Raw genomic sequence first — 57671 nt, 5'->3', positions numbered from 1 at the left:
ACGCCTACAATGTGACGCTGCGTGAGATTCAAGCTATTCCTCTCACTCCCCACCAGATCTAGTAGGTCACCGGCCGCGACCTTGCTCGCGTTCCCGAACCTCGCAACAGTCGCGGAATTCGGAGGTTGGCTGACAGCACCTCGGCACGCCGCGGAAGCGTCGCTTCTCTGGCGAAAGGGACAGTTCGACAATTTCAAAGATCGGCAGAGCAACAGCCCGCCTACTCCCGGTGCTTCGTGGAGGCGGCTTTTCGTCTACCTTGGCGGCCCACCCGTTAGTCTCGCGAATGACGCGTCTGCCGCCAGCATGAGAATTAACATATTTCGTCCGACCAGCTGCTCGGAGGGGGTTGAATCGTACGCGGCGTCAAATTGTAGGATCTCGAACAAGTAGCGGCGGTCTCCGGCGAGGCCGACGCCACTAACTAGTTCAAGGATCGCCAATGTCTCAGCCTGTTCAGATCTACGCCGCACCATGCTGTGAGGATCCAGACCTCCTTCGTACATGCAATTTGGCACTATTTTTGTGCAGCAAGCAGTCTGAACACGACTGCGGAGGTGATCGCGTCGTTGTTGGCCAAGTGCAAGAACGTTCGGTTCCGTTCAGACCCTCCAGGTCCCATTCTAACGCGTACTCTTCGTCACAAATTACCTATGTACAATCTAGCGCCAGTCCAATGCGCGACCAAGCTGTCCAACACGGAACAGCATGATTCTGATCGTCGACGTTTAGCTCCTCGACCCCTGAGATGATTGTCGCGATTGTCTCTCATTAGTCACTTTCGAATAACCGCTCCCTCCCCAGGAGCGCGGCTAATCTGAGCCTTTGGCTAATTGTCTCCACAGACACCGTTGAACGTCGCGCAACCCAACGCCCCCCTAAAGAGGATCTCGTGAATCGAAACCCACCCCCCCTTCCTCGTCGAACCTATAGAGCAGGTTGGCATGTAGCAGCTTTCATTGCTTTTACGGCAGTGAGCTCTCTCAGCGCCGTCGCCCGAGAGCGACGAGCGACGGAGGAAGAGCAACGCGCTTGCACCCCGGATGTGCTTCGCTTGTGTAGCAGTGCCATACCGAACGTCGACGCTGTCGCTGCTTGTCTGCGAACAAAGCTTAACAGCTTGAGTGACCAGTGTCGCTACGTGATGTCAGCACATGATAGTGCAAAAGCAAAAGCAGGCTCGAAATGACGTCGTGACCAACGATCGATCAGTCCTAGTCAGGTTCCCCTGATCCACGGAGTTACTGCGTGTCGTAGTCATGACTAGCCCGGACAATTCCCCCTAAACCCCGCAGCTCCCAAACGTCGCACTCTCGACCTGTGTTTGAGCGAATAGGCGAATGCAGAAACTACCATTCGATACAGTTCTGATCGCCAATAGAGGCGAGATAGCCGTCCGCATCATCAAGACGTTGCGTAAGCTGGGCTTACGCTCAGCAATCATCTACCATGAGGTGGATGCGGCAACATTAGCCGTTTCTATGGCGGACACAGCGATCGCCCTCGAGGGTAGTTCCCCGATCGCTGCCTATCTTGATGCCGAGCAAATCATCGCTTCCGCCCGCAGGGCCAATGTAGGCGCGTTGCATCCTGGCTATGGATTTCTGTCGGAGAGCGCCGAATTCGCTAGGGCCGTTGCGAGCGCTGGCATCACATTCGTCGGGCCGACTCCCGAAAGCATCGAATTGATGGGTGATAAAATCCGCGCTCGGAGATTTGTTCAGCAGGCTGGATTTCCGGTCGCACCTGCAGCTGTGGAAGAAGACGAACCAGAGACCTTCGTATCCCGAGCGCGGGACCTTGGCTTACCTTTGCTGGTGAAACCTTCGGCGGGTGGTGGAGGCAAGGGCATGCAGATTGTGCGCGACCTCGGCACCCTCGATGATGCGATAGCTCAAGCTCGTCGTGAGGGGCTGCGGTACTTTGGCGATGGCCGGCTCTACGTCGAACGATGTGCTGAAAAGCCGCGCCACATCGAAGTGCAGGTGCTAGGGGATTCCTTCGGAAATGTCGTCCATCTCTTCGAACGTGAGTGCTCGGTCCAGCGGCGTTTTCAGAAGATCATCGAGGAGACGCCCTCGCCTGCCTTGTCCGCGGAATTGCGGAAGCGGGTTTGTGAGGTGGCGGTCGGTGTCGCTCGTAACGCCAACTATCGAAACGCTGGCACGGTCGAGTTCATCTTCGATGGACATGAGTTCTATTTTCTTGAGATGAACACTCGACTTCAGGTCGAGCATCCAGTGACCGAGATGGTCACCGGCATCGATCTTGTCGCCGAACAACTCCATGTGGCCGCGGGTCACGAACTTGCTCTCTCACAATCCGACATTGTCTCCAACGGTCACGCAATTGAAGTACGGCTATACGCCGAGGCTCCTGAACGGGAATACGCTCCTACGACCGGAAAGATCCTCATGTTGGAGTACCCAGAGTGCGAAGGCGTACGAATCGACAGCGGTATTGTCCAGGGTCAGAAAATCACGACAGCGTTTGATCCGATGCTCGCAAAGATCGTCGTACATTCGGCCACGCGCCGAGAAGCCGCATTGAAGGCGGCACACGTGATGCGCCAGTTGGTGCTCCTCGGCTGCGAGACAAACGCCGATTTTCTCGCTCGTCTGCTCATGGACGACACGTTTTTAAGCGGACAGATTCATACCGGTTATCTCGACGAGAATCCTCACCTGGCCATTGGCCAATGCGGAAGCGATCTGCCCGCCATCTTGGCAGCCGCGGCACTTCTGACCAAGCCCGTTCGCGATTCGGCAGACGCCGTGCCCAAGCTCCACGCAGAGCTAGGCAAGTGGAGAAACTGACGTGAGGCATTCTTTTGCGCTTAATGCCGAGAGCTATGAACTATGGCTTTCACCAGGCCAACGCGACTATCGCCTTCACTTCGGCGGTGAAGTGATTGCGCCGGTGGCGCTCTCACATCATTTCAACGGCAGTGGCATGCTCGAAATTGCGAGCGAGACCGTGTCGGTCAGATTTGCAATCGACGGTGACGTGCTTCATCTGCATATCCACGGCAGGACGCACATCCTACGATACCGCGATCAATTGCGAGAATTCGATTTGTCGGAGGTGCTGGCAAGTCATGATGCCGCCCAAGCACCGATGCCCGGCGTCGTGGTTGCGGTCAGAGTTTCGCGAGGCGACGCCGTCAGCCCAGGCGCAACGCTGATGTTGGTCGAAAGTATGAAGTTGGAATTTGTCGTACGTGCCCCTCGGGGCGGTGTGGTCGATCGCGTTCACTTTGAAGTGGGCGAAAGCTTCGAACAAGGCGCCGCGCTGGTTACGTTTTCCGACGAAAGGCGCTGACATGCAGCGGATTGTTTCTCAGGTGGACACCACGTCGCAAGACTTTCGCCTTAACGAGCTCCACAACCGCCGGCTTGCGGCCGAGCTGAAGGAACGTCAGCGTTCCGCTCGCTTCGATCGACCGACACGAGACATTGAGCGCCTGCGGCGGCAAAACAAACTATTTGTTCGTGATCGGATCGAAGCGTTGCTCGATCCCGAAACTCCGTTTCTCGAGCTTTCAACGCTCGCTGGCAACAAGGCTTATGATGGCGAGGTACCGTGCGCCGGGCAGATCGTCGGCCTCGGCATCGTGGCGGGTCGCGAGGTCATTGTTCATGCAGATGATGCCAGTGTGAAGGGTGGAGCTTGGTATCCACTATCCGTGAAGAAGATTGTACGGGCATTGGATATCGCAATTGAGAACCGCCTCATGGTGGTCCATCTTTGCGACTGCGCCGGCGGATTCTTGCCTTTGCAGGCTGAGTTCTTCGCTGATCGCTACCACGCGGGTCGAATCCTGCGTAACCAATCAGTCCTCGCTAAGATGGGAGTGCCGCAGGTCGCCATCGTCATGGGGCACTGTAGTGCGGGAGGAGCCTACGTTCCGGCGCTGAGCGATTACAACATCATCGTGCGGGGAACGGGGGCCATCTTTCTCGGTGGACCTCCAGTCGTAGAAGCCGCCACCGGGGAGGTGGTATCTGCCGAAGAGCTTGGTGGCGCGGACATGCATACGCGCGTTTCGGGAACGAGCGACTACTTCGCGACTTGCGAAAAGCATGCGATTGCCATCGCGCGGGACATCGTCGCTCGCATAAAGCGTCCAACGAAAGAAGCGATTGATCAATCCGCTCCGGAGCCTCCCGTTTACAACGCATCCGAGCTATACGGCATCATTCCGAAGGATCCTCGCGTTCAGTTCAACATTCTGGAGATCATCGCGCGCCTCGTGGATGGCAGCCGATTTCATGAGTACCAGCCGTGCTATGACCGATCCCTGATATGCGGTTTCGCGCGTCTCCACGGATATCAGATCGGGGTTATCGCAAACAATGGCGTGTTGCAGAACCACAGTGTTCTGAAGGGCGCTCACTTCATCCAACTCTGCGACGAGAACCGGACGCCCCTGCTCTTCCTGCAGAATACTACCGGCTTTATGGTCGGACGAGAATACGAACATGGCGGCATCACCAAGCACGGCGCCAACCTCATCATGGCCGTCTCTGCAGCGTCGGTACCCAAACTCACAGTGATCTGCAATGGCTCCCACGGAGCGGGAACATACGCTATGGCGGGGCGAGCATTCGATCCTCGTTTCTTGTTTACTTGGCCACAATCGCGGATTTCGGCCATGGGGGCGGAGCAAGCGGCGGGCGTACTCACCCATGTCAAGGCAAGGCAATTGGCGCGTGACGGCGGGCGTTTGTCCGACCAAGAACTGGCAGCCATTCGAGAGCCGATCATGAAAGAGTATCGGGCACGATCGAGCGCCTATTATGCAACTTCCGAGCTTTGGGATGACGGTATTCTTGATCCCGTAGATACGCGAGACGCACTCTTAATCGCTTTGAGCGCTTCTCTTAATACTCCAATCGAAGCGCCACGTTACGGTGTCTTTCGAATGTAGCGTTGCGGTTTACGCGCAGTCGACATGGGTAAGGCAACGAGTACGCGCTTTCGCGCGACCCGCACTTCACAAGGAGAGCTCCAACTCAACGGGACGGGCTTTTCACTCATCCGACGCGCTACTCCCTTCCGGCGGAACGAACTCGTTTCCACCGACACGAAATAGCTCACAAGCTGAACAACGCCGAAAGCCTGCCCATGCACTGCCCGAAATGTCATGCCAATGATCAAAGCGCATTACACGACCCCTGGTGCGGCCGCCCGGTGATCGCCTGCAAAGCTTGCGGCGACTATGTTGATGACGGCTTCGCCGAGCGCGAAAGAGCTTGCGCCATAATCGCCGAGGTCGTGGCATCTAACTTGATCGGCAGGGACAGCGGTGGCGCTCAGCGCGCCGCAAGCGAGATCCTCCATGCGCTTGAGAATTCCGGCTTGACGATCCGTTGAGCCTGAACCTGTAGGAGCTCGCCCGTGGTCGAACACTTTTTCCATCATTTTAGCCGCGGCCTTGAGGCCGTCTACCATGATGGTTTTTCTCTTCGCGTTCCGCGCGATCAGCACTTTTCGCTTAGGCACCTTGCCGACGAATGGAAGTATCGCGACGCACCTGTTCGGTCTGTGCGCTCTGCTCAGTCGGATGATGTTGCTCAAGAGGTGAGTGTAACGAGATTCCAGATCACAGCCGCCACAGCTGTGGCGGCCGCCTACAACCCCCAACCGAGGAAAACGTGCTGATGGCCATCAAAACGTGCAGGCTCCGACATAAAACAGGATGCGGTCGATTCCGCGACAATCCACAGCGCCACCCGCAACAGTAACGGCAATCGATATTTCACAAATCGGACGATCTTTTCTTTCGGCCAACATAGCGTCGAAAGCAGGAGCGGAAAACGCATACCGCGCGCTTCGCGGTTGCACGGATGAAACGATAACTTGAGAGGACTTCTATGGTAAAGCCAGTTGTGATTGTGGTCGGCGCGGACAAGGGAGGAGTCGGCAAAACGACCGTATCTCGGACGCTTCTGGATTATTTCAGCGCGAACAATGTGCAGACCCGCGCATTTGATACCGAGTCGCCCCGCGGGACGCTCAAGCGCTTTCACCCTGCGATTACCGAGATCGTGGACATGACGAGAACCGCGGACCAGATGAAGATCTTCGATACGTTGAACTCGGGTCTATCCGTCACTGTCATTGATGTTCGTGCCGGACTGATGTCTCCAGCGCTGGCGTCCCTGCGCGATATAGGCTTTTTGGACGCCGCCCGGTCAGGCCAACTTACCTTCGCCGTATTCCATGTATTGGGATCGTCCATCGCCTCGCTAGACGAGATCGCTGAAACAAGCGATTTCATGGGCGGCGCAAAATACTATTTGGTCAAGAACTTCATCAACGACACCCAGTTCTTTCAGTGGGATCAGTCGACCTACGATTCCTATTTTAAGCGAATTAAAGACGCCACCGATCTGACCATCCCGAAGCTCAACGAGATGGCCTATGAACAGGTCGAGGTGGCCTCCGTTCCGTTCGTCAATTTCGTCGCGAACAAGGGACCACACGACGACGCCGCGAACTTCTCCTTCGTGCTGCGCGGCTACGTACGGCATTGGCTCGCCAATGTCTGGAGCGAGTATGACCGGATCAACCTAACCGATCTCGCCGGTGCGAAGTCGGTGACCCGTGCGGGCGAAAGATAGTCGCTTGCGGATCCATGCGCGCTGGACTAGCGATTTTGGCCACCCCGGTCTACATCATCTGCTCTGCAAGCCCGCAAGTCGGCAAGACGCTGATTGCTCGGCTCTTGAGCGAGTTCTTGCTGCTGAAGAACGGTGCGGTGCTCTCCTTCGACATCAACCTGAAGGAGCCGTCGTTGCTCGACTACCTCCCCTCCATCACAGAGACAGCGGATGTCACCGATACCTATGGCAAAATGCAGCTCGTTGATCGACTTATTCTAAACGACGGAGTGGCCAAGGTAATCGACCTTGGCTTCCACGCTTTCGACGAATTCTTCAAGATGTGCGGCGAGATCGGCTTCCTAAGCGAGGCGATACGGCACAACGTTGTGCCAATCATTCTATTTGTGGCAGACGTTGACCGCGTCTCAGCCCGTGCGCATGAGATGCTGCGGCGGCAGGTCCCGAAACAGATCCTGATCACCGTACATAACGAATTCTTTGTCCGCGGCGAATTGTTCGAGGCTATGAACCGCGGGCCCGTGGTGCGTTTCGCGGCACTGCCAGTATTTCTAAATAATTACATCTGCCGACTAGGTTTGTCTTTCACCGGCTATCTGCGTCATGAGAAGGACACTTCGACGGAACTTCATCAGTGGATACGGCGGAATTACACCATTTTCCGCGATATCGAGCTGAGTGTGATCCCCCAATGGTCGTGTTAAGTGAGGCCCGACAGGGAAACAATGCAGTCCATCGTAGCTTAGCTGCATTTGCCGGAGGAGCGTAACACACGATCACGGCCTTCAAAGAACGCTGACAATGGTGTGGCCAGTTCGGGGGTGGCTACTGTACGGACCCAACGACACAGGATGAAGGATAGTGAATCTCTCCACATTGATTGAGCGTAACGCGGCGTTCGCTCCTAACAAACCTGCGATCAACTTCGAGGGCGACACCTTAAGTTACGCCGACTTTAATCAACGCATCGGCCGGGCAGCACGGACCCTGCAAACTGCATTCGGCGTCAAGAGAGGCGATCGCGTTGCCGTCCTGAGCCTCAACCGCCCTGATTATCTAGTTCTCCTCTACGCTTGTGCACGGATCGGGGCGATATTGGTGCCGATGAATTGGCGATTGGCGGTGGCCGAGCAGCTTTTCATCCTTTCGAACGTGGGTGCTAAGGTTCTAGTCCTTGAGCAGGCTTTTGGAGCCGTTCTGCCGATATTGTTGGAGACGCTACCCGACATTGCAACTGTGGGCTTCGGCTTTGCGTCTCCCGGCGCGTGCACGTGGGAGGGCTTGTTGGATCAGACACAGGGGGACAGCTACGAGCCCCGCGCAGACCTGGCCGACCCGCTTCTGATTGTCTACACTTCAGGCACCACTGGCCGGCCGAAGGGGGCGGTGCTTCGCCAGGAGGCGTTATTGTGGAATGGCGTGATGAGCCAACATATGCACGCCCTCACATCTGACGATCATGTGCTGACCGTATTGCCGCTTTTCCACGTCGGCGGGCTCAACATTCAGACGACGCCTGCATTGCATCTCGGCGCGACGGTCACAATCCATTCACGGTTTGCGGCTGAGGCTACCCTTGCCGCGCTCAAGCATGATCGCCCCACTTTGACGGTCCTGGTGCCTGCGACCATTCAGGCCTTGACCGACCACCTAACGTGGTCCGGGGCCGATCTGTCGTCACTGAAGGCGGTTTCCGTCGGCTCCGCGACCGTGCCGCAGCACCTGGTTGATCGCCTGGTTGCACGCCGCGTTCCGGTGCTCCACATTTACGGCTCCACGGAAACAAGCCCCATTGCGATCTATACGAGGCTCGGCGGTGACCTTTCGCGGAAAGGGTCGACTGGCCTGCCCGGAATATGCTGCGAAGCGGTTGTCATGGATGATGCAGGTAACGAGTTGCCCGCGGGGTCGCCAGGTGAGATCGCTGTGCGCGGGCCCAACGTGTTGCAGGAATATTGGGGCAATCATCCGGCCACGCGCGAGGTGATGCATGACGGCGGCTGGTATCGTACTGGCGACATCGCCCGTCGCGATACCGACGGATATTTTTGGGTCCATGACCGTAAGAAAAATCTGATCATTTCCGGTGGAGAGAACATCTATCCGGCGGAGGTCGAGCGCGTACTTTTGGAGCATCCCGATGTTGCTGAGTGCGCGGTCATCGGCCGGGCGGATTCACAATGGGATGAGGTGCCGGTTGCCTATGTGATCAAACGATCCGGAGCCAGCATAGACGGCGAGACACTCGTAACGCATGTGCAATCGCATCTCGCACGCTTCAAAGCGCCACGCGAGATCATTTTTATAGAAGATTTGCCGAGAACGGCACTGGGTAAGATTCAGCATACAGTGCTCAAACAACTCGATTCCCGCTCAGGCGAGAAAGACTTCAGCGATTGACGATCGGCATCTTGGGGGTACGCGCAACGCTTCCTGTGCCGCTGCGTTCATGCGCTTCATCCGCGCGTGCCGATGCGAATCATCGGCGAATGCACGCTCCAACGAAGCACCTTCCCACGGACCAGATCGGCTGAAGCTGTCGGCAACACGTCGCTCGTCGAATTTTCGGGACAAAAGTTGACGCACTTTGCGATGGATGTCAGGTGTTGCCGATTTGTCGCTTCAGCAAGCGCGCGAAGGCGCCACACTTGCCCCCTATGTTGGCGGGCGAGCCTGCTTGCCGATTTAGAAGGCAGAATTCACATCAGACAGCGGGAGCATCGATGCTTGGTCAGAACATCATCTGTTTCGATATGCTTCACGAGATACGGCGAGCAATGAAATAGACGCACCGCAACTCTTCAGTGGGCACCAACGGCTGCGACCGCGATCGATCAATTCGGACAACCCGACATTTGCAAAGATGAGCTCCTGCGAACGTTTCGCTCCGCTTTCCGCGGTTCTATCGAACATGCGAGCCGAAGTTAAGACCGACGTGCAATCCCGCTCTCGGTCACCGTCGTTCGAACTATCTTTGCCCGAATAGCTGGTATGACATTTACAGAATCGGACTTTGTCGACCGGGGCGCATTCGGGCGAAAGCGCCCTTGGACGCAGCAGATCACCGACCGCGTATCTCAACCTCGCGCAGGCCTCTGCCTCCCGCGCCAAATGGAAACAGCATCCCGCTGAGGTATGCAACTCCTTAAGCTTTGCCGCAGCGCTTCCGAAAGACGCCTGGTCGCCCGCCGCTCAGGCCCGTGTACGTAAACCTGAAAGATCCACGTGATTCAGATTATTCCACCAAAGACGTCCACCATCCGGCACTGCTTGTCGGCTCGCGAGCTGTCCTTTGGACCCGCCCTACTGTCCTACGCGAGAGAGTTGCGGGAATTATATTACCGTTACTCGAGGTTTCTAGATGGCATCTCTCTGGGCCGGCGGCAGCGCTGGCTCCTTCTCGAACCCGTTTCCGAAGCCCTGACCTTCGCTTTCTGCGGATTGCTCCTGTTGCTGGCGTTTGCGATCTCGACTACTCGCCCCCCCTTGCAAGAGGATTGCCTAAAGGTTTCCGATGTCACGGTGTGCTTGCTCAACCGGCTCGGCGGGCCGATTGGCCATGGCGTACCGATCCCTCTTGGGGACTTTCCCGACGCGCTGATCAAGGCCACGCTCGCAACCGAGGACCGCCAATTTTACAACCATCTCGACATCGATTTCCCTGGCACTCTCCACGTCCTGCTAGTAGGGGCGCAGAAGGGCACCCACCAGGACGGCTCCACAATCACCCAGCAACTCGCACGGACACTGCTTTTGGATACCGAGCCCAGCATCGGACACAAAATCAAACAGGTACTGCTCGCAGTCTGGCTAGAATGGAATCTGACCAAAGATGAAATCTTGAGACTTTATCTCAACTGTGTCGATATGGGCGGCGATACCCTCGGTGTCGACGGTGCGGCGCGTTTTTACTTCAATAAGCCTGCTCGCGATGTGACCCTCGCTGAAGCTGCGATGCTGGTCGGCCTGATCAACGCTCCGACAAGATATGCCCCTCAGATCGACCTGACTGCCGCTCATGCTCGCGCCAACATGGTGCTGGACAACTTGATCCAAGCCGGTTTCATGACTGAAGACCAAGCGATCGGAGCACGGCACAACGCCGCAAAAGTGATCGTGCGCCGTAATGGGACTCCACCAAATTAGAACGATCGCTCGGAATCGCTCTCTGGCACAATTACAGGTGGGTGCCACCGTTGTCCGCGAAGTTTTCGCAAGATCCAATTCAGCTTGCGTCGTCGACAAAGAAGCTCACCAGAGCTCATTCCGATGGACGTATTGTGCTACCTCGATTGTCTTACTGTCAGCTGATCTCTACGACGCGTTTGAAATGTTGTAGCGCCCCAGTCCCCGTCGCATCTAAAACTATGCCGACTCTTATAGTATCGAGACAGTCGCCGCACCCTTGTCAACAATCTAAGGCTTTCCGAGTTTGCCGGCAACACCATCCGACGGCAGATCACCGACCGGGTTGGAATACGCTCTTTCACAACAACTGTCCATTTCTAGGCGTGTATGCGTTCCACACACTGACGTCGCTTCGGCTCGCCAACCGTAACCGCGCCCGGGCAGAGATCCTTGGGCCTCTCGACCGGTCCGGATTCGAGGCGTTGCGCGGAGTCGTCATTGAAGTGGGCGAGAGAACAGCTCAGTCTATACACAGCTACCGCGCCGCCTCGCGAATGGGACGACGGCCACGGCTGTCCCCGCGCACAGATAGATTCGATCCGTGATTTGACGCGTCAATCTTACTATTGGAGTGTACTAAAATATCGAATTTCGTTAAATACAAGCGCTCCAAACGGCAGTAGTCATCATGGCTTCAACAAGCGCCTGTATAGGCTTGATCGACGCATCGACATGCATTCAATGGGATGAATGACTGCGACTGCTTCGCGACGCGTTCCAGCGCCAGCTCTAAACGTCCCACTTCTGGCCAGCAGCGTGCCGTTGCTGAAAGGATATTCTACTGGAGTTTCCATTCATGGATCACCCTTCTCCTCAACAGCAGCATGCATTTGACGTTCTGGTGAGCGTGGCATTTGAGAAGTCATGGCGCTTTGTGGAGAAAGACCCGTTCCTGACCCATAATGCGGAGGCATTGCTCCGCGCTCGGCTGCGGGTCCACCTGGAACGTTCATTAGAAACGGGTGAGAAAAATGTGCTCCATCTGGCAAACAACGCGATATGGAATCTGCGTACCGAACTTGGACGGCAGCCCGGAAGCCCGGGAAGTCGGTCGTAAGTCCCAACTGCCATGGTCTTTCGGCGCTCTTGAAGGTGGGTAAGATCTACGATCACTGCCGTTGGTTTCGCGGGCCGACAAACTCACATCCTAAGTAAGTTCAGCAGCCACTCACAGGCGCTTAATTTCGATGCCGTATTTCCTCAGCGCGTAGCCGATTTGGCGCGGCGTTAGTCCGAGTAGGCGCGCCGCCTTTGCCTGCACCCAGCCAGTCTTCTCCATGGCAGCAATGAGGCGCTCCCGATCCGTCAGCTTCGCACCGCTCGAGATGGTACCAGCAACCGGCTCGGCCAGGACAGGCGGAGCCAGGACCGCAACCGGCGCGGCTGCGTCGAAGATTAGCGTCGCTGGCTCGGGCGATAGCTCACCGATCAGCGGGGACCGCGGCTTCGCTTCATCCAATCCGCTTTTCCATAGCAGGGCGGAAAGGCACTGACCATGACAGCAAGCAAAATCGTTCCTGACAATGAATGGCCCCGGCGCCAGTGTTGCAGTCCGCTGAACGCAATTCTCGAGTTCACGAACATTGCCCGGAAACCCGCAATTCATCAGCACGTCCACAGCACCCGGATCGAACGTTAGTGTACGACTGTTCTCGCTGTTGAAGTTTTTGAGAAACTCAGTGGCAAGCAGCGGAATGTCGCTGCGCCTTTCGCGCAGCGGCGGCAAAAGCAATGGAACTACGCTAATACGATAGTAGAGGTCGGCGCGAAACTCGTTTTTTGACACCGCCCCTTCCAGGTCCTTGTTGGTTGCAGCGATCACTCGGACGTCAACTTTCATGGTATGGCCACTACCGACCCGTTCGAACTCTTGCTCCTGAAGAACCCGCAGCAACTTTGCTTGAAACGAGCCTGATATCTCGCCAATCTCGTCCAGAAACAGCGTTCCCTTGTCGGCAAGCTCGAAGCGCCCTTTGCGCGAATTAAGGGCCCCGGTAAAGGCTCCTTTTTCATGCCCGAACAATTCGGATTCCAGCACAGTTTCCGGCAGCGCTGCGCAGTTCATTTTGATGAACGGCCGCTTGGCACGCGGGGATAGCTCGTGAATTGCCTTGGCAACCAGCTCCTTGCCGGTGCCTGATTCACCTCGCAAAAGGACCGTCGCATTCGACTTGGCTACCACCGCGATCTTGTCGAGCAGTCCGCGCAACGCCGGGCTGGTACCGATAATACCATCGATGTGAACCTTCTTACGCTCTCGCGCTGGCTGCTTGAATTCAAGCAGTTCCTTCTGCCATCGATAGCTCTCCGCCATGAGGCGTTTGCGGTCACGCGCGACCAAGCGATGGAGCTTCACCGCCTGCCCAATCAGGTTGGCGATCATGGTGAGTAGCCGGACATCGGAATCGAGCGGGAACATCGAGTCCAGGTCTGGCACACGCTCAATGGATAGTGTGCCAACTACCTTTCCATCGACGCTGATCGGAACCCCGATGAACGACAATCGCATGTGATCGGATACGCCGAGAACGTCCATGTCAGCTGCGCTAAAGGCCGGATGCTTGGCGATGTCTTCAGCGACGAACGGCATGCCCGTCGTCACGATCTCATCAATCGCCTTTTGCGGCAGGCGCATACGGTAGCGCTCATCGCTTCCTTCGCTCCAGCCAGCGCCGACTGCAATCTCGGGCACGTCATCGTCTGCCAGGAGAGACACGACACCATGCCGCATCTGCAAAGAGGACTGCAGCAAATCGATAACACTTGCCAACGCGACTTCGAGCCGCGACGGGCTAGCGAGCATGTTCGATATTTCGAACACTCCTCTGAGCGCGATCTCGTTCAATGGCAGGACCACGGGAAGGTTCGATCCGGCTTCCGGGCCTTGCCACTCGTATTCGGAATCAATCTGCACCCCGACAACGTCGACGCCGCCCTTGCTCTGTGCAGTTAGTTGGCACTTCGAAACATCGTCTTGCATCTCACGCTCGATCTCGCGCTCATTCTGATGGCGCTAAGATATAGCACTTTTTCATGGCACGACGATAAAGAAGGGGCTTTCATTCGCGTCACGTTCCTTCAAACAATTGAGCGGAAACTCTTTCGAACACAACCGGCGTCCATTTAGCAAAAATGAGCACAGATTTCTCCTATGTGGGCGCATCCGATCACATCTGTTCCACGTCAAGGATCGTCATCTAGCGTGACCTTGGTTCTCACTCGAGGACTAGATCCGCTTTTCCCCTTATTAAGGCACCCAGTATCTGCAGTGAGGGTCGTGATATTCTGCGGTCGATTGGATGCCGTGCAAACGCGCTGCACTCTGCATACAGTCTCGGCAACGTGAAACGGACGTTAACGTCCATTTCCGACAGTGACGCCGGAGTGCGCCATCGTTCGACACGTCGATAAATGAACGGGATCTTTCCTTCTTTTGTCGTTGTCCATTCACCCACGCGTAGGTTGATGCAGGATTTGGACCAGTCGGATACACAAAGCGCCAGCACGATGCGACGCATTGTCACGCGCGCAAACGGCTTAGCCCCCTTCCGGACATCAGGCGCGTGTCCTTTCGGACGGCGGTAAGTGGCGTGTATCCGCTCCTCTTCTAACTCGCGAAATCGCGCCGGCGGACATGTGCGCCGGTATCTTTTTGCGCTGGTGCAACCGCAACAGTGGTGTCTTGTTTGTCCGAAACCCTTCAATGCATCCGAAGGCGGACAATTTCTGAGCTAGCCGACGAACATCACGTCCGCGAACGCGCTCCTTGAATTGGTGGCACAGTTCTTCAACGCGTAGGAAAGGAGGCTGCGCGGCTTCGGGGCAACCCGACGTCTTACAGCCATCCATAGGCAGCGAGCACCGCAGTCCACTTACGGGCACGCACATCAAGCGGGGAGGTGTTCATTGCCTCGGCGCACACCGGCCGGCATTGCAAACCAGATGCAGCCAGCTCATAGGTCAGATTTATCGGCTAGCCGTTCCGCAAGCGACATGTCGTTCCAGCGGCTGGCGCCTTCTTGACTTCGATGATGTGCTCTAGAGACGCACTCGACCTCCAGGGCCCCTTGGCCAATCACCAACAAGGCCGTTGGCCGACGCGAAGACGTAAGTCTGCCCACCCGGCTATCGACACCGCTTCGCGGGAAGCACTTTAGCCGCTGCCCAAAGCGGGGGGTCTGATCTGATCGGCGGAACTCATTTCGAAGCCAGGCACTCTGCCGCGCGGGCGCCGCGCTGCTTGAGCCTCGGCAAATACACTGGGCCCCGAGGGAGCATCCAAAGTCGTCGCATGATCGGCGTGATTATGCGTTATGCGGTTTTTGAGATCGGGTGACGTTTAGGTGGATCTTCAATCAGGATTAAACGCGTCGGATCATTCAAATCGAACTCAATAATGCGCGGCGCGACAAGTCGAGCATAGCGCGTAAAGGCGCTGGTCGGGGGAAACCGAACTACGGTATCGCATCGTCCGAGAAGGTACATCTCGATAAGAGCCGAAGATCCGCCGTCCGCCCCCAGCTCGGCACTGTGTAACGGGCCGGCTTGATCCGCTTGAAAGCGCTTTGAGATAGTAAAGAGGTCAGGAAACTTGACCGAGACCAGATCCAGAACCTTCGGGCTATCCGTGCACAAGAAGACCTTCACGGGCTTTGCATGGGGCAGAGCTTTGGCCTTTTGGATGGCAGTGCACACCTGCCGCAAGGCAACCTCCGGATCGGCCCAGTAGGGCCTGTGCGCCATGATATTTTCGCCATTGCCGTGTCGAACATGAACGCCGACGACGCTGCACCCCTCAAAGTATTCTTGATATATCGCGTTGATCCGAGCTTGAATTTCAGACCGCAGTTTGATGCCGCGAAATATCTGTCGCTCGGCGTCCTGATCACAAGCCCACATCAAACACGCATCGCACACCACAGTATTCGCGTCAGTATCGTCCTCGGACTCGAAAAGCTGCCTCAGCTCGTCGCGTTCTCGGAAGATCTGGTCATCTGGTCGATAAACGCAATCGATCGATGGCCGATTCCACCACGTTGGAAAGAATGGTCCGGGAAGTGAGAGATTGTTGACCTGATCATCGCAGATCACACGTACGCCGCCGATCTCATCAATGTGTTCGAAGAATACCCGAAACGCATTGGTGAAGGGTTGACCGAGATAGCAAGAGCCCCGCCAATCGATGACCAATGTACGGCCTGTCCGCTTTGCGTACTGCCAGGCTGCCGCGAGCGACCACAGGCAATCACCGAGACCAGTGCGCCGCCGAGAAACGACGAACCTTTCCTTCCTAACCTCATCACCAAGCATTTAAATTTTCCTCGCCGCAACGCACCGGATCGATCAGCAGGCGCGCACACTTTAGCCCAAGCCCGTCGCCATGCTTCACGGTCCGGCAACTCCTGATCAGCCGCTTGGGCCGAGTGACTACCCGCTTGAACGATGGTGCTCGACACAACATTGAGCAGGTCCATCGGCTCCCTTGCATAGGAGCGCTATCACCGGAGTACGCTCTCCTCCCGGGCCTCGCACTCATGTTGAGAGATTCGACCCAACCATGGTGAGCGCGCTTACGCTAGTTCCGTCATTTGATGGGAAGCACTCTTCAAGTGAATAGCGCCTGAGGGCGGATGTAGGCGAACCCGGCGCTGCTCCCACAGGTCCCTCAGTTCTTCGACGAGAGCCTCACGCTTCGTGTGGTCCAATACCATAGAATCGAAGAGGTCACGGAGGACGGCTTCGCCCTTGACCTGCATCAGCAGATCGAACAACTCATCTGAGATACGCACTGCGCCACCGCCTGAAAACGTGGTGCGGACCTCGCATACCGTCTCTTGCCGATCTCGCACTGTGTGAGCGCGAACGCAATACAAGGATGTATAAGGTGGCAATGAAACCGCGAGCGAAGTCCAATCGTCAAGCGTTACAGCTCGCTTTCTGACAAGAAACGGCCCGACCACAAGAGCATCGAGCTCGGTCGTCAGAAATGTGGCGACGGCGTCTGCAACCGAATCCACGATCGGTTCGGCATTATTGTTGAAGGAGGTATTGAGCAGAACTGGAATGCCCGTCCGCTTCTTGAACTCATCGATAAGGCCCCAGTAGCTTGGATTTGACTTGCGGGACACTGTCTGCAGCCGTGCAGTGCCATCGACGTGCGTAATCGCTCCCAGCAAGTCGCGCTTTGAATCATGCACGCGAACTACGAAGTTCATGAATGGAAACTCCCTTAAGCCAGCCGGGAGATCGAAATATTCGGGGGCGTCCTCCTCCAGCACGGAGGGCGCGAACGGCCGATAGCCCTCGCGCTTCTTGACCATCGCGTTTATGCGATCCTTGTTGGCTGCAGGTCGCGGGTCGGCGAGAATACTGCGGTTGCCGAGCGCACGTGGTCCGAACTCCGATCGACCCTGCACCCAGCCGATGACTGCGCCGTTTGCCATCCAATCGGCCGCCCTGCCCGCCACGTCATCACTGCGTTCAATATCGAGGTGCCCGGCCCATGCAGTCAGTTCCTGCTCCACGGCATGTTCGGTCCCGACATTGGGCCCCCAATAGACCTCCTGGAGCCGCTCGCGCGGCGCGGACTGACCAATCTCATGAGAGGCCATCAGTGCAGCGCCTAACGCGCAACCGGCATCGTGCGCCGCAGGCTGCACGAAGATATCTTCGAAGAGCCCTGAATACGCCAGCTTACCATTCACGGTGCAGTTGTGAGCTACTCCGCCAGCCAAGCACAGCCGCGTCATGCCCGTGGCTTCTCGATAATGCCGAAGTATGTGAAACACGATCCGTTCGAGCGCTTCCTGCAATGAAGCACTGACATCGCGGTGCTGCTGAGTGAATGGCATTCCCTTCCGCCGAACCTGAATATTGCGGACCAGCGTCGGACCGATGCGATCCAGATAGAGCCGGTAGCCGCCGTTATCGCCCAGTTCGTAGAACTCCTCGAACAGCTTGCGATAAGGAACGGGGTCCCCGTACGGGGCAAGGCCCATGACCTTGTACTCGTCGAACAAGCTATAGCCGAGGTATCGTATCGTCTCGAGATAAAACAGCCCCAAAGAGTTGCTTTCCGGGAAGCTCTGGAGTTGATTAACCTCGCTTCCAGCTCCGATAGCAACGAGGCCGGAGAGAAACTCACCGCCGCCATCGATTGCAAGGACCAGACTTTTCTCGAATCCGGACATTGCGAATGCGCTTACCGCGTGCGCCTGGTGGTGACTTACGAATGAGATACGGGACGGATCAACCTCGGCGCTGAACTCCTGAGTCAGCATCGTTCGCAGCAAAAGCCTGGCATCCATCGGAATAGCGTTGGACGGCTGCGAAACGAACAGGCGCTCGAGCATCGTATTGCAGTAGGCTTCGGTTGCATAGAACGCGATGCGATCGACGTCGCTCAGTTGAACACCTGCCGCTTCGAGGCAGTATTGGATCGCGTGGCTTGGAAATTTGTTAGAATGCTTGACCCGATTGAGGCGCTCTTCTTCAACGGCCGCGATAACACGTCCGTCGCGCACGAGCACAGCTGCGCCATCGTGAAGGAATGTGCTTGGAAGCTCGGGTCGACATTCATAAACCTTGTCTAGTCCGCCGCTCACGCCGAGACACAGCATCTCACTCTCCATTGATTGTAAAAGGCTCAATTGTCACCAGCGGCCTCTCAGCCACTCGCCGCTGCATACACCAGCCCGACAACACCGGCACACGAGACCTTGCAGGCTTCACGGATCTCCAAACCATGGGCCGTGCGTTGGTCAAATCTTCCACCGCGGCCTCTTAGCGCATCAGGCGTCGGAGAAGCAGCGCAACCGACAACAAGAACGGCACCACCGCGTAAATGCAGAGTGCGCCAATATGTGTGCCGACGCTGCCGACTGGCCGGCCAAGCATCGCCGGGCGAATGAGCTCAATCGAATGCTCCAGGGGCAACAAGGCGGCTACGAGCTGGAAGGCGGCGGGCAACTGTGTGATCGGGAACACTGCGCCGCAGAGGAACACCATGGGTGTAAGGACTAGCGTCTGGTAGAACACGAAGTAGTCGTAGCTGGGCGCGAGTGATACGATGACCATCGCCAAGCTTGCAAAGACGAATCCCGTGAGGGCGATTGCGGGTAGCGCATAGAGCATGGATGGCCACGCCGCATAACCCAGGCCCGCGGCAACGATTGTAATTCCTGTGCCGGCCAGCAGGGCCTTGCTGGCTGCCCACGCCACCTCACCGAGCAAAATGTCGCCGAGCGTCAGCTGTGTACACAGCATTGCTTCCCAGGTCCGTTGAGTGTGCATGCGGGCGAACGTTGCGTAAATTGTTTCGAAGCTCGCCGAAGTCATCGCGCTGGTCGCGACCATCCCTCCCACCAGAAAATCGATATAGGAAGTCCCATTTACACGGCCGACGATTAGGCCGAGGCCAAAGCCAAGACCAAGTAGATTCGTCATCGGATCGGCAAGATTGCCGAGAAGCGATGCTAGCGCGACCTTCCTCCAGGCCAAATAATTGCGACGCCATACCGCGAGCCAGTTACGCGCGTTGGCGGGCATGGCGGCGCCGTAAGTCATTCTCATCATATCTCTATCTCGCGTCCGGTAAGGCGCAAGAACACATCTTCGAGATTCGCCGGACGCTCCAGAAGGCGCAAACCCGCACGCCCTCGCAACTGCTTCCGCACTTGGTCCAGATCCGGGGCATAGCAAAAGATGGTCTCGCCGCTCTGTTCAATGCGCTGCGCGTAAGGCCTGATCAGTTCAATGGATTCGTGTGGATTGCCGCCATAGATCTCCATGACATCGCAGCCAATTTGCTCGTTGATTAGCGTGTGAGGCTCGCCTTCAGCGATCTTGCGTCCTTCTTCAAGTACGCACAGCCTATCGCACAACCGCTCTGCCTCTTCCATAAAGTGAGTCGTCAGCAGGATAGTCTTGCCGCGCGCAAGTAACGAGCGCAGTCGTTCCCAGATCAGATGACGGGCATGCGGATCGAGACCAGTCGTCGGCTCGTCCATAACGAGCAGTTGCGGATCATTGATCAGCGCACGTGCCAGCACCAGCCGCCGCTTCATGCCGCCGGATAACTCAGCAACGCGCGCATCCGCTTTGCTTCCAAGACGTGCAAATTCGAGCAATGATGGAATGACTGCCTCGATTTCACGCGCGCTCATGCTGAAATAACGCCCGAACACCAGCAAGTTCTCGCGGACGGTGAACTCGTTCTCAAGATTGTCAAACTGCGGGACTACGCCCACACCTGCACGCGCCAAGCGAGCGTGAGCCGGTACTTGCTTGCCGAGCACGGTAATCTTGCCGGCATCCGGCGGAACCATGCCGAGGATCATACGCACAATCGTGCTTTTGCCAGCGCCATTCGGTCCGAGCAATCCGAAGCACTCTCCCGCCGCAACAGTGAATGTCACCCCGTTGACAACGACCTTGCCGCGATATGATTTGTTTACCGCGGCAAGGTCGATAGCTACACTCGACATGTGTCCATCTCAGCTTGTCGTTCGGACGACGGCACTTTCGTTGCGAGCGTCTTGGTCCAGAGTAGACCCTCGCACCAGACGTGTTCGACGCGTCCCCATTCGCAGGCCGCTGCAACATCGGGGAAGAAGCCACGTCCATGGTGGTTAGCACTGGTATTGCAAAGCAGCGGAATGCCCGTGAGCTTTTCATATTCAATGAGCAGCTCAGCAACCGCATGCTGGGATGTTCTGCTAATCGTCTGCAGTCGTGCAGATCCGTCAAGGTGCACAACGGCCGGGATCCTGTCTCGCCATTCTGGCCGCGTCTGATGATCGAAGAGCATGTAAGGGTCCGGCGTTCCAGGATCGAAAATGTCCGGCGCTCGGTCCTCCAGGCATATTGGCGCAACAGGGCGGAAATGTTCGCGAAATTTGATGTCGTTGAGATAGTCCTTCATTCCCGGCGAGGTCGCGGCGGCAAGAATGCTTCTGCCACCTAAGGCGCGTGGTCCAAGTTCGGCGCGACCAGCGAGAAACACCACGGGCTTATTACTTGCAAGGAGCGCGGCAAGCTCCACTATGCTGCACGGAGCGGCGTCCCATTCCGCTAATGCATCGCCGCGTCTAAGGGCCGGGCCGCTATAGACCGACCATTCCAGTGGCACAAACCCCTTGTCCGCCACCATTGCTGAGCAAGCGGCCCCGACTGCGGAGCCACTATCATTCGGAAACGGCGGTACCCATACAGCATCGAACAGACCGGTCGCACGTAACGCACTGTTCCATTTGATGTTAAGACCGCAGCCCCCGGCTATGCACAGATTGCGCGGCCCCGAAAAGTACGAATGCCGCAGCAAAGCAAGTCCCATCTCCCGCACGAGCAGGCGCTCAAGGAAAACATGAAACGATGCAAGGATATCTTCGGCTCGCTTGGCGTCTAATCGAAGTGCGCTTTCTGCGAAGAAGGCGTGTGTAGCCGCGAGTGACGCCTCGCCGTTATTTATGTTTTCACGGTAATGCCGAGCGGACTCCGTGTCCGAAGCAAAGTGCGTCTCATAGAGGCTGCTAAACACGGTTATGATGTCTTCATCAGGTGCCCCCAGACCGATATAGGCCATCAGTTTGCCCGCGACACCCAGGTCCCAATTGGTTCGGTTAGGCTGCCGGTACGGCCCGAAGTGATGGCCAGCGACAGCATAGGCATGGCCGATCATTGGGAATAGGCATTCCAGGAAGCGGCCGCCACCAGGTCCTACATGATAGAGCCGTGGAGAGATGCAGCCGTCCCACACGAGGCAAAAGGCGGGCTCGCCCGCTTTCGCAAAAGAACTAGTGCAGTATGCGGAGGCAACGTGGCCTGTGACGTGCGCATAGCTTCTGTAAGAGAAACTCTTGCCGTCAAGCGCAAGACCAGAGCCTTCGTGTGAAAAGAGGAGTCCCTCGGTACGTTCCACATACGGCGCACCTTTGAGAGTGAGACGTTCTGCCCCACTCAAAACCTGGAATTCCGATTCGACTTCGCCATCCCAACCGTCGATGACGAACTGATCGATATCGCTGGGAGCGCGCCCGTGTTCCGCCAAGGCACGAACAACCGTGTCGAGATTTTCGATGGTCTGGTACCGCCGATTGTTGTCGCGTTTCTCCTGCTCAATGCAAAAGATCAGACGTCCATCCTCCACAAGAGCGACGGACCCGTCGTGCGTTAGCTTGATGCCACAGATGCGCATAATGCCTCATGCTAAGATTGGTTTTTGAATGGAAGTGAAGACCAGTTCGAATTCCGAAAACAAGCAAGCAAACAGTCTTCGTTGGCCGACTCGCCTTGGCATTGCACCCGCTCGACCTCGACCAATGTCTCGCTCAACATCGCGATGATCGTTTCTGCGCCGGCAGCATGCCCCCAACCCCGACAAGTGGCATCACGCGCTGATCCGAAAACCAGATGACCATCCGGCGCAAGCATGCGCATCAAATTTCCGACGGCCGTTCGCATCCCGGCGACATCGCGGAGGTAGTAGAGCACTTCGGCCACCACGATCAAATCGAACAGCTCCGCTCTCGAGAACTGTTCGATGTCGGAGACGAGCCATGTGACGTGCGACCATTGCTTCGTCCGGAGACTTGCCCGAGCGATCGCTCGCGGCGCGACATCGACGACTGTAAGTCGTTCGCAGTGAGGCGCCAACTTTTCCGTGAACGCGCCGGCAGCGCATCCGACTTCGAGCGCATTCCTGATAGAGCCATTGGAAAGTGAAAGCCGCAGCATTTGCCCGTGGCGCTCACGCTCGAACGGTTTGCCGTCCAGTTGCCACGGATCATCGGCAGCCAGTTCTCGCTCCAACAATTGGTGAGTCTCATCCGACTTCATGGCCAGCCGCTCCTCAGTCCGCACCGTCACTCGCCGCTGCAAGCGCGGCCGCGTCACCGCCAGAAGTACGGCGCGAACCATCCCGGCTGCGGACTGGCATCGCTGGGTCTGATTGAGGCTGCTGGCTCTGCTTGAGCGCCTGTTCTGCGCCAGGCCCGAGGGTCTTTGCCGGCTTGCGTGAGAGCCAATCGCTGTTGCTTAACGTACACAAGGCATATGCTTTTACTGGAAGTAGCAGAAAGATATTGATGGGCGTGTGCAGGGAAAACGCCAGAAACCGAAGTTGACGAGCACGAAGGGCCGCTACGGCGCATCGCACCAATGTCATTGATGCGATCGTCAGAACTGTCCACCATGGCACTGTGCCCGTGACTGCGACCTGCGCCATGCCCGTTACGACCGAAAACGCCAGAAGAAGCGGTCCGAGGTTCTGCCCGATAACATCTAGTGTCAGGTATGGGTCGAGACCTGGCAAAAGGCGCAGCGCAAGCAGCGTGTCTCGGAACGTGCTCCGGGCCCAGCGAAGCTGTTGGCGCAGATAGGGAGCCAACCTATCCGGAACGAGCGTCGCGGCGTAGGCGTCGGAAACGTACTCAGTCCGAAATCCTGCTTTCAGCATAAGGATCGTGAGATGGCGATCCTCGCCGAAATCGCTTGGCTTTCCTCGAAAGTACTGCGCTTCGTATTGATCCAGCAGCAAGTCGAGAGCGGATCGTCGGTACATAGCGCATGGGCCGCAGCAACACATGACCGCACCGAAACGCGCTTGAGCTGCGCGCTCTTCATTGCACGCCAACCAGTACTCCATGTCGATCAAACCAGTTAGCCAGGTGGCGTTCCGATTGCTCGCCGTCAGCTGCCCCATAGCAGCACCGATCGCGGCATCCTGCATTCTGAGCGCAAGCTTCCCGACCATATCGCTCGCGAGTATTGTGTCCGAATCGACGTTGAGCACCAGATCTCCGGACGAGCAGCGGATCGCGGCAATCTGCGCCTTCCGCTTGCCAACATTCTTTTGTAGCAGAATGAAGTTGAATCTCGAGTCACGCGCAAATTCTTGATGGACAGGCGCCACATCCTCACGATTCCAAGAACCGTCATCAACCACATAGACGCGCAGCTGTCCGACGTAGTCTTGGCTTGCGATGGATTGTAGACACGCCAACAGCGTGCGCGGGTCCTCGTTGAAGCATGGCACAATCACATCCACGCTCGGCACTGCTTCAGGGCGGACCGCATGTGTCGACACCGCGGGCGCGTGTGTCGGCGAGGCATGGAACGCCTGCGCGGTCTTGTAGACAGCTGAGAGCAGCGCATAAGACGAAACGATAACAGTGCTAGTTGTATCAATCAGATTCATGGGCTTGGTTTGTTTCAGTGAAGTTGGGGAAGCGGACAGATCGCAAATCCACGATCCCGCAGGGCTGGAATAAGTTTGGGGAGCGCCTTCAGGGTCTGGTTGCGCAGATCGGCATGAATGCCCCGTCCCAACTCATCGGGCGGGCATCCATCGTGCAGGAGCACAATTGCACCGGGGCGGACGGATGTTAGCACTGCGTCGACGATCGCATCGACGCCGGGGCAGGACCAGTCGCGCGGGTCAACTGACCAGTGGAGAGCGGCCAAGCCGGCCTTCGCTGACATCGCCAGCACTGCATCGGTCCAAATGCCATAAGGCGCCCGCACGTGTCGCACCGAGGCTTGCGGGCACGCACATCTGATAGCCCTACTCGCCGCTAGTATCTCATGTTGCACTTCATCTGGTTCGCATCTGGATAGATCCGGATGCGTCATCGTGTGGTTTGCGACCTCGTGCCCCTCTGCGATCATGCGTCGGATCAGCCTCGGCTCATTCGCAGCGTACGTACCAATTACGCAGAACGTTGCCGGTGCGCGAAATTCCGCCAGCACATCGAGAATATCCGGCGTACAATGGGAATTAGGCCCGTCATCAAACGTCAAATAAACGCCGCAGCCGACCGTATCCTCGGCGCGCTTGCTGCGCGCATCGAAGGCGAAATTGGCGTCTTTCACAGCTCTGGCCCGTTACGCTCGATGATTGTTCCAGGCGGCCACTCGCTCATGGGCCTCGCTATCGGAAACACTACGAGAAGGGCATCATCGACCCGAGTTGGCGGCAGGTTGGCATAGATATCGGCAAGAGTAGACCGCACGCGAATGCCTGGAATAATCGTCGCCAAACCCGGGCGACCAAGTAGCCTGTGGATATGCTCTTTGAGTTCATGTCGAACCGTACCGAACCCGAATGGAACGCCAAGCTCCTGCAACACTGGATACATCACACGCATAGAATGCGAGATGCCGAGTCCCTCGAGGTCCGGCCGTACGGCGTACAATCCGAGTTCAGCCACTAACAGATCGACTTCGCCGACCTTGATGAACCGGCGCAGCGCGCCGATATGAGCCGCCACTCCGCGATCATCGTAGCCAACTACACGGAGCTCAGGTCTCGCGCCGGCCCAGCTTCGATCGCCTTCAAAGGGTTTTGCATTAAATACCCCGGTTGGCCCGTAGGCACCGCGAAAGAACTCGGAGATCTCGACGTGGTCGGCGAGTTGTAAGTCGTTTTCCCAGCACGTCCTCCACTGGAGTTGAGGGCGCATGAAAGGATCTCCTGCTTCTTGCAGCGTTCCTGAGGCACGCATCAGGTGAGCGACGAGCAGTGCGATGGTGCTCGTTCCATGGTGTCGCCAGAGACTGTGGATGATGTTGGCTTGCTAACGGCGTTTGAGGCGCGACCTGCGAGGAGCAAGCCTTTTTGGACATTCCAGATGTTGGATGGGCCGCAGCTAACCGTCGCCATCGCCTTCATCAGGCGCGAAGCGGTCGGGACTGCTACAGCTATAGCTTCATGTACTGTTCTTGATTCCCATTTTTGCTCATTGCACCTAAACGCCCGTTCTTCGCGGCGTCTCTGCACAGCACGAAAGCTATCGAAGAAGCACGCATTTACCCACTCATATCGGAGTAGACAGCTCGCATTGAAACGTATGTAGGGACTATACGATGGTTTAAACCGCGCTCCTGGAGGCGTTATTGAGCGGCTTGCGGTTGCCATTAAACACGACGGTGATGTAGAGCTTTTCTCATGAGGGAGCATTTTTCGAGGGTGCCGCAACTCCGCTGCACCCGGCGCCATGCTCCCCAGCTTGCGCAGCGAGAATGCTGACTGCAGGCAAAGAAAGCGGGACGGGACGATGTTGGTCGCGCCTTGATTTGCACCATGCAATCTCTGGCACCGACCTTGATGCACGCGATTAACCTCGTGCCGTTCAATGATCTTAAGACGAGCTTGAGCGCTCGCTGCATGTGCGATCGGAGATCGTTCGCACGGGTGTCTAATGCTGGAATCGGTACAATGTTCTCGAATGTTACAATCGAATGACGACCGTCGAGCTAGGCTGCGCGCAACCGCGGACGGAGTCTCGTCGCCTTTTTTTGCGATCTGCCGCGCCACGCTCCGCTGCTCCAAAACCTACCAAGTTCTTAAAGTCTGTCAGACTCCTAGCTGGCGCTGCGCGAACTGGTAAAATCGATTGTTTGGATGAGAAGCATCTACATTGCGGATAGGTGACTATGCGTTTCCGGGGCCTTGATCTAAATCTCCTCGTCGCGCTCGATGCTCTCATGACCGAGCGCAATCTCACGGCGGCAGCACGCAGCATCAACTTGAGTCAACCGGCCATGAGCGCGGCAGTTGGTCGACTGCGCGCTTATTTCCGAGACGAGCTCTTTACGATGAGGGGACGCGAACTTATCCCAACTCCACGTGCGGAAGATCTCGCCGCTCCAACTCGGGAGGCTCTGCTCCACATCCAGTTCTCCATTACGTCCCGGGATACGTTCAAGCCGAGTGAATCCGACCGTCGTTTTAGAATCTGCCTGTCGGACTTTGTTACGATCGTATTGTTCCGAAACGTCGTCGAGCGCGTCGCACGAGAAGCTCCCGGCATACGGTTCGAGCTGATGCCTCTCGCGGACCCGTTCGATCACCCGCTCGAACGCGCAGAAATCGACTTTCTTGTCGTGCCCGAGGTATACATGTCGCATACGCACCCCAGGGCGCCCCTCTTTGACGAGACAATCGTGTGCGTCGGTTGCCGTTCGAACAAGCAGCTGTCTCGGCAGCTTACATTCGGACGATACATGTCGATGGGACACGTTGCGGTCAAGTTTGGGCGTTCTCGAGTACCCTCCATCGACGATTGGTACATGAAAGAGCACGGCCTCAGGAGACGGGTTGAGGTCATCGTGCCGAGCTTTAGCATGATCCCGCACATGCTAGTGGGCACTGACCGAATAGCCACGATGCCCTTGACGCTTGTGAAGTACTTCGCGAAGACAATGCCACTGCGGATCAACAAACTTCCGCTACCACTTCCTGGTTTTACCGAGGCGGTCCAGTGGCCTTCGGTCCACAATACCGATCCGGCGAGCATATGGATGCGCGAGGTTTTGTTACAGGAGGCAGCTCGCCTAGCTCCTGGGCGTGCGAGTTCTAAAACTCGTTTAAGCCATCCATCGAGCAACCCTTCATCAGCTAAAGACTCGGCTGCAGACGCTCAAGAATGACAACAGCGGCTCGCAACCCGCTCCTTGCTCTAAAAACTGATGTCGATGACAATGGCTAGGCAATATCGCTTGCTGTGCCAGCGATTTTTCACGATCAGGTCTTTTTCCACACAGCTCTCGCCTGGACTTGGTGACGTCAGCTTAGTGGACGTCACTCTTCCGATTAATGCATTGCGCCGCCAACTGATCGCGTTGCACCTCTTGGCCAGCGTTCGTTTTCCTCAAATCGATTCGACTCGCCACAAGAGGCCCTTTGGCGAGCGATTCATCAGATCAGCTGCTGGCGCGTCGACTGACAGCTATCGATCGGGTCACCGATATCGAGGCTACTCGACCATCTCGACCGCGTTGTCGCGCCAGCGATTGACTACGAAGCCGGGAGACGCATTGTCTCCTTTAGCATCAAATCGAACCTGTCCGACCACGGTCTCAACTTCTTGCGACCGAAGTGCTTTCGCTACGCGCAGAGCATTGAAGGAGCCCGCGCGCCTCACCGCATTCGCCCATGCTTGTACGGCAGCATAAGTGTAGAGCGTGTAGCCTTCCGGAGACCTGTTTGATGCTTTCAATCGAGCTACGACGTCGGCCGCCTCAGGCTTTTTGGTGGCATCAGGCATGAATGTGAAGAGAGTGCCGTTTGCGGCACCACTCGCAATCGCCCAAAACTCGCCGGTCATCAAGGGATCGTTAGCCATGACCGCGAAACCGGCTTGTGCGTCCGCCGCTTGCCGTACAATCAAGCCGATCTCGGTGTAGTAGCCACCGATATAAGCGATCTGAATTGCTTCTCTCTTCAGTCTAGTCACCAGCGCTGTGTAGTCCTTTTCGCCAGCCATATAGCTTTGCCGCATCAGAGGCTGCAGACCCGCATCATTGAGACGAGATGCAACAATGTCTGCAATGCCCTTTCCATCAGTGCTCTTGTCATCAAGGATGGCAATCTTACTCGTAGAATAGTGCCGCAAGATATAATCGGCGGCGACTAAGCCTTGCTGATCGTCACGGCCGCAGATCCGAAAAACCGTCTTGAGGCCCCGCTCAGTCAGCTGAGGATTGGTTGATCCGGGCGAGATCTGGATAATTGCTGCTTCAGCGTAAACGTCGGAGGCGGGAATCGATGAAGAGGAGCAATAGTGACCTATGACCAACCTGACCTGATCCGACACCAATCGATTCGCAACGACCACGGCTTGCTTCGGATCGCAGGCGTCGTCAGCAACGATCAATCTGATCCTTGTATTGAGAAGCACTCCGGAAGAATTCAAATCATCCACGGCCGCACTAGCACCATACCGCATCTGCGCACCAACCGCAGCGTTGCTGCCCGTCATGGGACCCGCCACCGCAATATAGATGTCGTCGGCGGACGCGACCGAGACCAATACAGAAACAAGGACCACAGCACCGGCAACCGAACCCTTGCTAAAGAATGCCATTTGACGTCCCTAACTGTGGTTTGCTCTTCCGGTAAGGCTTGCCCTGGTTTCGACGCGGATGTTAGCGGACGCACAGAACGTCGCCTTGTCTAAGCGATCGTCCGCTCAATCCGATAGTTCCTCCTACCCGCCTATCGATCGGCATCATCCGGGGCGCGTGCACGCCGGCGGGTATGGCCGCACCCATCCTGCGACATCGCATCGAGGCGAGCAGGTAGTTCGTCCACACTCACGTTCGATTCGGTGTTCTTCGTGATGTTGCGCAGACGATCGCGCAACTTGGTTGCGCGCGCGACCTGAAGCTCCGCTCGTTCCAATTGCTCGCTTAACAAGTTGGGAAGCGAGGATCTGCCCTCCATCGCTCTCCGGATCTCTTGCAGAGAGAAGCCAAGCTCGCGAAGCGCCAGAATGTGATAAACTCTCCTGACGCTTTCACAGTCGTAAATCCGGTGACCACCGCCCGTGCGCTGCGATGCTGCGAGCAATCCCGTGTGCTCATAATGACGCAGAGCGCGCACCGTCACGCCGGTCGCCTCTGCAAGTTCACCGATGCGTCGCCACCGACGCCTGAGTACTGTAGGTCTGGTCATGTTTCTCTTTTTCAAACCTACAACCTAACGTCACGTGAGGTTCAAGCGGTTTCGACGGGCTGGAGATTTTGTTGCCAACTTGCCGCCGGCAACATCGAACCTCGGACTCCGAGGAGCGCCTTAGCGAGCTGGGTGACATGCAAGATACAAGCGACCACTCTGCTGCCAAGCGCTAGACTAGGCGACTGACTCAATGGCCACCATCAGCCTTCTTAGGAGAACCAATTCGGCCTCACCAGCGGCGATACGTCCGAGTACAAGCTTGGCAATCTCTGTTCGATTGACGGGAGTTCGCATACTTGCAGGTAGCGCCGCCACTACCTCATCATAGATCTTTCCCAACACCGAAAGGTCTTCTGGATCGAAAACACCACTTCGTACCTGCAACACTTGCACCGTCTCTCCTGTCAAAACATCGCGCCGGCGGCTGGGCTCCTTGCAAGGGCGTTTGGCTGCCTTAGGGCAAAAAAAAGACCGACCTGCGGCGCGTCAGTCTCACGAGCATGTGGACTTGTCGCTCGATGCAGCACTTCGGCGCACCGGCGTGATGGATGCGGGCAACGGTCGACTGGATTTTGACCGCGCAACCAACATGGAGAGGATTGGAACGCCGGGGGCGACGCCCTTCTGCATCGTGCTAAGGTATGGGGATCGCGATTTGTCGTCGGTTCGCGTTTCTTTCAAATTTCTTTCGAGCCCAGTTCTACTTCGCTCACACCGAATCGCTCAGCTCGTGATGAACCAGCCGGAAGATGAGCAATTTTCGAGCACTGACGCGTTAAGGCATGCAAGGCATTGTCGCTGCCTGAAACACAAGACTGCATACACGCGAACGGGCACTCCACTCGACCTTCGTCGCCAAACCGAAGTCGTACCGCCGATTTTAGGCACGACCTCAACGGTGTGGCGTGAAGTCCGATCGTTGCCTTTCTTTAGAAAGAGACGACCCGCAAGAGTTCAGCCAGTAAGCCCCGATCCGGATTACCCGTTGCATTCGAACTGAATGCTGCTACTAGCGGAAACTACATCGACTGTAGTCCTGGATCGGCACCAACATCGTAGCGGCTGCGGCACTTCAGTATCATGCAGGACGGTGCGCGGCTCACAGTGAGGCTGCAAACCGGAAGAGCATGATCAGTATGCAAGACCACCGATTCAAAACAGAGAACCGCCCCAAACGAGCGAAAACACGAATGGAATTTTTCGGCTCGCAGAGTTGCACTGTCCTGGCGGGGCCGATGCAGATTGCGTTTGAGCGCGAGCTTACCTGAAGAACCGCCGATGGCGCAGCGAATGAATTGATCGACTAGCGTCTATTCGGCTTTGGAATTCATATGGACGTTCGGAAATTACGCGTTTTCGTGGAGGTCGTACGGCAAGGCGGGTTCTCTAAGGCTGGCAAAATCGTATTCGCGACGCAGTCTACGGTGAGCAAGGCGGTCAGGCAGCTGGAGGACGAGATTGGTGTGCCATTACTTGACCGGATCGGCCATCGCAGCAAACTTACCGCTGCCGGCGAGATTGTTTATCGTCGTGCGATCAGGATTCTGACAGAACGGGACGATCTCATTTCCGAATTGAACGAGCTGCGCGGCCTGAAATGCGGCATTCTCAAGCTCGGTTTGCCACCGGTTGGCAGCGGCACGCTGTTCGCGAAACTATTTGCGATCTATCGCAAAAGTTATCCAGGCGTCGACATCCGGCTCGTGGAGTACGGATGCGAGCGCCTGGAGGAGATTTTGCTGTCGGGCGAGATCGAACTTGCCGCCTCGCTTCTTCCCGTATCGGAAGGCTTTGAATGGCAGGACGTCAAACGCGAACCCCTCACTGTTCTGCTACCGGTTGACCATCAGCTTTCACAGTGTCGATCCCTTGATATTCCGACATTGCGAGAGCTTCCGCTCATTCTCTTCGAAGCCGGATTTGCATTGAATCGCGTGATTATAGAGGGTTTCCGACGGCACGGTTTTGAGCCGCGCGTCGCAGCGCGTAGTAGCCAGGTTGATTTTATCATCGAGCTTGCGGCTGCGGGCATGGGGGTCGCTTTTCTACCGCGGATGATTGCCGAGCAACGCACACATCTTTCGATCGCCCGGGTGCCGCTCGACGAAGCTGATACGGACTGGCGCATTGCGATGATCTGGCGGCGCGGTGCTTATCTGTCGCATGCCGCGAGGGCCTGGCTCGATCTGGTGGCTCGCACGCGCGTCGAGAATCATTCCGGCAACGACTGAATTGCAGTCGAACAATTCATGTCGATCAAAACCGCTGCCACGCAGATGTGTTTGGGAGGCATTCGCGCTTCGTGACGCCGACTTCGCGTGGCGAGACACATTGTCGCAGTTCTGCCAACGCCGGTGCTGAGTGTGGGATCAAGAGCAGCGTTGGAAACGTGAATGATCTCTGAATGGCCTCCCCGATGCGATCAACCGAAAGAGAAGCATCGAATGGATTCATGTCCAACACGAGAAGCGGCTGGGTTCGCGGCTGGGGCGAGGCATATCTCTCGGGCGAGATTGCCGTCGCTGCGTCAGGTTCGGGCCAGGCAATCTACCTCTCATCAACGGCCCTGTTTGGTTGTCATCGTGCGCGCGTGCCCGTCCTCGCGATCGCCCAACACTTTCGCGGCGGAAATCAGTGGGTCGTATTTCCGGCAAAGTCCACCCCAAGATCCTCTTTAAGGAATGGAGCCACCGTTGCGATTTGGCTTCCGCGACCAAACGAGCCTCGCGCATCCTTAAGGTAGCCATCCGCGAGGCGTGGCCTCCACAATCCAGATTCCGCCGGGGTTGCCGAAGCCACTGGTATGTGAAGCCGCTGAATGTACGACTGGCACGTTCCTTTCCTGGAATCACCGGCAATTGAGTTTGAACCACCCTACTACAGCCGCGTGGCTGGCGGCGATTATCAAAATCCTATCTTGGCTTTAACAGTACATTCGCTAAGGAAGCATTGTGGAACAAAGAGCTGGCTCCGGTTGTTTGGACAGCGCCCCGCGGAATTTAGGTGGTTTCCTGCCGGGTTATGCTGACTGCGGGGCCTTGCGATTTTGATGCAGTGGAGGGAGGGCGAAGCCCGACCGGAGCTGCATCAAAATCGTCGCGACGATCATGCCGCCGCCGCGATGGTCTGCGCCCCAAAATAGGCCTCATTCGGCGTTCGCTCGTCAAGCGACGAATGAGGCCTGCCGCCGTTATAGAAGGCCAGATATCCGAAGATCGACGCACGTGCCTCGGACACGCTGTCGTAGGCATGCAGATAGACGTGCTCGTATTTGATGGTTCGCCAGAGCCGCTCGACGAACACGTTGTCGCGCCAGGCGCCCTTGCCATCCATGCTGATGGCGATCTTCGCGTCCAGCAGCACGCTGGTGAAGTCGAGGCTGGTGAACTGGCTGCCCTGATCCGTGTTGAAGATCTCCGGCTTGCCGTGTCGCGCCAACGCCTCCTCGAGCGCTTCGATGCAAAATGCTGCCTCCATCGTGATCGAGACCCGATGAGCCAGCACCCGCCGGCTGAACACATCGACGACCGCCGTCAGGTAGACAAAGCCGCGCCGCATCGGGATGTAGCTGATGTCCATTGCCCAGACGTGGTTCGCTCGCTCGATCTTCACCCCGCGCAAGAGATACGGATAAATCTTATGTCCTGGCGCAGGCTTGCTCGTGTTTGCCCGCCGGTAGAGCGCCGAAATCTCCATGCGCTTCATCAGCGTCGCCACATGGCGGCGGCCGACCGAAACGCCTTCCCTCCGCAGCAGTGATCGCAGCATCCGTGCCCCGGCGAACGGATAATCAAGATGCAGTTCGTCGAGCCGGCGCATCAGCGCAAGGTCCTCGGCCGAAACCGGCCGAGGTTCGTAATAGACCGTGCTACGGGCAAGGTTCAGAACCTTCGCCTGCCGCGCGACAGGCAAGTCGTGTTCGCGGTCGATCGTAACCGGCATGAGGCCCCCACCTAGCCCTCCCTGGGCTTACGCGCGATAGAGCCTAGCATGAGCTGATCGGAGGAGGTGGATCGATGGTAAATGCCATGCTTGATGCCAGGCAGGAAGGTGACTCCTATCGTCGTGTCCAGGTGATCACCGGGGAGCGCCGGCGGCGACGATGGACGGGCGAGGAGAAGGCCCGGATCGTGGCGGAGAGTTTTGAGGAAGGCACGAACATCTCCGAGGTAGCGCGGCGCAACGGCGTTTCCCGCGGGCTGCTCACGGTGTGGCGACGCCAGATTACGGCAATGGCCGGCAAGGCGCCGAGCTTCGTGCCGATCCAGATTGGCGCCGAGAGCGGCCAGCTCTCAGCGTCGGCGCAAGCGAGGCCCTTGAAGGTGACCGCGCCGCCGACCAGGGCCTGTGGGGTGGTCGAGATCGAGGTGAGTGGGGCGCGCATTCGCGTCGAGGGAGAAGTGGATGCTGCGACGCTTTGCACGGTGCTGTCGGTGCTCAGAGGCGATCGATGATAGCGCTGCGGCCCGACCTCAAGGTGATGCTGGCGTCCCAGCCGGTCGACTTTCGCAAGTCGGTGCACACGCTGTCGGCGCTGGTGAGCGAAGCGTTACACACGAGTCCTTATGACGGCACCGTCTTTGTTTTCCGTTCCAAACGTTCCGACAGAGTGAAGCTTCTGGCGTGGGACGGCAGCGGCATGGTGCTTGTAACGAAGTGGTTGCACGAAGGGCATTTCACCTGGCCGCCGATCCGCGACGGCGCGGTGCATTTGAGTGCGACGCAGCTCGCGATGCTGGTCGACGGGCTCGAGTGGACGCGTGTCTCACCCAAGCCTGTGAAGCAGCCGGCCGTTGTCGGCTGAGAGGCGAGGATTTCGCTGGAGGGTGTCGCGCGCGGATGTATCGTCTGGTCATGGCGATTCGCCCTGACGCTCTCCCGACCGATCCGTCAGCTCTGACCGAGATGGTGCTCGCGCTTGACGCCGAGAACGAGAAGCTGCGTGTGGCGATGCAGACGCTCAAGGAGATGATCTTCGGGAAGCGCTCGGAGCGACTTGCGGTGCTCGTGGACGAGCAACTCGCGCTTGAGCTGGGCGATCTCGAGACCGACGCCACGCCACCTGCCGCTGCCAACGACGATGCGGCAGCGACAAAGCGGCTTGACAAGCCGCCGCGGAAGAAGGCGCGCCGCAACATCGGCGCACTCCCAAAGCACCTGCCGCGCTGCGAGCAGGTGCTGGAGCCGGAGGCGACGGCCTGCCCGTGCTGCCAGGGTCAGCTCCACAAGATCGGCGAGGACGTCAGCGAGGTGCTGGACATCATCCCGGCGATCCTGCGGGTGCTGCGCACGATCCGTCCCAAATATGGCTGCCGCAGCTGCACCGATGGTGTGGTCCAAGCGAAGGTGCTGCCGCGCCTGATCGAGAGCGGCATGGCCTCGACCGCACTCGTGAGCCACGTGGTGGTCTCGAAGTTCGCCTGGTATCTGCCGCTGTACCGGCAGGTGCAGATCTTGGCCGGCCAGGGCATCCAGCTCGACCGCGCGACGCTCGCCGGCTGGGTGAGGCGTACCGCCTGGTGGCTCAAAAGCCTCTATGAGGTTCAGCTGAGGACGATCCAGAGCGCGCCGCGCGTGTTCTGCGACGAGACGCCGATGCCGGTGCTCGACCCCGGGCGACATCGCACCCGCATCTGCCAGTTCTGGGCGCATGCCATGGATGACCGACCATGGGGCGGGCCCTCGCCGCCGGCGGTTGCCTACGTGTTCGCGGCCGGCCGCGGCACGGAGCAGATCGCCGGACAATTGACGGACTTTTCCGGCATTCTGCAGGTGGACGGCTATGCCGCCTACAAGGCGCTCGCCCGCGATCATGGCGGCGAGATCCAGCTCGCCTTTTGTCTTGCTCATGCCCGACGTAAGTTCGTCGAGGTGTTCAAGACGACGCAGTCGCCGTTCGCGCGCGAGGTGATCGAACGCCTGCAGGCGGTCTATGCGATCGAGGCCGAGATCCGCGGCTCGAGCGCCGAGCAGCGGCTCGCCGTCCGTCGCGCCAGGACCGCTCCGTTGATGGAGGCGCTCAAGGCACGATTGACCACAATGGTTGGCCAGCTCTTCTCGCAGTCGAAGCTGGCGGAGGCGATCAACTATGCACTCAATCACTGGGACGGGTTGACGCTGTTTCTTCGCGACGGCCGCGTCGAGGTCGATTCCAACACGGTAGAGCGTTCCATGCGCCCGATTGCCATGGGAAGACGCAACTCATTGTTCAGCGGCAGCGACGGCGGCGCCGAGAGCTGGGCGATCCTGTCGTCGATCGTGAACACGGCAAAACTCCATGAACTCGATCCTCAGATCTATCTGACGGACGTGCTGGAGCGGATTGTCTCCGGGCGAACCAAGAGCCACCAGTTCCACGAGCTGCTCGTCTGGAACTGGAAGGCGGCCCGTGAGCGCATCGCACAGGCTGCAGCATGAGCCCACGTCGCCCTAAAGCTTCATCGTCGATGGCGGCCGCCGCCATGCCGCTTGCGGAGCTCGAGCAATGGCTCCAGGCTCGCGTCGATCAGCATCCCGCCACCACCAGTCTTCCCATGCTCGACGGCTACGTCGCCGCGATCGTGGCCGGACCGGTGTCGATGAGCCCGCTCGATTGGATATGCCCACTGCTTGCCATCGATGCCGATGCTTTCAACCACGGCGGCACCCCGGAGTTCGCTGCGATCTCCGCCGTCGCGCTGCGTCATAACGAGATCAGCCAGATCCTTTCCACCACGCCTAACCAGTTCGCCCCGATGCACCGGCGTCAACCCAACGGCGACGTCGATCCGCGACCATGGTGCCAGGGATTCTACGCCGCGATGCGGCTCAGGCTGTCGGCGTGGGCGCCATTGCTGGACGCCAGCAACGTCAATCACCGCCTGCTGCTGCCTATTCTGCTGCACTGTCGCGACGATCAGGCCGGTCCACTGCTCGGACCGCCACGGACCGGCCGCGAGACCCGAGACTCTCTGCGCAACGCCCACCTCGATATTCCCGCAGCCGTCGAAGCCATGCGCCAATACTGGATGCCGATCCGCTACGCACGCGCACGCTGATCACCGCCGACGTGGGAGCTCATACCGGTTACGGTCGATCAGCGTTTTGCGCTCAGAAGGCCGGCTTTGCTGAGCGCGCCGGACAAAAAATCGTTCTCAAGCGCCAGTTCCCCAATCTTGGCGTGCAGCGCCTTCAAATCGACAGGCGCTGCCGTCGATTCCGACTTGTCCTGCCCGAACACGCCTGCCGCTCCTTCCAGGAGCTGGTTCTTCCAGGTCATGATCTGGTTCGGGTGAACATCAAACTGCTGAGCCAGTTCGGCCAGCGTCTTCTCCCCCTTCACGGCGGCCAAAGCCACCTTCGCCTTGAAAGCCGGAGAATGCGTCCGGCGACTCCTCTTCGTCATCTTCGCTCCTGATTCGCGACGAGAATCCTCGCCGCTGTCAGGCAGAAAATCCACTTAAGCTACTGCCCGAGTTTGCGGAGCCAGCTCTCAATTCGATTTCCGTAGCGGTTACAGGCACGGTTACCGCGTCGACGACGCAAACGGTAAGAATGGCCTTGCGTGGGACTAAAATGCAGCGACCGAGTCGCTTGCGATGAGCAGTTGTCAGCTCTTAACAGCATCATATAGCGGTGACTGGACGACAAATTACATCTACATCGGGCAGAACGTCGCCGGTTTCGATCCTCTCAATACATTTTGCGTGTCACATTCTCCCCAAGCCGCATGCCCGATCCAGCGCTTAAAGATTTCGTGCAGTAGCTGTCGTATGGTCGTGATCGTAGCCGGGCGTGACGTTCTACGGAGCAACATTTAAGGACGAAATCGTTCACGGGAGATCGCGGCAGTACTTCCCGTCCGTCAGCCAGACTACAGCCTTGGCGACGATTCGCGGTGATAGGCGCTGAAAGGATCAGCGCGCGGCAAGCCTGCGCGAGACCTATAGCGCGATCTCAGGACAATCCTTACCATCTCGCATAGCTGGCTCTCGTTCTGCTTTACAGCATTCATAAGCTCGACTCTGTAGCGCTCCATCGCATGGCGTTCAGGAAAACGGCCGACCGACAGTTGGAGCAGCCAGGAGCCGAAGAAGTACAGCTCGGCTGCATCGACAGTCTCGAATGGTTCACCATCCGGAGACATCTGGTTCGCAAAGTCCGCGTACCGGAAAGCAGTTGGGGGGCAATGGGGGATACACCCCAGCATCTTTCAGATCTTGAATTAACTCTCCCGATTTTTCTGCCTGCCTTGTCGGCGTCGTCCGGAAAAATGAGATCGACTGTATGAATTTCCAACCAACGTTGGAGCGAAGGTCTTTTGCGGAAACTTCCGAGCCTTTTCATTCAGATGGGCCAAGTCAAACACCAAGTCTAACTGACTATTTGACATTGACCGACGAGCTCGCTCTCTTCTCGGGGCACGATGCCATCAACTGCGGCTTCGCGGGCGGCGTTCAGTGCGTTATGCATGTCCGCGATCAGCTCGCTGGGACTTTCCATGCCAGCGTGTATGCGAATCAGCGGTCCAGGGAACGCAAGCGAGGTTTCCATTCGTTTCGGTGGCTCGACGAGCAACGCGAGACTTTCGTACCCGCCCCAAGACAAACCAATCCCAAAGATACGAAGGCTACTAAAGAGAACCGAAAGTTGCGGCCGTGACATCGGCTTTAGAACAATCCCAAAGAGTCCACTGGCGCCCAGAAAGTCTCTCTTCCAAATGCCATGGCCGGGATCGTTGGGAAGCGCCGGGTGCAACACCCTATCAACAGCTGGATGGGCTTTCAGGCTTTGCGCCAGAATAAGGCCGTTTTCCCAATGCCGCTTCATGCGCAGAGCTAGAGTACGAAGTCCCCGGAGGGCCAGATAGATATCATCTGGTCCGCCAATTTCGCCGAAATGATGCGCAGTTGATTTCAGTGCGGACCATGCCGCTTCATTCGCGGTGGCAATGCCAAGCAACGCATCGGAATGGCCAACAATATACTTCGTCGCAGCCTGAATCGAAATGTCGACACCGTGCTCGAACGGCCTGAAATACAGAGGTGTCGCCCACGTATTGTCCATAATCACAAGTGCGTCCGACCGATGTGCAATCGCCGAGAGTGCCGGCACATCTTGAACCTCGAACGTCATGGACGATGGCGATTCCAAATAGATGGCGCGTGTATTTGCGCTTATTTTCGCTGCCAATTCTGACGGCTTGGTTGGACAGAAATATCGCGCCTCGATTTGCAGCCTCGAAAGAACGTTGTCCGCGAAGGCTCTCACGGGCGCGTAGACGCCGTCACTGATCAGAACAGCATCGCCCGCTTTCAGACAGGCTAGCAGCGAGCGGGTACAAGCAGATTGGCCTGATGGGAAGAGAATCGAACGAAAGCCGCCCTCCAACTTGCAGACGGCGGCCTCAAGCGCGCGCGACAGGGGCGAGCCAAAACGACCGTAGCTAGGATTGTCTTTGTTCCGGTCGTCCCATTCCTCTAAGGTTTCCGAAATAATGGTTGAGCCGCGGTAGATCGGCACATTCACCATCCCAGCGTGTTCCGCCGGCGCGCGACCGAGATGACAAAGTAGAGTTTCCGTGTCTCGTACGTTTTTGTCGTCGCTCAGATCCTTCATGCCAATTTCTCTTCCATCCCATCCCGCTCGCGCCATGTCGCCACGCTCGCGGATTCACTTGCATGCTTCCGCTGCATTGCAGGTGCAACAACAGTGCCAATCTCAAGCAATGCTACTGCGACATCACGCCGGTGATGCCTCTTGAGCGTTGGCTAGAACGATTCAATTGCGCGACGACCAGAACTGTTCAATACGACTTTGACGTTTGCCCAATTCGCTAGCCGGATGCTCCGCCGCACGACTCGTTCACGAGATTATGTATGGTGCGGTGCTTCAGCGCGCCCATTATCGAGATCGGCTCTTCGTAGCAAGTGACACAATTTTCCGATGATTATCGAAATCGCTTGAAACGAACGTAAGGTGAAGTTGTAACCTACCAAAACTGGGGAGGCGTCGGGGCCTTCGACGAACGAGGATTGTGAATGTCTCAAACGCAAATGTTTGCGCCGCGCCCGTCCATCACGCCTCCCGACCGCTTCCGAGAGATCGCCCGGAGACATTTGTGTGCGCCCGCTGGAGAGCATCGACGTCACCCCTCCACTCGACGCATGACCAGGCCCCCGACGGACGCTCTTGAGCGCGGCCGTGGCCGAACAGCAGACACCATTCTGTCTGAAGCCACGAGCGACTACCTAGAGCGAAGTGTCGCTGAGGTGCTCAAGGCCAGTAACGACTATTCGCTGGAGTTGAACAGCACCCTAGTTGCGCATTCTTTTCTGCTTGATCATGGCAGAGTGCACATCCGACGAGCGCGCAATCCTGCTGCGCTACACAAGTTGTAGTTTTTCGTTGTAGTTCATGCAACTGTTAGGATAGCCATATAAGAACAGGTGAAGCCCCGCCGACCGGCTGTGGAGAGCCATGGCCGGCCTGCTGGTGCGGACGCTCATGCGCAAAATACAGAGTGTTTCACTCAGATGGGACCATCGCCATGCTTAGAACCCATGCCTTTCGACGGAGCGACCACATGTCAGACGCCAGGCTGCTGAGCGCACTCTCATCCCTTTCACACGTGGCAAAACAGTTGGAAATTCCACCGCCCGCTGCCCCTGAGCTTGACGCAAATTGCGTCAAGCTCAACATGAATGAGAACCCATTCCCGTTGCCGGCAATCGTCAGGGAAGCCGCGATTGCAGCCTTTGAGCGGCATTATCTGTACCCGGAAGATGACAATGTCGGCCTAAGAGAGGCGGCCGCCTCCACTTACGGCCTCTCTGCCGATCAGGTGATTGCAGGGAACGGTTCGTCTGAACTCCTCGGCCTTATCTACAAAGCGTTCCTCGCTCCAGGCGATGCCGTAGCGATGATGTCACCCGGGTTTTCATTTAACCGCAAGCTCGCCATGTTGCACGAGGCCCAATTTCTGGAGATCGGGTGGGGTAAAGACCATTCCCTACCAACGCACCAACTGCTTTTCGGCCCCGCCCGAGATGCCAAGTTCGTCGTGCTCGCCAACCCGAACAATCCGACGGGAACGTTTGTTCCGATCGCGGATATCGAAAGGCTCGTAGTACAATCGGATCGACTGATCGTACTTGACGAAGCGTATGTCGACTTCGCGCCCGATAACGGCCTACGTCTCGTCAATCGCTATTCAAATCTTCTGCTGTTGCGCACTTTTTCAAAAAGTTATGCCACCGCGGGCCTTCGAGTCGGCTTCGGTTTCGGTCACCCCGAGCTTATCGGCAGGCTTCGTACGATGCAGAACCTCTTCAACATGAATGTGATTGGTCATGCGGTCGGCATGAGCGTCATTGCGCATCGAGCGGCTTTCGAGGAGAACCATCGACAGATCATGCTCGAAAGGGATCGAACGAGCGTCGCGCTATCGAAGCTTGGGTTTACTGTGTTGCCTTCCCACGCCAATTTCTTGCTAGCCCGCGTGCCCGAAGGACACGATGGCGCTTGGTGGCAGGCCACATTGCAGAGGCAGAACGTGCTTGTTGCGTTCTTCCCCGAAAAAGGTCTCGAGAACTTTATACGCATTACGATCGGCACAGAAAGGCAAATGGATGTGTTTCTTTCAACCGTAAGTCGCATTTCTTCATCGTCAAACTGACCCCAAGCCAATTATTATTCAGATTCACTACATGAGGTGATCGAGTGACAAGTACCCTTCCTTCAAAACTAGCGTTCGGCATCTTCGATCACCTGGACGCAGACGGCCATGATGTCGCCAAACAGTATAATGATCGCCTCCTACTCGCCGAGGCATGCGATCGCCTGGGGTACTATGCTTATCATCTGGCCGAGCACCACTGCACTCCGCATGGGATGAGCCCCGCACCGAATCTGTTTTTGTCTAGCGTCGCACAACGCACAACACATCTTCGCATTGGCCCGATGGTCATGCTGCTTAGCCTTCATCACCCCCTGCGAGCTTTTGAAGAGGCCTGCATGCTGGACCACTTGAGCGGCGGCCGACTTGAGCTTGGCATTGGGCGCGGCTCCCTTCCAATCGAATTGGGCTATTTCGGGGTCAGTGCGGACGCAGCACCAGGCCGTTATGCAGAAGCCAGCGAAATCCTAGTTAAGGCAATGCGAGGCGGCTCGCTCTGCTACGAGGGCGATCATTTCCGGTTGGATGACGTTCCATTGACGATATCGCCTCATCAGCGACCGCATCCCCCGACATGGATCGCCGTAAATCAGCCGGAGTCGGCAAGCTGGGCCGCTGAGATTGGCGCAAACATCGCAAGCATCGGACCTTCATCGTCTGTTCGAAGGGTCACTAATGCCTACCGCTCGCGTCGAGAGATACGCTTAAAGACGAACGATCAATCGTCGCCGTTTCTTGGCTTGCTTCGCATGGTCGTAGCTGGCAGTTCTGAAGCAGATGCCTATTCACTCGCTGCGCCGGCTTACGATCGCTGGCTCCAGAACTTTAAGTTCCTTTATGACCGCAACAACATCCCCACTCCACCGAACCTACCCCTGACCTTCGATGCAGCAATCGAGAGTGAGCTGTGTGTCGCCGGGACGGCCGCTTCGATTCGACAAACTCTTCTTAATCACATCGAAGAGGCGGGTGCCAATTATCTTCTTTGTCAACTCGCATTTGGTGATCTCCCCCTGGATGCTTCATTGAACACGGCGATCATCATTCGATCCGTCGCTGGCGCTGGCTGGACATGAAGCTCACCGTGCCGGCGCTGGCGATGAATGGTTGCCTGCTATATCTTTTGACGCCTCCTAAATGCTAGACGCTGGCGGCTACCTCGACCATCGCACAGCTTCACTTCTTACCTGTCTTGCTCTCGCGCCTAGACTTGAAACGCATGCAGTAAGCTAGGCGGCGTTCCGAATTTGACGAGTTCGGCTTACCAGGTCTCCCGGCTTGGCGGCGCAATTATCCCGAAGCCAGTGGGTGGCACCTTTCGAGCTAGCCTCTTTCGAGGTTACGGCCGCGGCTGGCGAGACCGCGCCTAACAGCGCCAGACTGGTTATTGACGAACCCCGCCGCACGATCTAATCGCCAACAGTGAAGTCGTCGCGCACTAACTCTTGCCATCCGATTGGGCACGGGAGGCTGCGACAGCATTTCTCGCCCGGCCTACCGCTCTGCTCGCCTCGACGGTTTGAAGCTGGAATTTCGGAGAGCTGCAAGTGGTGAAATGGGTCTTTAGAACGCACGCAGGAAAGGCTCAAATCGTCCCCACGCCAAAGGGATTTGCGATCGTATTTGCCGGTGAGACGCTAGAGTACCACAGTTCCCCGGCAGCGGCGGCCGAGGCACTGGCGAAGGGCGCGTGCCCTTGGCCCTCGGCAGGTGATCCATCGAACATGGGAATTCCCGAAAGCATCAGCGAATGGCAGCGCCTGCCATAGTCTTGTTTGGTCGGTCGAGGGGTCGTGACGGCCTGAAAGCCGAGGCGGGATAAGGGATTTCAAGTCCATGCGGGCGTGAACGCATGTGCGACGGCGCGGGACACGGAGGCTCTCTATTCAGATCTCGCTTTTCGGTATGCGCGCAGATGGCATTTGCTTTGAGATCGATTCAGCAGCTTTGCGAGCACCAGCGATCATCTAGCTGTCGTCTAGTCCCGCCCTCTGTCGTCATTTCGGGTGACCGGGCAGGTTGTGCACTCGATGGTTGGAACCAACGCATCGTCCCGGTCAACGAGCGTGATGCCTCCAAGCCTCGTTGAGATCGCTGAGCGCATCTCTCAAGAGAACAGGCAAAAGTCGAGCGGCTCTGTTAGTGACGTCGCTCTCGAGCGAGTAATCTACGTCCATAACTCCGCACCGCCATTTCTCTTTCCGGTTACGAGTCTAGCCACCGGGGTTGAAACGAAACTGCAAGACACGACACTCAATCGTGTGGTAATGTTCGAAGCTCGCCGCGACAGTTAATAAGCGGACTGCCGTCCCCTGGGCGCACCGCAACGGTCCGGCCGATGAACATCCCGTGCGTACCGACGACCTCGTAGTGGTGTAGAACGCACTCGAGAGCGCAGATCGCGCTTTGCAATAACGGTACATCGAGGGTCCCCTGATCCCAAGGAGCCGTATCGAACCGTTGGATACCTTTGGAGCCATCGCGGCCGGCGAATCGCAGAGCGATGTCCTGATGATCAATAGCAAGGAGGCTCACGCCAAATTTGCCGTTCGCAAGTATCGCATCGTGTGTCCCCGAACTGATATTGATGCCAACCAGCAAACAAGGGGGCTCTATGCAAATCGAGGTAATAGAACTCACCGTTAACCCACGCCGCTCAAGCGCCGTTCCCGTCGCCACGATCGCAACACCGCTGGCCAGATTTCGCATAGCCTGACGAAACTCGGCCGCCTCGATTGATTGAATCTCACTCATCGGACAAGACACCTAGGAACAGCAGCCCGCCTGTGGGGCAACGTGCAAGTTTGAGCCTTCGCCCTGTGCGGACATCGTGTTGCTCGCGGCCCTCGGGCTCTCCGACCTGGCGGCGAACAGTTTTGCGCCTTGTCACTGGCATTGGCTGGTCTTTGTCGAGGATCGATTGGGCGACACTTCTGGCCTCGACTTGACGTAGCCGAGCTTGATCAATACCACCGCCTGGGATGACGTGGGAAGGTCGGTCGTGGTCAGCTGCGATCGACCAGCTAGCTGATTGCGCTGAAATGTTTGTTCTTGCATGTCGTTTCCAGTTTCAGGTGGTCCGAGGTGGCCTTCCTCCCCGATCGAGATGCGTTCTTTCGGCTCGGTGACACATTGAGCAGGCGCCTCCGTTGGAACAATGCCGGTACGGGTGCCTCGGTCGAGTTTTTGACGAGACTTATCGTCATGATGGCCGAACATATCGCTAACGAGACTGCTGCGAGCCTCACAGTGACTGACATCAGCCCAGTCGTTCTCAAGGCGTAGGGACCAACGCGCCGCAACAGTGCGCAAACTGGTCATTTGCTGCGGTGCTCGGTGGTCCACAATGTTCCGACGTGCGATCAGCATTCGCGAACAACGCCATGTCGCTAGAGCCGACTTCGAACTCGTCGCACCAGGACTATTTGCTTCAGCGCGTTGCACTTCGACGCGTCCTCCAGATCCACAGACCATGTGAAGGCTGCTACTCTCGGCGTAGCTATGAGCGTTCCGGATCAACCGGTTGGACGTTTTGGTTGTCATTGATATGCCCCGGTGGCCACAGCTTAGTTTTTGGAGAGCAGCGCGCGAGTTGCTGTCGTCAGGTCGGACTGACGCATTAGACTTTCGCCCACAAGGAAGGTTGCGATACCGGCTCGTGAGAGCCGCTCGAGATCAGTGAACGCGCAGATTCCGCTTTCGCTGACAATCAGTCGATCCTTCGGGATCAGCGGTGCCAACGTTTCACTTGTCTTGAGATTTGTCACAAACGTGCGCAGGTTACGGTTATTGATGCCAATCATCTGCGAGCGGAGCTTGAGGGCGCGATCAAGCTCGGAGTGGTCATGGATCTCGATCAACACATCCATACCGTACGCTAAGGCCGCAGCCTCGAGGTCGTTGGCAGCCCCGTCGTCCAGCGCTGCCATAATCAGCAGAATGCAGTCGGCGCCACGAGCGCGAGCCTCGATCACCTGATAAGTGTCGAAAATGAAATCCTTACGCAAGACTGGCAGGTTGGTGGCGGCGCGCGCCGCTTCCATAAAATCAAGGTCACCCATAAAGGACGGTTTGTCCGTCAAGACCGAGAGGCAGGCCGCGCCCCCTGCTTCATACGATCTGGCAAGCGACGGCGGATGGAAGTCGGTGCGAATGAGTCCCCTTGACGGCGACGCTCTCTTGACCTCAGCGATGAGGGCATAGCCACCCGACGCGTGCTTTTTACGAATTGTGCTCAGAAAACCACGCGGAGACGGCGCACGCCGTGCGTGCGCGTCGAGCTCGGCACGCGGAAGCGCGCGCCTGGCAGCTGCGATTTCTTCGCGCTTATATGTCTCAATTTTCGTCAGAATATCCGGGTCAGTCATCTTGTCTATTCGGCGTTAGAGACTGCGACCAGATGCTTCAGCCGCGCGGCGGCGGCGCCACTGCCAAGTGATTCCTGTCCGAGACGCACGCCTTCCTTCAAAGTTGTGGCGCGACCGGCCACTATAAAGGCCCCTGCCGCGTTCAAGAGAGCAACATCGCGATATGGGCCTGGCATACCTTCGAGCACGCTTCGTAGTGCAATCGCGTTGGTATGGGGGTCCCCACCCTTCAGTTCCTCCTTTCCGTAACGGGGGAACCCGGCTTCTTCCGGCGTCATCTCGAAGCTGCGAATCTGGCCTTTGTCGAGGGCGCTGACAAAGGTGGGGCCGGTGAGCGTAATCTCGTCGAGCCCATCGCTGCCGTGCACCACCCACGCCGATTCCGCGCCGAGCCTCTTGCAGACTTCTGCTAACGGCTGCACCCACTTGCGCGAAAACACGCCGATCATCTGCCGCTTCACGCCCGCAGGATTGCAGAGCGGCCCGACGAGATTAAATATTGTGCGGGTCGCAAGCTCGATTCGGGTTGCGCTCACGTTTTTCAGCGCCGGATGGTGGGTCGGCGCAAACATGAACCCGATGCCGGCATCCCGGACACAGCGAGCGACACCTTCGGCCTTCAAGTCGATCTTGACGCCGAGCGATGCCAGTACATCTGCCGAGCCCGAGCGTGAGGAGAGTGCGCGATTGCCATGCTTGGCGACAGGAATGCCGGCGCCCGCGACGATGAAAGAAGCACATGTCGAGACGTTGACCGAACCCAAACCGTCGCCGCCGGTGCCCGCAATGTCGATCGATTCGGCCGGCGCATCGACCCGCACCATTTTGCCGCGCATCGCGGAAACCGCGCCGGTGATCTCCTCAACTGTCTCGCCGCGCACCCTCAGCGCCAACAGCAACCCGCCCATTTGCGAGGGCGTCGCCTGGCCCGACATCATACTGTCGATCGCCAAGGCCATTTCCTGCTGGTCCAACGGGACGCCGCTCGCGGCTTTGCCCATAATCCATTTGAGATTCATCGCCTGCTCTCAGAGCGGTCGGAGTGTGTTGCTAGCGCTTAACAATTGGGCAAGAGCCGGTGGATCGAGCGAGCCGCTTCCAAAGAAGCACGCGGTAACTGTAAGATGCTCCAGATCTCGCTTCCACCACACCCCACCTTCATCAGCATTCACGCGAACCGCGAGCGCAGCTGCATCATTGGCGCGGCAGTCGCTTTTGGTCGTGATCGATCCTTGAAGCCTACAACTTGACGCTGCGATAACTTCAAGCGATTTAGTGAACGAGCCAGAGGCCACACACTCACAAACGCAGACGGACTTTTCGCCAACACTGGCGTGCATCAGCCTGGCGAACATTGCCACAGGACGCACCCTCGACGCCGTTCGGCTCGCAATCTCGAGACGCCTCCCTGCGGGACCTTGGTAACACCTCTGCCGCTGTCGTGATTGAGCAGCGGCACGCGCGCCCAAACAGAGAAAAGCCGCCTGCCTAACAGCGGTGATGGCCAGCGCCACTGGCCGACGGTGGAGCGACGGCAATGATCGAGGGGCCAACGGTGCAATCTCAAGATGGCACGCGGAACCGTTCTCGTCAGAACTGCTTAGCGCGTGGTCCCGACGCGCATCAAAGACACGCGGGATCGTGAAATGGATGCCAAGATAGGCGGTCGCCTTTCAACCTGACGAACTCTCCTTTCAGCATCTTCCTATCAAGGTCCTTGCTTTTTTCGTGGAGCCGCATCGAGCTCGATCTGCGCCTTGGCATTTAGAAGACACCCCCGCCGGTGCACTCGGCGGGGGCTCTGCAGGTGGAGATGACGCGAGGCTCGCGAACGAGGTGTCGCATCAAGGGCCCGCACTCATGGGACGCTCTGACAACCGGCTAGCTCGGATTTCTTTGTCCGCACCAGCGCCTCCACGTCCATGATCGCGTACGGTCGATAAGACGGGCATCGATTACCGGAAGGCGCCCATGCGCGTTATCCGCTGAACCGCCGACTAGGCCCACCTTTCGGCTATCCGCCTCAGGCCTAAGCCCCGCTCTTACTATGAAGCATCAGAATGCTCTGCGCTTAGACAACTCAGTCGGACGTTCTGTAATGCGGGATGTTGGCCGAAGATAAGGCCCGTACAGACGATAGCGCTCACGCCTTTTTCGAGAGCGCCATGCGCGGATAGCGTACCCAGTTGCAAAACCCACGAACAAAATCGGAAGCAGAACTAGAAACAGCATCATTGAGAGGTCTCTCTTTCCAAAGCGGTTGCGCTTTCCCGGCGGAACAGCGAGGAGATCATGAAACGATCCCTTTTTGTGGTTTGTGTTGCGACACTAGTTTGCACTTCTACAACTTGACGCTGGGTCCGGTTCAAGCCCTCGACGGTTCTCGCGACGCAATATAATTCTGCTGGAGAAGCAGCAGCCGAAACTGCTTCACTCAAGGCCAGATCGCCGAAGATGGACTGATGATGTTCGCCGACATAGCTCAGCCGCTCACCTGGCGGCATCAGCTCTTGTGCACTATCTCGCAGGTCAGAAAACGAATCGGCTGTGCGCTGAGCCACCTTCCTGCTCGTGGAACGTCGGCATTCGATCACTCGTGCATCGCCCAGCTGCGCCGGTGCGGCGGCGCTGAGCGAACCGTTCAAGAGACAACCGGATCAATTCGCCACGGATGAATCATGACAGGCACCCGAGAACGTCGCGCTCCGCTGACATCTCGACTGCCTCGAGCTGGCGCTGCGCGCGGACGCAACGATGTTGTTTGGGATCGGTAGCTTGCAGCTTGACGTGGGGTTTACTGATCCTACAGAAGTCATAGATGGATACTCCACGCAACTGCGATCCTAAGGCTACGAAAATGAAGGTGAAAGAGCTTATTGAGGTTCTATCAGGATGCGAGCCGGATGCTGATGTCGTCATCCCGGACTCGTTTTCACCCCATGGTGCCTTCGCGGTGGTGAAAGCTGTCCAGACCGGGTGGACTTATAATCCGCAGCTTGCGATCGACGATATGTCCTTTTGGATCGATGGGGGCGACTATGTGGAGCCGCCGCGCGGTAGCTATATAGCTCGTGGAGTGAGGCTGCTCGGCCCAAAATGTGGACCTGTACTCGCAGTCCAATAGATCCTCAGAAACGGCTAACGTCGTAGCTAGCTTTAAGACATCGTTGCCTCGTCATCGCCCTCAACGACTTTGTGACGCCACCTGACAGCCCCTTCTGGTGCATTGGGTCGCGAACGCAAACAGATGGAAGAAGACGGACCAGATCTCTTGGTCAGCCGATGATGCGTAGCACGTTGCTCCGCTGTCTAGCCGATCATTAATCCTCCACTGAAAGGCCTTGGGGCCCTAAAAGAGGATGCCGAAATCCGTTCGCGGAGAAGATTTGTCGAAAGTCCAGAAATTAAGACCATCAGCTCTCGCCGGGCGGCGTTGGCCGCTCAGGTTGAGCTATTGGTGGCCTGGAAAGTGCGGAAGCGCAGAGCCGAAGGTTCTGACGCGGCCATCGAGCATTTGCGAGGCACGCATGAAAAAAGCCGTAACTGGTCAGAGCCAACAGCTCAAAACAGGCATGGTCGTATTAAGTCGAATCGGAATTTGCTGACCGGCCTGTCAGGCTTTGTGGCGACGCTTACGCGCAGGTCGATCAATGAGGAAGTCATCCAACTTTCGGCCGGCACGAAGTTGCGGGTCGAGCCATCTGGGTAACTTCCCACGCCCTGACCAGGTTTGCGCCGGGTTCTTCGGATTTCGATACTTTGGCCGCACAGGCGGGTAGGGCCGACGCTCACGGGCGGGCTTCTCAAGCGCTCCGATGGTTCGCAGCCGCTCCTCGAGGCTGACCTTTTCCGCCGCAATCCGTTGAGTGAGAGCGGCAGACACCATTGCATGGAGATTCCACAGCTCGTCGACACTCATTGACTTCAGGTCATTCATCTTCATTGCGGTCTGCCAACGCGAGAACTTTCATCGATCAAATACTCGCGCGCGAACTGATCTGCAAGCGCTATCGCGAGAGGCGAAACGAATAAACCATCGCTTGCCCTAGCGACCCTGACCCGAACTGCGCTGCCGCATCACGCGGTCGCGTGATGCGGCCTCTCGCAGCAAAGAAAGCAGAGACCGCGTTAACAGCCCGTATTCCTAAGCAATACATCACCCTCCACTGCGCGGGGAAACAGCCTTACCACTTCGAATGATGGTAAAAGCTCAAGTATGGCGTGCAGGGACAGCTGGCCTTCATAAAGCTCGCGGTCACTATATTCCGTGTAGATGAACCGCGTATTGCTCAAAGCCCGTTTGCCACCAGCGATGACATCGGACTCCGCACCCTGAACATCCATCCAAATCAAATCAATCTTGTCCACGTTAGCTTCACTGGTCCAGTCATCCAACCTTCGAGTTTCAACCGAGATTGGATGATCAAATCGAACCCATTCATATTCAGCAAGATGGTTCTTTGGCCGACGTATTGAGCCAGAGAGGTCCCATTCCTCCACCTCCCCGTCCCCATTGCTAGGATGGAAATCGATCGTTCCATTTCGATCGCTGATCGCGATTTCAAATAGACTCACGTTGTCGAGGTCCGGATTCATGTTCCTCTTAAAGCGGACCGCAGCGCGGGGGTCCGGCTCAAAACAGTAGAACCGCGCCTCGGGGCACAGCTCGAGAAACCGTTTTGTGTCGGTTCCATCATTACAGCCGATATCTAGAATAACAGGTCGTGAATTTTCCAGAAGTGAAACAAGCTGCTCGTGCACATCTAAAGACGACGTCGATTCTAGCATGCGCTGTAGTCCTCATGCATGGACTGCGTTATCGGCGTCCGTGGACCTTCTCTGAACAACGGCGTCATCTTCATTGAACCTCTCCTCTAGTTAAGTGCACGTGCGATTCTTGCCGTGCGAGCATCAGCGCTTTGGCGCCCTGCGTTCGGCCCACTTTCAACGCGCCTGGAAAGCGGGATCGTGCTGCCAAATGATTTGAGGTCGGCATGATAAATACTCTCATCCCATCCGCCGCTAGGGTCGGGCTCAACCGGCGCTCGCACGACGGGATATCCAAGCTGGCATGCCCATATTCAAGGACGACCTCGAATCGTCTTTCGGTCTTTGAGTGTCGATTTGATGCACGCAAGCAGTTCGCCTTTGTCGAACGGCTTACACAGGAAATGCGACACGCCGGCTTGCAGCGCGCGCGCACGGTTGTCGTCGTCGGGGCCTGCCACAAGCAGGATGATGGGAATTACGTTTCCGGATGCGACGAGCTGCTCGTATAAGTCGAGCCCAGTTGCGCTCGGCAACTGCATGTCCGCGATCAAACAAGACGTGCTGATGTCACTTTTTGAGCTCAGGAATTCATCTGCACTTCGGAAGAGCTCGGCCACGCAGCCGGCTGAAATGATCATGTTCATGAGTGGTTCGCGAACCGACTGATCGTCGCACATGACGGAGATGATATTGAGCGTGTGGGCCACTCGGACTAGATCTAGGAGGGACCTCTTTTGCACTTGCGACGCGACCTGGCCGCACTGCACTCGATCCTTCTGAAGCAGCATTAGACACCTGCAATCGATAGTTCTCGCCTTCGCCGCGAGGCTAAGACCGGAGCGAGCGATGGTTCAATCGAACGGTAGTAGGTATCCAACATAGAAATGGTTGCACTATTTATACGAAGGTTTGCCGACAGCCCTCGACCACGCGACGCTGGCAAGTTTTTGCGCGAGTTACTGAAAACACGTTGCTTTAATTGGTATCCGCCCTCGATGCTCGAGGCGAACCTGAGAATTCTTCTCGGTACCATTCTGATAGGCCTGAATTCGTCTCTGCGAAGCGGCGTTTGTTATCCGCCGTTCTCGCTAGCTCGTAAAATTGATTGTATCGATAGAACACATCCGAACAGTGGATGGGTCCGCATGATAAGCAAAAGCTGGCGGATGACTGCGGGTTACGGATCCACGTCGCTGTTCCTGAGCCCACAAAATGGACCCGATGCACCGTCCACGCTTCACGCCCGCGGACCTGCCTACAGCGCCTCTCCGTCACGAGGATGATGAGGCTCAATTGTTGATCGCGCGTTCTCCCTCAAGACGCCCCATGGGTCCGGTCATCCGACAACCCATATTTGTGCAGCGAGCCTAGCCGCTTCAGATGGACCAATCCCGACTATGCCGACGAGCCCCGAGGGTGGTGTTGGAATTGCCCGACTAGTCGGCCTCCACAGATGCAGACAGTATCGGTTGTTATTCACGTATTCGGACCGGGGCGGATGAAGCTGCATCACGCACTCTTCCTCGTCCCAAAATAGATCCTTGACGAAGCACATCTCCTGCCAATTCGGACAGCGCCGCGGGATCGAAACGGAGACATGTTCCCAGCCCGCCTGGAGCATTCCAACGATCTTGAGTTTACAGCCGCAGGGCCCCTGCACAATGAAGAGACCGCAAGGACCTGATCCCGGTGCGCTGGCGAATTGTCCATATCGTACGCGACCACCCTCGAGCTGGTCCGCAATTTGCACTCTCATGCTAGCTCCTTTTGCCGCGCAGATACACTGGATCTGACGGAGATCACGTTCTGCTCAGACGCTCCCTCGAGCGCTGCCGAGCGACGCCCCTTCTGCTTCCTCATCCGTTCACCTTCTACATCAATGAGATGCGTCGTTATTCCGCGCTGTCAGCTTTGCTTTGACGTGCTCGTCTTGGTTCGGCGCAAGGGGCGATCCCGCCGAAGCTGGGCAAGTGCCCCAGATTAAGCGACAGGGATTGCCACGCTTGCCGCCACTCCCATTGGCTCGCTCGTAGGATCCGATCTGAACGACCCAACTCCCCTTCGAGCCTCCCGAGCACCAGAAGCAACTCTAGCTCACCGATAAGCGACGAGCGGCGGCCTTAGCGCCGAACTCCGGCGTGGTCGTTGCAAACCTTCAAGCGGCCCGTCTCTTGAAGTAAACGGTTGATCCTACCAATGGTAGACTGCGCCATCACCACCGCTTTCCCTAAATTCTGCGAGATGGGTTGTTTTGTCGAACGACGGCCACGCCGAACATATTGTCTTATTCGGACCAAGGTCTGCGAGAAGACGAACCCGAACTATTTGATCCGATGGCGCTATCGGTCTCATCCGCTGCTTCATTCCGCGGTCGCCAAGGATCGGAGCCAAAGGAAATGGACGCGCCGCGTCCGCCCTCAAATGCTCCTTCTGCCATTGCCGACCGCCTGCGGGCGCTTCGGTACGAGCGCTCCGACCATACGGATCCTGATTTCGCTTGTGCCCTTCATCACGCATTGATTTGAATGCTCTTTGCACGTGTTTGATCCCCCGCGAGGCAGCCAACTCTCCCTGAGAGCCGACTACATCGACTTAACGTGTCGCCGTAAAGCCGATCGCGATTGTCTGAAGACCTACAACCTGACGCAACGTCAGATTCAAGCCACTCCGGTGGCCGGCTAAGCCTTATTCACTACCCAGCCAGCACCGTAGCTTGTTGAGGTCCGCGCTACGAAGCTAGCGCTGCGAAGGCCGCCAGAAACAGAGCGGGTTTGGTGCGACGTTAAACCGCCAAGCATTCGACAATTCCCAATTCGGCCACGAACATCGCTAAGACATGGCGCGAGCTAAAAAGGGGGACGACTCATGCAAGCACTACGGGACTGGACCATTAACTCTCCAATACGGAAAGATGCGGAGATCGAACAACTTCAGACCCAGCTAGAAGACCTGAACCAACGCCTGAATGAACTTGAGTGTCAGATTCCAGATCTTTCGGCCATAGCGGTAAGAGCGCTCACGTTATCTCGGGACATTGAGGATATTCGTTGCTCGGCGGACTCGATTGACGCACTAACAGAACTTCTTCGGAAATAGTTTTGTCTCGTTTTGGTCGTGGCATGGAACGTTGCGTACCTTACATCTGAATGTGCCGCCTCCAGATGCCCGTCGCGAGCTAACGGCCGACGTCCATGAGCTATAGAGCAATCGGCTACGTCCGGCTCAACCGAGATCTTCAGATATCGAATTCCCTGTCATTTTGTTTTGGCAGCGGAATTCGGATCGCTAGGTTACCCCTCCGGTCATGCCTAGTTCTTCAGCCGCACGGATTGGCGCCACGTTCGAGCCGGTAATCCCAAGGTCCGGGGCCTAACCCCGCCTAACCTATCCCGATTTCCTGAGGCTCGTGGGATCGATTCGGCAAACGCGCCCATTGAGCTTCTTGCGGTCGAGCTCGCCTTCCCACCAAGCGACGATCACGCAAGCGACGCCGTTGCCGCACAGGTTGGTTAGGGCGCGACATTCGCTCATAAACTTGTCGATGCCGAGCACGATCGCCATACCAGGCACGAGGCGCGGGTCGACTACCGCAAGCGTCGCGGCGAGCGTGATGAAGCCCGCACCGGTGATGCCGGATGCGCCTTTCGAGGTGAGCATGGCCACCACCAGGATGGTGATCTGCTGGCCGAAGGTGAGATCGACGCCGAGCGCCTGCGCGATGAACAGGGTCGCCAGGGTCATGTAGATATTGGTGCCGTCGAGGTTGAACGAATAACCCGTGGGCACCACGAGGCCGACCACCGACTTGGAGCAGCCGAGCCGTTCCAGCTTCTCCATCAAGGACGGCAGCGCGCTTTCCGAGGACGAGGTGCCGAGCACGATCAGAAGCTCGTCCTTGATGTAGGCAAGGAACTTGAAGATCGAGAACCCGGCGAAGCGCGCGATGGTGCCGAGAACGATGAACACGAACAATGCGGCGGTGACGTAGAACGTCGCGATCAGGCCGATCAGGTTGAGGATCGCGCCGGTGCCGAACTTGCCGATCGTGTAGGCCATCGCGCCGAACGCACCGATCGGCGCCGCGCGCATGACGATCGAGATCACGCCGAACACGGCATGGGCGGCATCGTCAATGAAGTTGCGGATCGCGTGGCCGCGCTCGCCGAGACCCATGATGGCGAAGCCGAACAGCACCGAGAACAGCAGCACCTGGAGGATCTCGCCTTGCGCGAAGGCGCCGACCACGGTGTCAGGGATGATGTGCAGGATGAAGTCGACGGACTTCTGTCCCTCGGCCTGCTTGGCGTAGTTGGCGACCGCATTCGCGCTCGCGGCGGCGCTGCCGAAGCCCGCACCCGGCTTGACGAGATTGCCGACGATGAGCCCGATCAGGAGAGCAAACGTCGACACAATCTCGAAATAGACCAGCGCCTTGACGCCGATGCGGCCGACCTTCTTGGCGTCCTGGATGTGGGCGATGCCGGAGACGACGGTACAGAAGATGATCGGGGCGATCACCATCTTGATCAGCTTGATGAAGCCGTCGCCCATCGCCTTGATCCAGTCGTTGGTCGCGAGCGAGGGCCATAGCCAGCCAACAATGGTGCCCAGCACAATGGCGATCAATACCTGGGCGTACAGAATCTTGTACCAAGGCTTCATGGGCAGCACCACGACGCGAAGATCGAGAGACATTTCAACGGCTCATCGCTCCGAGCCCACGTCGGAAGCGCGCGCCAGCGCCGCAAGTTCAGTTTCAAGCTTCGGCCGTTGCTTGAAAATTGCATCGATTAATGCCGGCACAGGTTGATCGGCACCCTCGACCAGCATGGCTTTCTCGGCGCGCTTGGAGGGAGCGAACACGCGCTTAACGATGGTTGGCGAGCCCTTAAGACCACATTTCGAGATATCTGCTATACCTGCATCCTGCGCGTTCCATTTTACGATGTCAGTGCGTGCCGCCCGCAGCGCATCCTTCATGCCACCTCGCCGGATCTCGTTTGTCGCCTCCAGCATGGTAATGAGACATGGAAGCTTGGTGCGCAGCACCTGCACGCCGCCTTCCGAACGTCGCTCTACCTCGATTGCGCGCGCCGCGAGATCCAGGCTCGTGATCTCGGCGACGTAGGTAAGCTGAACCACGCCAAGCCGCTTGGCAATACCAGGCCCAACCTGCGCTGTGTCGCCATCGATCGTCTGCTTCCCAGCGAAGATGAGGTCGGGTGGGCCGTACTCTTCTCCGATCTTACGAATGGCCGCCGCCAGCGCGTATGTCGTCGCCAGCGTATCGGCGCCTGCGAAAACACGATCGGTGAGCAACACAGCGCGATCTGCACCGAAGGTCAGCGCCTTTCGCAGCGAGTCTTCGGCCGCTGGTGGGCCCATGGTCAGAACGGTGATCTCGCCGCCACTCTTGTCGCGCAGCTCCATGGCGGCCTCGAGCGCAAACAAATCGTAAGGATTGACGATTGTCGGTACGCCCTGGCGCATAATGGTGTTCGTTACGGGATGGACGCGAATCTGCGCGGAGTCCGGAACCTGCTTTATGCAGACGACGTTATGCATTGGCCATCTCTCCAATAGCTGTGGGGAATTGGGACTAAAGGGGCAGATCTCACACCGGTGGACGGGCGTCGAGAATCAGACGTTGATGTAAGTGGATTGGCGCGGACTCACTGGGGGCGATGCTTGGTGGCCGCAACGCAACAATGCCGACGATACGTCGCAGATAGGACAATGGCTTTCGCATGCTCAGGCCAAGATGCGACAAGCGATACTGCGGCTGCGAGTAATCCAGGCGTTCCATACGAGTATCCCTTCGGGCGACCTTTAATCCGAGGCCGTCTCAAGTTTTTATGTTGTCGCCAGGCCGATGCGAGTTCCTGGCTTAGAGAGCGGAACAGGGCGGGCCTGACGAACGAGCGGAGCGCGCCGGCCCGCCCCTACATCACCAGGCTGCGTGGCGATGCTACGTTGGACAAAGCAAGTAGTGTGCCGAGAACCGAGAGCAATGCTTTCACAGGTAATTCGCGCGAGAATCCTCGAAGGGACGGCTCTTGCGAACATCACGTCATTCGAATTGTCACCAACGCAACAATCGGTCCGCGGCCTCCCAGGTACGCTTGGCAACAGCCTGCAGCCATAGCAGTCCTCGTTTTTCATCAGGAATGTTTGCGGGCTTTCGGAGCCCACGAGTGCGCCGGTCGGCCACCAAGACGCAAATTCGTGCTCCGTCGAAACGTGCAGCCCGAACCGCTTCGCAAGCGACGGGCCCGGACTGCGCTGCAATCCGAGCCCATAGCCTCAGCAACGCGGTAGCGCGGTTGTTCGGCTACAAACACAACGTAGATGGAGACGCTCTTAAAGCGCATTGATGTCGCTCAAGCGCTGCGCGTCGGCAAGCTGGGAAGGCCGAACAATCCCATCGCAAACAGCGGTCGACCGGAGGTCGTGCAACAGCATCCCACTTGCGATTTAAGGAGCGCGCCTACGCCCGAATAGTCTTTGGACAATTTCGCACGATTATCTTTGGGGATTGAATCGTACGTAGCGTGAAGTTGTAGGAACAGCTCAACGAGAGTCGCTCTCTCGGGTTGAGGACGACCTCAACTTGTATAGCAAACGAACGGCGCACTTTCCCGGTATCGTGAAACGAATGATGCTGAACAGGATTGGACTCTTGGCTTTCTCGACCGGATGAATTCCTTTGCATAGTTGGACTTTCGATAGCCCATCGTGTCGGCGTTCGCATGATTCTCTTTCCTGCTTGTCACGCGTACCGACCGTGGTGGGCCGAACGTTGATGTTTCACCCCTCCACTCATCGGTCTAGCCAACGCTAGGCGCGCTATCGATCAGAATGCGCAACCAGCTTTACGTGGCACCGAACCGCGACGACGTTCGAGCTCAAGGCGACTTGCTCGGGCGCGAGACGCAAACAACGCCAGACAAGCCAGTTCGAGATGCGATGGCAACATTTGCTCGCCTGGTTGAACGGAGCACTTATGAAAGGCATTGATTTGTTCATAATCGTCCTAGCCGGATTAACCTTGGGGGGCTTGGCTGCTGCCATCGCACGCGAGACGTTCGAGCGAGAGTTGCGTTGGTGGGAATACCTCGCGCTGTGGGCCGCCTCAATTGCTCTACTCTGCTGCATCGTCCGTATAATGGGCGTGGCTGAGACATGATTGCGGAATCTAAGTAGGCCACAATCGCATGAGCGTGCCCCGAGCGGAAATAGCCGGATGGTTGATCACGAGAGCGGCAAGCCACCGCGAATCGTCCCCCGTCCTTGATCTCTGGCACCGTCACACGCGTTTCGCGCGCGACGACGCGCGTGGAATACGTAAGAGGACACATGCGCGCAGCGCGGAACACGCCGGAGACCGCACGGATCAGATCGTTTGATGGCTGCGATCGCTTTTTCGACTTCTCCGCATGCAAGGCAAGGCCGATGCCCTATGCAGGGAACGAAACACTGCGGCATACCATCTCTCGTCAGCGGAAATGAACTAGTACCCACTTTTCTTAGATCGTGAGTCGTGATTCAAGGTCGGGATGATACCCGAAGCAAGAGAAGTCCGCCTTTCGAGGAAAGATCGCAAGGTG

Annotated in this window: 43 protein-coding genes and 2 pseudogenes; 16 read left to right on the top strand and 29 right to left on the bottom strand. The window is 57.3% G+C overall.

The annotated features are described in order from the left end of the window. Nucleotides 1–1340: 1340 nt before the first annotated feature. Genes QQL28_RS33740 through QQL28_RS33730 form a run of 3 tightly spaced genes read left to right on the top strand, consistent with a single transcriptional unit; the run spans nt 1341 to nt 4930 of the window. Complete coding sequence (locus tag QQL28_RS33740; RefSeq protein ID WP_284272582.1) at nt 1341–2816, top strand: acetyl-CoA carboxylase biotin carboxylase subunit; 1476 nt, start codon at nt 1341–1343, stop codon at nt 2814–2816. Between the two features lies 1 nt (nt 2817). Next, nucleotides 2818–3321, top strand: coding sequence for an acyl-CoA carboxylase biotin carboxyl carrier protein subunit (locus QQL28_RS33735; protein ID WP_284272581.1), 504 nt, complete (start codon nt 2818–2820; stop codon nt 3319–3321). A gap of 1 nt (nt 3322) precedes the next feature. After that, nucleotides 3323–4930 (top strand): acyl-CoA carboxylase subunit beta, encoded by a 1608-nt coding sequence (locus QQL28_RS33730; protein WP_284272579.1) that lies wholly within the window; start codon nt 3323–3325, stop codon nt 4928–4930. A 236-nt stretch (nt 4931–5166) separates the two neighbouring features. Here QQL28_RS33730 and QQL28_RS33725 read toward each other — a convergent pair whose 3' ends face one another. Then, complete coding sequence (locus QQL28_RS33725; protein ID WP_284272577.1) at nt 5167–5454, bottom strand: hypothetical protein; 288 nt, start codon at nt 5452–5454, stop codon at nt 5167–5169. Between the two features lie 422 nt (nt 5455–5876). Between QQL28_RS33725 and QQL28_RS33720 the strand changes: the two genes are divergently transcribed. From QQL28_RS33720 to QQL28_RS33700, 5 genes are all read left to right on the top strand, one after another. After that, a complete protein-coding gene (locus QQL28_RS33720; RefSeq protein ID WP_284272575.1) occupies nt 5877–6626 on the top strand; it encodes a P-loop NTPase family protein in 750 nt (249 codons plus the stop codon). A gap of 32 nt (nt 6627–6658) precedes the next feature. Next, entirely contained in the window at nt 6659–7330 is a 672-nt protein-coding gene (locus QQL28_RS33715; RefSeq protein ID WP_284272713.1) for a hypothetical protein, read from the top strand. 157 nt (nt 7331–7487) lie between these two features. After that, nucleotides 7488–9026 carry a class I adenylate-forming enzyme family protein gene (locus tag QQL28_RS33710; protein WP_284272573.1) on the top strand — a complete coding sequence of 513 codons (1539 nt, stop codon included), beginning with the start codon at nt 7488–7490 and terminating at the stop codon, nt 9024–9026. An 825-nt stretch (nt 9027–9851) separates the two neighbouring features. Then, a complete protein-coding gene (locus QQL28_RS33705) occupies nt 9852–10772 on the top strand; it encodes a transglycosylase domain-containing protein (RefSeq protein WP_284272571.1) in 921 nt (306 codons plus the stop codon). 838 nt (nt 10773–11610) lie between these two features. Continuing rightward, nucleotides 11611–11871 carry a hypothetical protein gene (locus tag QQL28_RS33700; RefSeq protein ID WP_284272568.1) on the top strand — a complete coding sequence of 87 codons (261 nt, stop codon included), beginning with the start codon at nt 11611–11613 and terminating at the stop codon, nt 11869–11871. A 111-nt stretch (nt 11872–11982) separates the two neighbouring features. Here QQL28_RS33700 and nifA read toward each other — a convergent pair whose 3' ends face one another. The 10 genes from nifA to QQL28_RS33650 form a co-directional block, all read right to left on the bottom strand. Beyond that, complete coding sequence (gene nifA / locus QQL28_RS33695) at nt 11983–13794, bottom strand: nif-specific transcriptional activator NifA (protein WP_284272567.1); 1812 nt, start codon at nt 13792–13794, stop codon at nt 11983–11985. A gap of 1331 nt (nt 13795–15125) precedes the next feature. After that, a complete protein-coding gene (locus tag QQL28_RS33690) occupies nt 15126–16124 on the bottom strand; it encodes a nodulation protein NodZ (RefSeq protein WP_284272565.1) in 999 nt (332 codons plus the stop codon). A gap of 260 nt (nt 16125–16384) precedes the next feature. Further along, nucleotides 16385–18433, bottom strand: a complete 2049-nt coding sequence (locus QQL28_RS33685) for a carbamoyltransferase family protein (protein ID WP_284272562.1) — start codon at nt 18431–18433, stop codon at nt 16385–16387. A gap of 163 nt (nt 18434–18596) precedes the next feature. Continuing rightward, nucleotides 18597–19379, bottom strand: a complete 783-nt coding sequence (locus QQL28_RS33680) for an ABC transporter permease (protein WP_431309686.1) — start codon at nt 19377–19379, stop codon at nt 18597–18599. A gap of 5 nt (nt 19380–19384) precedes the next feature. Further along, a complete protein-coding gene (gene nodI / locus QQL28_RS33675; protein WP_284272560.1) occupies nt 19385–20299 on the bottom strand; it encodes a nodulation factor ABC transporter ATP-binding protein NodI in 915 nt (304 codons plus the stop codon). Next, nucleotides 20287–22008, bottom strand: coding sequence for a nodulation protein NodU (nodU, locus tag QQL28_RS33670; RefSeq protein WP_284272558.1), 1722 nt, complete (start codon nt 22006–22008; stop codon nt 20287–20289). Before nodU ends, nodI begins: the two co-directional genes overlap by 13 nt. Before the next feature lie 11 nt (nt 22009–22019). Next, on the bottom strand, nt 22020–22649 hold the full coding sequence (nodS, locus tag QQL28_RS33665; protein ID WP_284272556.1) for a nodulation methyltransferase NodS: 630 nt from the start codon (nt 22647–22649) through the stop codon (nt 22020–22022). 13 nt (nt 22650–22662) lie between these two features. Continuing rightward, complete coding sequence (gene nodC / locus QQL28_RS33660; RefSeq protein WP_284272550.1) at nt 22663–24009, bottom strand: chitooligosaccharide synthase NodC; 1347 nt, start codon at nt 24007–24009, stop codon at nt 22663–22665. A gap of 14 nt (nt 24010–24023) precedes the next feature. Further along, nucleotides 24024–24683, bottom strand: coding sequence for a chitooligosaccharide deacetylase NodB (gene nodB, locus QQL28_RS33655; protein WP_284272547.1), 660 nt, complete (start codon nt 24681–24683; stop codon nt 24024–24026). After that, on the bottom strand, nt 24680–25273 hold the full coding sequence (locus tag QQL28_RS33650; protein ID WP_348522540.1) for a NodA family N-acyltransferase: 594 nt from the start codon (nt 25271–25273) through the stop codon (nt 24680–24682). Before QQL28_RS33650 ends, nodB begins: the two co-directional genes overlap by 4 nt. 973 nt (nt 25274–26246) lie before the next feature. On the opposite strand from QQL28_RS33650, the gene QQL28_RS33645 reads away from it, so the two are divergent. Next, nucleotides 26247–27242 carry a LysR family transcriptional regulator gene (locus QQL28_RS33645; RefSeq protein WP_284272545.1) on the top strand — a complete coding sequence of 332 codons (996 nt, stop codon included), beginning with the start codon at nt 26247–26249 and terminating at the stop codon, nt 27240–27242. A 326-nt stretch (nt 27243–27568) separates the two neighbouring features. Here QQL28_RS33645 and QQL28_RS33640 read toward each other — a convergent pair whose 3' ends face one another. The 3 genes from QQL28_RS33640 to QQL28_RS33630 all read right to left on the bottom strand — a co-directional run bounded on the left by QQL28_RS33640 (nt 27569) and on the right by QQL28_RS33630 (nt 29664). Further along, on the bottom strand, nt 27569–28678 hold the full coding sequence (locus QQL28_RS33640) for a branched-chain amino acid ABC transporter substrate-binding protein (RefSeq protein ID WP_284272543.1): 1110 nt from the start codon (nt 28676–28678) through the stop codon (nt 27569–27571). Nucleotides 28679–28809: 131 nt separating this feature from the next. Further along, nucleotides 28810–29268, bottom strand: coding sequence for a MerR family transcriptional regulator (locus QQL28_RS33635; RefSeq protein ID WP_284272542.1), 459 nt, complete (start codon nt 29266–29268; stop codon nt 28810–28812). A gap of 177 nt (nt 29269–29445) precedes the next feature. Beyond that, a complete protein-coding gene (locus tag QQL28_RS33630) occupies nt 29446–29664 on the bottom strand; it encodes a hypothetical protein (RefSeq protein ID WP_284272540.1) in 219 nt (72 codons plus the stop codon). Between the two features lie 938 nt (nt 29665–30602). Here QQL28_RS33630 and QQL28_RS33625 point away from each other — a divergent pair. Beyond that, a complete protein-coding gene (locus QQL28_RS33625) occupies nt 30603–31502 on the top strand; it encodes a LysR family transcriptional regulator (protein ID WP_284272538.1) in 900 nt (299 codons plus the stop codon). An 874-nt stretch (nt 31503–32376) separates the two neighbouring features. Here the strand turns inward: QQL28_RS33625 and QQL28_RS33620 are convergent. Beyond that, a pseudogene (locus QQL28_RS33620) lies at nt 32377–33201 on the bottom strand (IS3 family transposase); the annotation flags it as partial. A gap of 86 nt (nt 33202–33287) precedes the next feature. On the opposite strand from QQL28_RS33620, the gene tnpA reads away from it, so the two are divergent. From tnpA to QQL28_RS33600, 4 genes are read left to right on the top strand one after another with little or no spacing between them, the layout of a single operon-like run. Continuing rightward, nucleotides 33288–33725, top strand: a complete 438-nt coding sequence (gene tnpA / locus QQL28_RS33615; RefSeq protein WP_431309685.1) for an IS66-like element accessory protein TnpA — start codon at nt 33288–33290, stop codon at nt 33723–33725. Continuing rightward, nucleotides 33722–34075: an IS66 family insertion sequence element accessory protein TnpB gene (gene tnpB / locus QQL28_RS33610; protein WP_284272536.1), complete on the top strand. Its 354-nt coding sequence runs from the start codon at nt 33722–33724 to the stop codon at nt 34073–34075. The genes tnpA and tnpB overlap by 4 nt, the downstream gene beginning before the upstream one ends. Before the next feature lie 50 nt (nt 34076–34125). Continuing rightward, complete coding sequence (gene tnpC, locus QQL28_RS33605) at nt 34126–35688, top strand: IS66 family transposase (protein ID WP_284272534.1); 1563 nt, start codon at nt 34126–34128, stop codon at nt 35686–35688. A gap of 29 nt (nt 35689–35717) precedes the next feature. After that, a complete protein-coding gene (locus QQL28_RS33600; protein WP_284272532.1) occupies nt 35718–36308 on the top strand; it encodes a UPF0149 family protein in 591 nt (196 codons plus the stop codon). Nucleotides 36309–36320: 12 nt separating this feature from the next. Here QQL28_RS33600 and QQL28_RS33595 read toward each other — a convergent pair. Continuing rightward, nucleotides 36321–36655: pseudogene (locus QQL28_RS33595) on the bottom strand (transposase); the annotation flags it as partial. Between the two features lie 968 nt (nt 36656–37623). Continuing rightward, nucleotides 37624–38868 (bottom strand): cystathionine beta-lyase, encoded by a 1245-nt coding sequence (gene metC, locus QQL28_RS33590; protein ID WP_284272530.1) that lies wholly within the window; start codon nt 38866–38868, stop codon nt 37624–37626. A 967-nt stretch (nt 38869–39835) separates the two neighbouring features. Here metC and QQL28_RS33585 point away from each other — a divergent pair. Both QQL28_RS33585 and QQL28_RS33580 read left to right on the top strand, forming a co-directional pair. Then, nucleotides 39836–40927 (top strand): pyridoxal phosphate-dependent aminotransferase, encoded by a 1092-nt coding sequence (locus QQL28_RS33585; protein WP_284272528.1) that lies wholly within the window; start codon nt 39836–39838, stop codon nt 40925–40927. A gap of 44 nt (nt 40928–40971) precedes the next feature. Continuing rightward, nucleotides 40972–42003, top strand: coding sequence for an LLM class flavin-dependent oxidoreductase (locus QQL28_RS33580; RefSeq protein ID WP_284272526.1), 1032 nt, complete (start codon nt 40972–40974; stop codon nt 42001–42003). Between the two features lie 1177 nt (nt 42004–43180). Here the strand turns inward: QQL28_RS33580 and QQL28_RS33575 are convergent. The 12 genes from QQL28_RS33575 to QQL28_RS33525 form a co-directional block, all read right to left on the bottom strand. Continuing rightward, nucleotides 43181–43681, bottom strand: a complete 501-nt coding sequence (locus QQL28_RS33575) for a flavin reductase family protein (protein WP_284272524.1) — start codon at nt 43679–43681, stop codon at nt 43181–43183. Nucleotides 43682–43813: 132 nt separating this feature from the next. Beyond that, nucleotides 43814–44296 (bottom strand): hypothetical protein, encoded by a 483-nt coding sequence (locus QQL28_RS33570; protein WP_284272522.1) that lies wholly within the window; start codon nt 44294–44296, stop codon nt 43814–43816. Nucleotides 44297–44493: 197 nt separating this feature from the next. Next, nucleotides 44494–45294 carry an indole-3-glycerol phosphate synthase TrpC gene (trpC, locus tag QQL28_RS33565; RefSeq protein WP_284272520.1) on the bottom strand — a complete coding sequence of 267 codons (801 nt, stop codon included), beginning with the start codon at nt 45292–45294 and terminating at the stop codon, nt 44494–44496. Nucleotides 45295–45299: 5 nt separating this feature from the next. Then, nucleotides 45300–46313 (bottom strand): anthranilate phosphoribosyltransferase, encoded by a 1014-nt coding sequence (trpD, locus tag QQL28_RS33560; RefSeq protein ID WP_284272518.1) that lies wholly within the window; start codon nt 46311–46313, stop codon nt 45300–45302. Nucleotides 46314–47525: 1212 nt separating this feature from the next. Continuing rightward, nucleotides 47526–47855, bottom strand: coding sequence for a hypothetical protein (locus QQL28_RS33555; protein ID WP_284272516.1), 330 nt, complete (start codon nt 47853–47855; stop codon nt 47526–47528). 1052 nt (nt 47856–48907) lie between these two features. Then, nucleotides 48908–49237 carry an H-NS histone family protein gene (locus QQL28_RS33550; protein ID WP_284272513.1) on the bottom strand — a complete coding sequence of 110 codons (330 nt, stop codon included), beginning with the start codon at nt 49235–49237 and terminating at the stop codon, nt 48908–48910. Nucleotides 49238–49422: 185 nt separating this feature from the next. After that, nucleotides 49423–50082, bottom strand: coding sequence for an FkbM family methyltransferase (locus QQL28_RS33545; RefSeq protein WP_284272511.1), 660 nt, complete (start codon nt 50080–50082; stop codon nt 49423–49425). A 293-nt stretch (nt 50083–50375) separates the two neighbouring features. Beyond that, nucleotides 50376–50741 (bottom strand): response regulator transcription factor, encoded by a 366-nt coding sequence (locus tag QQL28_RS33540; protein ID WP_284272706.1) that lies wholly within the window; start codon nt 50739–50741, stop codon nt 50376–50378. A gap of 659 nt (nt 50742–51400) precedes the next feature. Next, the gene (locus tag QQL28_RS46290; RefSeq protein WP_431309684.1) at nt 51401–51685 is read right to left on the bottom strand and encodes a DUF7694 domain-containing protein; all 285 of its coding nucleotides are present in this window, start codon (nt 51683–51685) and stop codon (nt 51401–51403) included. Nucleotides 51686–53448: 1763 nt separating this feature from the next. After that, nucleotides 53449–54759 carry a dicarboxylate/amino acid:cation symporter gene (locus QQL28_RS33535; protein ID WP_284272509.1) on the bottom strand — a complete coding sequence of 437 codons (1311 nt, stop codon included), beginning with the start codon at nt 54757–54759 and terminating at the stop codon, nt 53449–53451. A 9-nt stretch (nt 54760–54768) separates the two neighbouring features. Further along, the gene (locus QQL28_RS33530; RefSeq protein WP_284272507.1) at nt 54769–55629 is read right to left on the bottom strand and encodes an electron transfer flavoprotein subunit beta/FixA family protein; all 861 of its coding nucleotides are present in this window, start codon (nt 55627–55629) and stop codon (nt 54769–54771) included. Nucleotides 55630–55678: 49 nt separating this feature from the next. Next, nucleotides 55679–55870, bottom strand: coding sequence for a hypothetical protein (locus QQL28_RS33525; protein ID WP_284272505.1), 192 nt, complete (start codon nt 55868–55870; stop codon nt 55679–55681). Nucleotides 55871–57671 lie beyond the last annotated feature (1801 nt).

Origin of the sequence: Bradyrhizobium iriomotense (assembly GCF_030160715.1) — a bacterium.
GTDB classification, from domain to species: Bacteria; Pseudomonadota; Alphaproteobacteria; order Rhizobiales; family Xanthobacteraceae; genus Bradyrhizobium; species Bradyrhizobium iriomotense.
This window is presented reverse-complemented; position numbering and strand designations above follow the sequence as displayed.

What these genes read in the sequence shown, in the direction of transcription:
- QQL28_RS33740 (WP_284272582.1), top strand. Translation starts at nt 1,341, where the DNA reads ATGCAGAAACTACCATTCGATACAGTTCTGATCGCCAATAGAGGCGAG.
- QQL28_RS33730 (WP_284272579.1), top strand. Translation starts at nt 3,323, where the DNA reads ATGCAGCGGATTGTTTCTCAGGTGGACACCACGTCGCAAGACTTTCGC.
- QQL28_RS33725 (WP_284272577.1), bottom strand. Translation starts at nt 5,454, where the DNA reads ATGGTAGACGGCCTCAAGGCCGCGGCTAAAATGATGGAAAAAGTGTTC.
- QQL28_RS33720 (WP_284272575.1), top strand. Translation starts at nt 5,877, where the DNA reads ATGGTAAAGCCAGTTGTGATTGTGGTCGGCGCGGACAAGGGAGGAGTC.
- QQL28_RS33700 (WP_284272568.1), top strand. Translation starts at nt 11,611, where the DNA reads ATGGATCACCCTTCTCCTCAACAGCAGCATGCATTTGACGTTCTGGTG.
- nifA (WP_284272567.1), bottom strand. Translation starts at nt 13,794, where the DNA reads ATGCAAGACGATGTTTCGAAGTGCCAACTAACTGCACAGAGCAAGGGC.
- QQL28_RS33690 (WP_284272565.1), bottom strand. Translation starts at nt 16,124, where the DNA reads ATGCTTGGTGATGAGGTTAGGAAGGAAAGGTTCGTCGTTTCTCGGCGG.
- QQL28_RS33685 (WP_284272562.1), bottom strand. Translation starts at nt 18,433, where the DNA reads ATGCTGTGTCTCGGCGTGAGCGGCGGACTAGACAAGGTTTATGAATGT.
- QQL28_RS33680 (WP_431309686.1), bottom strand. Translation starts at nt 19,379, where the DNA reads ATGACTTACGGCGCCGCCATGCCCGCCAACGCGCGTAACTGGCTCGCG.
- nodI (WP_284272560.1), bottom strand. Translation starts at nt 20,299, where the DNA reads ATGTCGAGTGTAGCTATCGACCTTGCCGCGGTAAACAAATCATATCGC.
- nodU (WP_284272558.1), bottom strand. Translation starts at nt 22,008, where the DNA reads ATGCGCATCTGTGGCATCAAGCTAACGCACGACGGGTCCGTCGCTCTT.
- nodS (WP_284272556.1), bottom strand. Translation starts at nt 22,649, where the DNA reads ATGAAGTCGGATGAGACTCACCAATTGTTGGAGCGAGAACTGGCTGCC.
- nodC (WP_284272550.1), bottom strand. Translation starts at nt 24,009, where the DNA reads ATGAATCTGATTGATACAACTAGCACTGTTATCGTTTCGTCTTATGCG.
- QQL28_RS33650 (WP_348522540.1), bottom strand. Translation starts at nt 25,273, where the DNA reads ATGCGCCCTCAACTCCAGTGGAGGACGTGCTGGGAAAACGACTTACAA.
- QQL28_RS33645 (WP_284272545.1), top strand. Translation starts at nt 26,247, where the DNA reads ATGCGTTTCCGGGGCCTTGATCTAAATCTCCTCGTCGCGCTCGATGCT.
- QQL28_RS33640 (WP_284272543.1), bottom strand. Translation starts at nt 28,678, where the DNA reads ATGGCATTCTTTAGCAAGGGTTCGGTTGCCGGTGCTGTGGTCCTTGTT.
- QQL28_RS33635 (WP_284272542.1), bottom strand. Translation starts at nt 29,268, where the DNA reads ATGACCAGACCTACAGTACTCAGGCGTCGGTGGCGACGCATCGGTGAA.
- QQL28_RS33625 (WP_284272538.1), top strand. Translation starts at nt 30,603, where the DNA reads ATGGACGTTCGGAAATTACGCGTTTTCGTGGAGGTCGTACGGCAAGGC.
- tnpA (WP_431309685.1), top strand. Translation starts at nt 33,288, where the DNA reads ATGGTAAATGCCATGCTTGATGCCAGGCAGGAAGGTGACTCCTATCGT.
- tnpB (WP_284272536.1), top strand. Translation starts at nt 33,722, where the DNA reads ATGATAGCGCTGCGGCCCGACCTCAAGGTGATGCTGGCGTCCCAGCCG.
- tnpC (WP_284272534.1), top strand. Translation starts at nt 34,126, where the DNA reads ATGGCGATTCGCCCTGACGCTCTCCCGACCGATCCGTCAGCTCTGACC.
- QQL28_RS33600 (WP_284272532.1), top strand. Translation starts at nt 35,718, where the DNA reads ATGGCGGCCGCCGCCATGCCGCTTGCGGAGCTCGAGCAATGGCTCCAG.
- metC (WP_284272530.1), bottom strand. Translation starts at nt 38,868, where the DNA reads ATGAAGGATCTGAGCGACGACAAAAACGTACGAGACACGGAAACTCTA.
- QQL28_RS33585 (WP_284272528.1), top strand. Translation starts at nt 39,836, where the DNA reads ATGTCAGACGCCAGGCTGCTGAGCGCACTCTCATCCCTTTCACACGTG.
- QQL28_RS33575 (WP_284272524.1), bottom strand. Translation starts at nt 43,681, where the DNA reads ATGAGTGAGATTCAATCAATCGAGGCGGCCGAGTTTCGTCAGGCTATG.
- QQL28_RS33570 (WP_284272522.1), bottom strand. Translation starts at nt 44,296, where the DNA reads ATGCTGATCGCACGTCGGAACATTGTGGACCACCGAGCACCGCAGCAA.
- trpC (WP_284272520.1), bottom strand. Translation starts at nt 45,294, where the DNA reads ATGACTGACCCGGATATTCTGACGAAAATTGAGACATATAAGCGCGAA.
- trpD (WP_284272518.1), bottom strand. Translation starts at nt 46,313, where the DNA reads ATGAATCTCAAATGGATTATGGGCAAAGCCGCGAGCGGCGTCCCGTTG.
- QQL28_RS33550 (WP_284272513.1), bottom strand. Translation starts at nt 49,237, where the DNA reads ATGAAGATGAATGACCTGAAGTCAATGAGTGTCGACGAGCTGTGGAAT.
- QQL28_RS33545 (WP_284272511.1), bottom strand. Translation starts at nt 50,082, where the DNA reads ATGCTAGAATCGACGTCGTCTTTAGATGTGCACGAGCAGCTTGTTTCA.
- QQL28_RS33540 (WP_284272706.1), bottom strand. Translation starts at nt 50,741, where the DNA reads ATGTGCGACGATCAGTCGGTTCGCGAACCACTCATGAACATGATCATT.
- QQL28_RS46290 (WP_431309684.1), bottom strand. Translation starts at nt 51,685, where the DNA reads ATGCTCCAGGCGGGCTGGGAACATGTCTCCGTTTCGATCCCGCGGCGC.
- QQL28_RS33535 (WP_284272509.1), bottom strand. Translation starts at nt 54,759, where the DNA reads ATGTCTCTCGATCTTCGCGTCGTGGTGCTGCCCATGAAGCCTTGGTAC.
- QQL28_RS33530 (WP_284272507.1), bottom strand. Translation starts at nt 55,629, where the DNA reads ATGCATAACGTCGTCTGCATAAAGCAGGTTCCGGACTCCGCGCAGATT.
- QQL28_RS33525 (WP_284272505.1), bottom strand. Translation starts at nt 55,870, where the DNA reads ATGGAACGCCTGGATTACTCGCAGCCGCAGTATCGCTTGTCGCATCTT.